Origin of the sequence: Microbispora amethystogenes, assembly GCF_016863015.1 — a bacterium.
In the GTDB taxonomy this organism is placed as follows: Bacteria; Actinomycetota; Actinomycetes; order Streptosporangiales; family Streptosporangiaceae; genus Microbispora; species Microbispora amethystogenes.
On sequence record NZ_BOOB01000050.1, the window covers coordinates 57,672 to 107,226 of the forward strand.

The window sequence follows — 49,555 nt, forward strand, 5'->3', positions numbered from 1 at the left end:
GCGGGCAACTGCCGGGAATCGTCGCGCTGGCCGTCATGGTCGTCGGCTTCCTGGTGGTCCGCCCGCCCGTGCCCTCCGCCGCCGAGACGGCGAGCGTGGCGCAGAGGTACGCCTTCGCGCCGATGTCCATCGGGATGCCGAGCGGATATCCCGAGCAGACGATCCGCAAGGTGAACAAGGACTACGCCGACATCGACGCCTGGATCTCCTCCGTCGGGGCCGGGATAGCGATGAACGACCTCGACGGCGACGGCCTCGCCAACGACCTGTGCGTCACCGACCCGCGCATCGACCAGGTGGTCGTCACCCCCGTGCCGGGAGCGCGCTCCGGCCGGTACGCGCCGTTCGCGCTGGACCCGCGCCCGCTGCCGATGAACCACGCGATGGCCCCGATGGGCTGCGTCCCCGGCGACTTCAACGAGGACGGCAGGATGGACCTGCTCGTCTACATGTGGGGCCGCACCCCGATCGTCTACCTGGCCAAGGCCGGCGCCCAGACCGGCGCCGACGCCAAGAGCGGCGCCGACGCGAAGACCGACGCGGACGCGTTGACCGCCCAGGCGTACGTGCCGGTCGAACTGGTCCCCGGCTCGGGCACGGGCACCTACACGGGACCGCAGTGGAACTCCAACACGGCCGTCGTGGACGACTTCGACGGTGACGGCCACGACGACATCTACATCGGCAACTACTTCCCCGACGGGCCGGTGCTCGACGACACCGTCAGCGGTGGCGTGTCGATGAACCGGTCGCTGTCCAACGCGATGAACGGCGGCGCGGACTTCGTCCTGCGGTGGACCGGAGCCACCGGCGGCTCCCGCCCGTCGGTCTCCTTCCAGTGCGTCGAGAACGTCCTGCCCGAGGACGTCTCCAAGGGCTGGGTGCTCGCCGCCGGAGCCAACGACCTCGACGGCGACATGCGGCCGGAGCTGTACCTCGCCCAGGACCACGGCAGGGACGCCCTGCTCCACAACCAGTCCACCCCGGGGAAGATCCAGTTCACTCCGGTGTCGGGCGTGCGCACGCCGATGACCCCCAAGTCCAAGCGGATCGGCGCCGACTCGTTCAAGGGCATGGGCGTCGACTTCGGCGATCTCAACGGCGACGGCGTCTACGACATGTTCGTCAGCAACATCACCACCTCCTACGGCGTGCAGGAGAGCAACTTCCAGTACATGTCGACCGCCCGTGACACCTCCGCCGTACGGGCGGACCTGGCCGGCGGCACGGCGCCGTGGGAGGACCGCAGCGCCGAGATGGGCACGGCCTGGTCGGGCTGGGGCTGGGACGTCAAGATGGCCGACTTCGACAACAGCGGCAGGCTCGCCATCGTGCAGGCGGACGGGTTCGTCAAGGGCCAGACCGACCGGTGGCCGCAGCTGCAGGAGCTGGCCGCGGCCAACGACCTGGTGGTGGAGCACCCCTGGCTGTGGCCGAACGTCAGGGCGAACGACGACATCGCCGGCCACCAGACGCTGAACTTCTTCGCCAGGCGCGACGACGGCGGCGGGTACGCCAACGTGGCCGGGGATCTCGGCCTGGCCGTGCCGACGCCGACCAGGGGCATCGCCACCGGGGACGCCGACGGCGACGGCCGGCTCGACTTCGCCGTCGCGCGGCAGTGGGGCGAGCCCGTGTTCTACCACAACCAGAGTCCCTCCACCGGCTCGTTCCTCGGGCTGCGGCTGACCCGCGACCCCGCGCCGGGCGCCGCCGGGTATGCGCAGGGGACGCCGGACGGCCCGGGGACGCCGGCGGTCGGGACGCAGGTGACCGTGACCACGCCCGACGGCCGCAGGCTCGTCTCCCGGGTCGACGGCGGCAGCGGGCACTCGGGCAAGCGCAGCAGCGAGGTGCACGTGGGCCTCGGCCAGAACGTCTCGGAGCCCGTGCAGGTGCGGCTGTGCTGGCGCGACGGCACCGGCGAGATACGCGAACAGGAGCTGTGGCTGCGGCCGGGATGGCACTCGCTGCGCCTCGGCACGCAGGCGAAGGAGAGGCAGGCGGCATGACCACCCAGACCAGCACACCACCCCGGCACGATCCGAAGGTCATCACGGCGCTGCGGCGCTTCGCCATCTCGATCTCGGTGTTCAACGCCCTGGGCTACACCGTCCTCGGCTTCGAGCAGCCATGGTTGTGGCCCTTCATCGCCCTCGCCACCGGCTACACGGTCGAGATCACGCTGGAGACGCTCGGCGCCCGGGCCGAGGGGCGCCCGCCCCGCTTCGCCGGGAACGGCGTGCGCGGCCTGGTCGAGTTCCTCTATCCGGCCCACATCACCAGCCTCGCCGTGAACATGCTGATCTACGTCAACGACCAGGTCCAGGTGATGATGTTCGGGGTGGTCGTCGCCGTCGGCGCGAAGTGGGTGCTGCGGGCGCCCGTGCGCGGCAGGCTGCGCCACTTCATGAACCCCTCCAACCTCGGCATCGCGGTCATCCTGCTGCTGTTCCCGTGGGCCAGCATCGCGCCGGGCTACCACTTCACCGAGCGTGTCGGCGCCCCGTTCGACTGGCTGATCCCGGCCATCATCCTGGTCGCGGGCACGATGATCAACGCGAAGCTGACCGGCCGCATGTGGCTGGTCGCCGGTTGGGTGAGCTTCTTCGCCCTGCAGGCGGTCGTCCGCGGTCTCGTCTTCGGCACGGCGATCCCCGGCGCGCTGGCGGTGGTCACCGGCGTCGCGTTCGTCCTCTACACCAACTACATGATCACCGACCCCGGCACCACGCCGTCCCGGCCCGCCGCGCAGTTCGCCTTCGGGGCGGGGGTCGCGACCGTCTACGGGATCCTGACCGCGATCCACATCGCGTACGGCCTGTTCTTCGCCACCGCGGCGGTCTGCCTCGTCCGCGGCACGTACCTGTGGGCGCTGCACGTCTCCGAGCGGGCCAGGCTCCGGCGGGAGGCGCAGGAGCGCGCGGCCGCCGAGCCGGCCGCCCCGAGCGTGACGCCCGGCACCCTGCAGCCCGACGCCAAGCAGCCCGTCGCCAAGCAGCCCGTCGCCAACGGCCGGAAGGCGGTGCCGGCATGACGAGGATCGCGATCGTCGGGATGGCCTGCCGCTATCCCGACGCCACCTCCCCGGACGAGCTGTGGGACAACGCGGTGGCCGGACGTCGCGCCTTCCGCCGCCTGCCCGACGTGCGGATGCGGCTGGAGGACTACTGGGACCCCGACCCCGCGGCCCCGGACCGGTTCTACGCCCGCAACGCCGCGGTCATCGAGGGCTACGCCTTCGACCGGGTGGCTCACAAGATCGCGGGCAGCACGTACCGGTCCACCGACCTGACGCACTGGCTCGCGCTCGACGTGGCCGGCGCGGCGCTCGCCGACGCCGGGTTCCCCGCCGCCGAGGGGCTGGCCCGCGAACGCACCGGGGTGGTGGTGGGCAACACGCTCACCGGCGAGTTCGTCCGCGCCAACCAGATGCGCCTGCGCTGGCCGTACGTGCGCCGTCTGCTCGCCGCGGCGCTGAAGGAGCAGAGCTGGGACGACGACCGGCTCGCGGGGTTCCTCGGCGAGTTCGAGGCGGCGTACAAGAGGCCGTTCCCGCCGGTGGACGAGGACACCCTCGCGGGCGGCCTGTCCAACACGATCGCCGGCCGCGTCTGCAACCACTTCGACCTCAAGGGCGGCGGCTACACCGTCGACGGCGCGTGCTCCTCCTCGCTGCTGTCGGTGGTGACCGCCGCGAGGTCGCTGCTCGAAGACGAGATCGACATCGCAATCGCCGGAGGCGTCGACCTGTCCATCGACCCCTTCGAGATCATCGGGTTCGCCAAGACGGGAGCCCTCGCCCGCGAGGAGATGCGGGTTTACGACCGCCGCTCCAACGGCTTCTGGCCGGGCGAGGGCTGCGGCATGGTCGTGCTGATGCGGGAGCGGGACGCCCTGGAGGCGGGGCACCGCGTCTACGCCACGATCGCGGGCTGGGGCGTGTCGTCCGACGGCCGGGGCGGCATCACCCGCCCGGAGCTCGACGGATACCGGCTGGCGCTGCGCCGCGCCTACGAGCGCGCGGGCTTCGGCGTCGAGACGGCGGCGCTGTTCGAGGGCCACGGCACGGGCACGGCGGTCGGCGACGCGACCGAGCTGAAGGCCCTGTCGACGGCCAGGACGGACGCCGGCCCGGCGGCCCCGCCCGCCGCGATCGGCTCGGTCAAGGGAATGATCGGCCACACCAAGGCGGCGGCCGGGGTGGCGGGCCTCATCAAGGCCGCCATGGCCGTGTACCACCGGGTGCTGCCGCCGGCGGTGGGCTGCATGGAGCCGCACGAACTGCTCACCGAGGAGGGCGCGGCGCTGCGCGCCCTGCGCGCGGCCGAGCCCTGGCCCGAGGACGCGCACCTGCGCGCCGGGGTCACGGCCATGGGCTTCGGCGGCATCAACACCCACCTGGTCCTCGACGGGGACGGCGCTGACGAAGGGAACGGCCCGCGCCGCCGGTCCGGCTTCGACTCCCGCACCCGGGCCGTGGCGGCCTCGATCCAGGACGCGGAACTGCTGCTCGTGGACGGCTCCTCGGCGGAGGAACTGGGCGACCGGCTGACCCGGCTGATCGACTTCGTGCCGGGGCTGGCCTACGCCCAGCTCGCCGACCTCGCCGCCGCGCTCCAGGGCGAGCTGCGCGACCTGCCGTACCGCGCGGCGGTCGTCGTCTCCTCGCCGGAGGACGCAGAGCGCCGGCTGCGGCGGGTGCGCGAGGCCCTCGACGCGGGTCAGACGTCCCTGTACGCCTCGGACGGCCGCACCTTCCTCGGCCGGGCAGACGGCCCCGCGCGGGTCGGCTACCTGTTCCCCGGGCAGGGCTCGGGCACCGGAACCGGCGGCGGCGCGCTGCGGCGGCGGTTCGCCGAGGTGGACGAGCTGTACGGCAGGGCGGCGCTGCCCGCGACCGGCGACACGGTGGCGACGGCGGTGGCCCAGCCCCGGATCGTGACCGGGTCCGCCGCGGGCCTGCGGGCGCTGTCGGTCCTCGGCGTGGACGCGGTCGCCGCGGTCGGCCACAGCCTCGGGGAGATCACGGCGCTGCACTGGGCCGGCGCCATGGACGAGGAGACCCTGCTGAGGGTGGCCCGCGCCCGTGGCGGGGCAATGGCCGAGCACAGCGCCGAGGGCACCATGGCGGGCGTGGCCGCTCTCGGCGACGTGGTCGAGGGCCTGGCGGGCGACATCCCCGTGGTGATCGCCGGATACAACGGGCCGGGCCAGACCGTGGTCGCGGGCTCCGTCGAGGCCGTCGAGGCGTTCGGGCGGGCCGCCGAGCGCGCCGGGGTGACCTGCACCCGCCTGCCCGTCTCGCACGCGTTCCACTCCCCGCTGGTGGCGCCGGCGGCCGACGCGTTCGCCGAGTGGCTCGCCGGAGCGGAGTTCGGGCCGGTCACGCGTACGGTCGTCTCGACCGTCACCGGCGAGGCGCTGCCGCGCGACACCGAGGTCGCGCCGCTGCTGCGCCGCCAGATCACCAGCCCCGTGCGGTTCGCGCAGGCGCTCGCGTCGGTGCGGGACGTCGACCTGCTCGTCGAGGTCGGTCCCGGCCGGGTGCTCAGCGGGCTGGCCTCGGCGATCACGGACGTCCCGGCGGTCGCGCTGGACACCGACGACGAGTCGCTCGGCGCGCTGCTCGGGGTGGCGGGCGCCGCCTACGTGACCGGTGCCCCCGTCGCCCACGGAGCGCTGTTCGAGGGCCGCCTGGTCCGCCCGCTGGAGATCGGCGCGGAGTTCACGTTCTTCGCCAGCCCGTGCGAGCAGGCCCCCACGGTCGGCGTCTCGGAAACCTCCCGGCCGTCCTCCACCGACGCGACCGGCGAGGACGCGACCGGCGGGGATGGCGACGGCGAACCCGCGGACCCCTCGGAGTCGAGCGCCGGCCTGCTGCGCTCCCTCGCGGCCGAGCGCGCCGAACTGCCGCCGGACGCCGTGGCAGACGACAGCCGCCTGCTCGACGACCTGCACCTGAGCTCGATCACCGTGGGCCAGATCGTCAACCAGGCCGCCAAACGACTGGGCATGCCCCCGGTCGCGATGCCGACCAACTTCGCCACCGCGACCGTCAGGGAGCTCGCCGAGGCCCTCGACGAACTCGCCGGGACGGGCCAGGAGAGCGACGCGCGGCAGGCGCCGATCGTGGCGGGGGCCGCGCCCTGGATCCGGCCCTTCGCCGTCGATCTCGACCCGGCGGAGCCGCCGGCCCGCCCGGCCCGCGAGGCGGACGGCCCGTGGACGGTCCACGCGCCGGAGGGGCACCCCTTCGCCGCCTCCCTCGGCCGCGCTCTGGAAGGTGCGGGAGTCGGCGCCGGCGCCCTGGTGTGCCTGCCGCCGGACTGCGCGGAGGAGCACCTCGAAGCGGCGCTGGAGGGCGCGCGGGCGGCCCTGGCCGGCCCGTCCGGCGGCCGGTTCGTGCTGGTCCAGCAGGGCCGCCGCGGCGCGACCGGGCTGGCGAAGACGCTCCGGCTGGAGGCGCCCCACCTGCGCGTCACCGTCGTGCGCCTCCCGGACGACCGCGAGCAGGGCCACCACTCGGCGGACGGCGTTCCGGTGGACGACACGCTGACGGATCGGATCGTGACCGAGGTGGCGGCGACGACGCACTTCGCGGAGGTCTGCTACGACGCGGGCGGAACCCGGCGGGTGCCCACGCTGCGGGCCATGCCGGTGCGGTCCGAGGCCGTACGGCACCCGATCGGCGACGGCGACGTGCTGCTCGTGACCGGCGGCGGCAAGGGCATCACCGCGGAGTGCGCCCTGGCCCTGGCCACCGGCAGCGGCGCCCGCCTGGCGCTGATCGGCCGCTCCGACCCCGAGCAGGACCATGAGCTGGCCGCCAACCTGAGCCGCATGACCGACGCCGGCGTCACCGTCTGGTACGGCCGGGCCGACGTCACCGACCCCGGCGGGGTGCGGGCGGCGGTCGCGGAGGCCGAGCGGGCGCTCGGCCCGGTGACCGCGGTGCTGCACGGCGCCGGACGCAACGAGCCCGCCGCGCTCACCGGCCTGGACATGACCGCCTTCCGCGACGCCCTGGCCCCCAAGGTGGACGGCCTGAAGACGGTGCTGGACGCGGTGGACGCCGGGCGGCTGCGGCTGCTGGTGACCTTCGGCAGCATCGTCGGCCGGGCCGGGCTGCGCGGCGAGGCGCACTACTCCACGGCCAACGAGTGGCTGGCCGCCCTCACCGAGGACCTGGCCGAGCGGCACCCCGGCTGCCGGGCCCTCTGCCTGGAATGGTCGGTCTGGTCCGGTGTGGGCATGGGGGAGAGACTGTCGGTCGTCGAGTCGCTGTCGCGCGACGGCATCACCCCGATCCCGCCGACGCAGGGCGTCGAGATCCTGCGCAGGCTCGTGGCCGACCCCGCCGCGCCGCCGGTGGTGGTGATCAGCGGCCGCACCGAGGGCATCCGCACCGTGCGGTACGACCTGCCGCCGCTGCCCCTGCTGCGCTTCGTGGACCGGCCGCTCGTCCGCTACCACGGCGTCGAGCTGGTCACCGAGACGGAGCTGAGCTCCGGCACCGATCCCTACCTCGACGACCACCTGCTCGACGGCAACATGCTGTTCCCGGCGGTCTTCGGCATGGAGGCGATGGCCCAGAACGCCGCCGCCGCGACCGGCCGGACCACCACGCCGGTGATCGAGGACGCGGAGTTCCTCCGGCCCGTCGTGGTGCCGCCCGGCGGCTCGACGAAGATCCACATCGCCGTCGCGGCCACCGGTGACGACGTCGTCGAGGCGGTGATCCGCAGCGAGGAGACCGGCTTCGCCGCCGACCACTTCCGCGCCCGGCTGCTGTTCACCGGGGAGCCGGTCCCGGACGGCCCGCCGTACCCGGTCGGGGACGACGTGCCCGAGGTGCGGCTGGACCCGGCGGGCGACCTGTACGGCGGCCTGCTGTTCCAGGGCCGCAGGTTCCAGCGGCTGCTCGGCTACCACCGGGCTGCGGCCCACGACGTCGACGCCGACGTGGCGGCCGTGGCGGCGCAGGACTGGTTCGCCGGGTTCCTCTCCGGCGACCTGCTGCTCGGCGACCCCGGCCTGCGCGACGCGCTGATGCACGGCCTGCAGGTGTGCGTCCCGCACGCCACGCTGCTGCCCGCCGGGGTGGACCGCATCCATCCGCTTGGCGAGGTGCCCTCCGGCGGCAGGCTGCGGCTGCGCGCCGCCGAGCGCTACCGGGACGGCGACCTGTACGTCTACGACGTCGCGGTCCGCACGGACACCGGCGAGGTCGTCGAGCGCTGGGAGGGGCTGCGCCTGCGGGCGGTGCGCAAGGGAGACGGGCGCGGCCCGTGGCCGGCGCCGCTGCTCGGCCCCTACCTGGAGCGCACCGCCGAAGAGCTGCTCGGCGTCGCGGCGGCGGTGGCCGTCGAGCCGGACCCGCCGCGCGAGCACGCCAACGCCAACGGCAACGGGACCTTGAACGGCAACGGAAACGGCAGCGCCAACGGAAGCGGCAGCGCCAACGGCACCGGCAGCGCCAACGGCACCGGCCGTGGGGCCTTCACCGAGCTGGCGGCGGGCCGGGTCCTCGGCCGCCGGGCGGAGGTGCGCCACCGCCCGGACGGCCGGCCGGAGCTCGGCGGCGAGACCGGCGGCCCGGCGATCTCGGCCTCCCACGGGGCCGACGTCACCCTCTGCGTCGCCGGGGACGGCCCGGCGGCCACCGTGGCCTGCGACGTCGAACCGGTGGCGGAGCGGCCCGCCGAGGAGTGGCAGGCCCTGCTCGGCCCGTACGGACGCCTGGCGGGCCTGGTCGCCGACGAGACGGGGGAGGGGCGCGACGCCGCCGCCACCCGCGTGTGGGCCGCCGCGGAGTGCCTGCGCAAGGCGGGCCTGCCCGCGGACGCGCCGCTCACCCTGGCGCCGCCGGAGGCGCCGGACTGGACGGTCCTCGTCTCCGGGGGCCTGCGGATCGGGACGCTCGTCACCACCCTGCGCGGCGAGCCCGGCCCGGTCGTGTTCGCGGTGCTCGCCGAAGGGCGGAGATAGGCGATGAACGACGACAAGGGGAACGGGATGGAGACCTACTTCGAGTACCGGCACACGGTCGGCTTCGAGGAGACCAACCTCGTCGGGAACGTGTACTACGTCAACTATCTGCGCTGGCAGGGACGCTGCCGGGAGATGTTCCTGAAGGAACGCGCCCCGGCGGTCCTGGAGGAGCTGCGCGACGACCTCAAGCTGTTCACGCTCAGGGTCGACTGCGAGTTCTTCGCCGAGATCACGGCCTTCGACGAACTGTCCATCAGGATGCGCCTGGTCGACCTGGCGCAGACCCAGCTCGAGTTCGCCTTCGACTACGTACGGCAGGATCCGGGCGGCGGGGAGACGCTGGTCGCCCGGGGCCGGCAGCGGGTGGCCTGCATGCGCGGGCCCAACAGCCGCACCGTGCCCTCCCGGGTGCCCGAGTCGCTCACCCGGGCGCTCGACCCGTACGCGCACCCGGCGCCGGCGCCGGCGGGGAGGGCCTCATGAACCGCGAGACCATGCCGTCCCCGCGCCGCGAGACCACGCCGTCCCCGCGCGGGGCGGACGGCCGGGGGCTGCGTGAGGCCCTCGGCGCCTTCGCCACCGGCGTCACCGTCGTGACGGTCGGCGGCCCGCACCCGCACGGCATGACGGCGAACTCCTTCACCTCGGTGTCGCTCGACCCGCCGCTGGTGCTGGTCTGCGTCCGCCGCGACGCCGTCATGCACGAGCGCCTCGCCGGAGCGCGCTTCTTCGGCGTGTCGGTGCTGGCCGCGCACCAGGAGGACCTGGCGCGGCACTTCGCCAACCACTGGCGTTCGCTGGGCGGCGCCCCGTTCGACGCCGCGGAGTGTCTGCCGGGCCCGCGCACGCAGGTGCCGCTGATCTCCGGCGCGCTCGCCCGGTTCGAGTGCGCGCTGTGGCGCAGCTACGACGGCGGCGACCACACGATCTTCCTGGGAAACGTGCTGTCCCTCGACGGAACCGGCGACCGTGACGCGTTGCTGTTCCTGGGAGGCCGTTTCCGCCGGCTGATGCCCGAGCACAGCGAGGTGACCGCATGACCGCCACGACCCGCCTCCAGCACGGTCACCGGCAGGGCGCGCCCGCGGGCGCCCCTCCGGGCCGTACGCCGCCGGGGCCGTCCCTGTGGGCGACGCCCGGCCTGCTGCGGAAACTGGCCGTTGACCGGCTCGCGCTGATGACCACGGCGGCCCGCTACGGCGACGCGGTCCGGTTGCGCATCGGGCCGCGCTCGCTCTACTTCTTCAACCATCCCGACCACGCCAAGCACGTGCTCGCCGACAACAGCGCCAACTACCACAAGGGCATCGGCCTGATGCAGGCCAAGCGAGCGCTCGGCGACGGGCTGCTGACGAGCGAGGGCGAGCTGTGGCGCGAGCAGCGCAGGACGGTCCAGCCCGCGTTCCAGAACCGGCGGATCGCCCTGCAGGCCGGGGCCGTCGCGGCGGAGGCCGCGGCCCTGGTGGGCCGGCTGCGCGCCCGCGAGGGCCGCGGGCCGGTGGACGTGCTGCGGGAGATGACCGGCCTCACCCTCGGCGTCCTGGGACGCACGCTGCTCGACGCCGACCTCGGCCCGTTCCGCTCCCTCGGGCACGCGTTCGAGACGGTGCAGGACCAGGCGATGTTCGAGATGGTGTCGCAGGGCATGGTGCCGACGTGGGTGCCGCTGCCCAAGCAGTTGCGGTTCCGCCGGGCCCGCGCCGAGTTGCAGCGGGTCGTCGACCGGCTGGTCGCCGACCGCTCGACCTGCCCGGCCGGCGGTGACGACGCCCTGTCCCGCCTGATCGTCTCCGCCCGGGAGGAGGCCGATCCCCGGGTCGGCCGCAAGCGGCTGCGGGACGAACTGGTCACGTTGCTGCTCGCCGGGCACGAGACGACGGCGAGCACGCTCGGCTGGACCTTCCACCTGCTGGACCGGCATCCCGAGGTCAGGGACCGGGTGCGCGCCGAGGCGCGGGACGTCCTCGGCGACCGGCTGCCGGAGTACGAGGACCTGCACCTGCTGCGGTACACCGCCATGGTCGTGGAGGAGGCCATCCGGCTCTACCCGCCGGTGTGGATCCTCACCCGGCAGGCGCTCCAGGACGACGAGATCGGCGGCTACCACGTGCCGGCCGGCTCCGACGTGCTGGTCTGCCCGTACACGCTGCACCGGCATCCGGCGTTCTGGGACGCGCCGGAGCGGTTCGATCCCGGCCGCTTCGACCCCGAACGCCGCGACGACCGGCCGCGCTACGCCTACATCCCCTTCGGCGCGGGCCCCCGGTTCTGCGTGGGCAACCACCTCGGCATGATGGAGGCCGTCTTCGTGGTCGCCATGGTGGCCCGGGACCTCCGGCTGACCGGGCTGCCGGGCCACGCGGTGGTGCCCGAGCCGATGCTCTCCCTGCGCGTACGCGGCGGCCTGCCGATGACGGTGCACCCGGCCTCCCGGGACTGGCGGGCGGAGAGCCGGGGCTGACGGGAGACCGGCCTCTTCACACACATGACGACGACCCCCGGCCGGGGGTCGTCGTCACGTGTTCTCGGCGGGGAGTCACACGGGCTCAGCCGGCGGTGGCCTGGAGCGCCGTCCGGCGGGCGTCGAGAAGGGCCAGCAGCACGGGAGGATCGAGGTCGCGCATGGGGCGCAGTCTCAGGCGCACCGGCGCCATGCTCACGCCCGGCCGCACGGTGATCGGCCCGTAGGCGGCGACGAAGGGCGGCAGGTCGTCGATGTACTCCTCGCGCCCGCCGGTGACGGACTGGGCCAGCAGGTGCCACGAGCCCTGCGGGACGTCCTCCAGCACGAACGGCTGCGGGTGGTGCAGGACGCGGCACCGGACCGGCCGCCCCTGCGGGATGGCGTCGGGGAACAGGCCGACGAAGATCGTGCGTTGCCCGGGGACCTGCGGCGAGGAGATCTCCCCGCGGAGGGTCACCTGGTGGAAGCCGGGGCGGCGCTCCTCCGTCGGGATGCGGGAGGCGACCCCGCCGACCTGACGGTAGGTGCTGGGGCAGAGGCCCACGCTGCTCTTGAACCGCGTGCTGAAGGTGCCGACGCTGGTGTAGCCGACCCGGTTGCTGATCTCCGTGACGCTCAGCGTGGTCGAGAGCAGGAGCCGCTTCGCCTCCTGCAACCGGATGGCGGACAGGAACCGCCCCGGGGACACGCCCGTCACCTGCTGGAAAACGCGGGTGAAGTGAAACTTGCTGAACATCGCCGCGCGGGCAAGGTCGTCGATGGTGAGTGGTTCGCCGAAATTCTCCCTGATGGATCTGACCGCGCGCCGCACGGCCTGTTCTCTGCCGTCGTTCATCGAATTCCTTCCCGGAGTCGCGGGGTGCCGCCGTCCGGGCCGCGAGAGACACGACGGCAGGACGGCGTGATTCCTGTAGCAGTCGGGATCAGCAGATCCGAAATGAAGGGAGGAGCGCGAGCCCCGGCACGGCGCCTGTCAGCGCCCAGGCCAGGTCGTTCTCCGACCTGCGGGCCGGCCGGTCGCACTCCGATATGCGCCGCAGCCCCGAGCAGGTGTTGTCAAGCTTGTCAAGCGCATGAATCAAGGCTAGCAGTTGCGTATTCTCAGTCAATCGGCCGCGTTTGAACGCGACCTGCCCGTGAAGCGCGGCAGGCGGTCGCGCGATCGGCACACCGCGATAAACGGCAGGCGAAAAGACGGACCGGTCCGGAAAACGGGCAGCCGTGATCGGCACACGATGTGGCGGGCGAATTCCGCCCTGAATTCGGCGCGCGATCCCGGGCGGCTATTCGGCCGCCGGGTCCCGCTCCGCGATGTGGCGGCGCTCCAGCTCGCGGGCGAACTCGGCCCAGCTGGCGGCGCACCGCCGGGCGACCTCCGCGACGGCCTCCGCGCAGTGCGCGGGGACGGCGTCGACCAGCCGGGCCCAGTCCTCGACGGCGATGGACCGGCCCTGCAGAAGCCGGAGCAGTTGCCGGCCCGGGTCGGTGTGCCGCAGCGCCGGGTCCCGCATCAGCCTCCGCAGCAGAGCCGAGTTGTCCCGGGCGGTGGCCGCGCGTACGGCGCGCCCGCCCGCACCCGCGGTGAGGCGGGACGGCTCCTGCCCGCGCCGCCCGCCGCCCCGGCGGCCGGCCGGAACGGGGGCGTCGCCGCGCCGCAGCCGGGCCCTGACGTCGTGGGCCGTGCCGAGGGAGACTCCGGCGATCTTCGCGATCTCCCGCAGCGACGTCTCCGGCAGCTCGCTGATCGCCTCGGCCGCCCGCTTCCTGCCCTCCGTCGCGCTCAGCGGGCGCACCCGCCCGTCGGAGCCGAGCCGGGTGTTCGACTGGGGCGTTTCGCCGGACGAACAGTCGCGCAGCGCGCCCACGGTCTTGGCGGCCAGGCCGGTACGCGTGGCGATCGCCCGGTCCGACCACTGCGGATACGCGGCGAGGATCCGCAGCGCGGCGTCCTTGCGGTCGGCCAGTGAGAGCGGCAGGCCGTGCGCGACGTTCTCCTCGACGGCACGGACGAAGGCCTCCTCCTCGCTCCCGTCGAAGAAGGTCACCTCGATGTGCCGGCGGCCGTTCAACCGCGCGGCCCTGAGCCGGTGCATTCCGTCGATCACCCGCATCGTGTCCCGGTGCACCAGGATCGGGGGAAGCGGCGTCTCCGTCTGCGCCAGCCGCTGCGCGTGGGCCCGGTCCTCGACGTGCCGCGGTGAGAACCCCGGCATCAGCGCGTCGACCGCGACGACGTGGGTCTCCGGCCCTCCGGGGCGCGCTCGCGATCCCATCGTCCAGCACTCCTCCCTTCCGCGCACGAGCCGGACTTCAGAGAGGACCTGGTGGGCGAGCCGCCGGGCAGGCGACGGGCCAGGCCGTTCTGTCAAACATTCACGCGCGCACGCGAGCGCGGAGCGGGGACCTGCGGCGGTCGTCCGCTCTTTCTCACCTGGTCGCGCCGATCCTCTCCGCTCCTCGCGAAACGTCGAGGCGATGTCCTGGCTACCCCGCACAAAGGAGGGCAAACGCGTCGAGTTCGGTCCCGCGGCGCGGCATCCCCGGCCCGTGCGATCGCAGGCGCACCCGCCCTCGCCGTACGGGCGGGCATATCGGTGGCCGCCGCCGCGGGGTGACATCGGGATGACATTTTGAAAGATGCGCGGCGCCCGGCCGGGCTCGGACGATGGATTGGCGGATGTCCGGCCGGTATATCCGAGAGCGCCTCGAGAAGGATGCGCCGAAAGGGATGCGCGGAAAAGAACGTGCCGAAAGGACGCGGTCGAAATCCGCGAGAAATCGAACGGACGCGGCAACAGGAGGTGAATATCGTGCGGCCGGAGGAAAACGACGATGTGAAGGTCAGAGTGCTGACGCTCGAAGCGTTCGCGGACACGATCGTCCCGGGCGAGAAGCGGTTCCCCGGCGACCGGGCGGTCGCGGGCGCCGCGTCCGGCCCCGGAGCCGTGGCGGCGGGGGCCGTCGAACTGATCGAGACGCCGGCGGCCGGGCTGTCGCAGGGGCTGGACTGGTACGTCACGACCCTGAACGAGCGGGCGCGGGAGCACGCGGCCCGCGAGGGGCTCTCCCTCGATCCCGCGCTGCCCGGGTTCGTCGCCCTGCCGTTCGACGACCGGGTCGCCCTGGTCCAGACGCTCACCGCCCCCGGCCATCCGGAGAAGGAGCTGTGGATCAGCCTGGCGCTGTTCAGCAACATGGCGTTCGACACCGCGGCGCACATGCACACCCTCGACGCCATCGCGGAGGGACATCCGGGGCTGGCCGCCATGAACCTCGCCGCGCCGGACTCCGACGGGCTGTGGCGCTTCCCCGAGTACTCGTACGGCCGGCCGCTGGCGCGGCGCCATCCCGGCACCACGGCATCGGGGAGCCCGGCATGAGCGGCACCGGAGGCGGCGCCGGGAGCGGCACCGGAAGTGCCACGGAGCGCACCGACGTCCTCGTCATCGGCAGCGGCTTCGGCGGGGCGATCGCCGCCTACCATCTCGCCGCGGGCGGCGCCAAGGTCGTGCTGCTCGAACGCGGCCCCTGGCTCAAGGGCGAGGACTTCGACCACGACTTCAAGCTCGGCTCCTCCTATACAAGGATCTTCGACTTCGTCGTCGGCGACGGGATGAGCGTGCTCGGCGGCAACTGCGTGGGCGGCGGCAGCGTCGTCTACTTCGCGGCGATGCCCCGCGCGCCGGGGTTCGTCTTCGAGCGCAGGGGCAGCATCGGCAGGCGGATGTGGCCCGCGGCCCTGACCCGGGACACCCTGGACCCCTGGTACGACCGCGTCGCCGAGGCGCTGCCCGTCAGCCAGCAGGACTGGCCGGACGTCACGTACGCGGGCGGCCTGTGGGCGGCGGCGTGCGCGCACGCGGGCGGCACGGCCAACCCGGTGCCCGTCGCGGTGGACAACGACAGGTGCACCAACTGCAACTGGATGATGGCCGGCTGCAGGTTCGACGCCAAGCGGTCCCTGCTGCTGAACTACCTGCCCGCCGCGATCGCGCACGGCACCGAGATCCGGCCGCTGCACGAGGTGCAGCACCTGTCGCGCACCGACGACGGCGGCTACCGGGTCCACTACGACGTCGTCGACGGCGAGGACTACCGGGTGCACGACTCCAGCGGCGTCATCGACGCCAAGCTGGTGGTGCTGGCGGCCGGAGCCGGCGCGACGCCGGTGATCCTGCAACGCTCGGAGCCCGCCCTGGGCCCGATGCCGTACGCGGTGGGCCGCTACTTCTCCGGCAACGGCGAACGGCTCAACACCGCGATCGTCGACGAGGACCGGGTGCGGGAGGTCCTCGGCCTGGAGCGCGGCGACGGCCTGGCGTACGCCGCCAACCAGATCGGCCGCGGCCCGGTCGTGGCGAACTGGGACCGGCTCGACCCGTCGCTGCCCGAGCACTCCCGGTTCTCCCTGGAGCAGCTGTACTTCCCGCCGGGGCTGGGCACGATCCTCGCCCAGGCACCCGGCGCGACCGGGCCCACGTGGTTCGGCGTGGAGAAGAAGGAGATCCTGCGGCGCTGGCAGTCGTGGCTGACCGTCTTCATCATGGTCGAGGACGACAACGAAGGCGTCTTCGGGCCGCCTCCGGCCACCGGGAACGCGATGCGCCTCTCCCAGCAGATGCTGGGCCGCGGCAACCTGAGCTACCACCCCACCGCCAACACGTTGCGCGGCTGGAGCGAGGCGGACGCCGCGGTGCGCGACATCCTGGAGCGCGACGGGCTGGCCGAGGTCATGCCGTGGACCAACGACGTGGTCGGCGCCTACACCGTGCACCCGCTGGCGTCCTGCCGCATCGGCGACGACCCCGCGAGCTCCGCGCTGGACGACCGCCACGAACTGCGCGGACATCCCGGCATCTTCGTCACCGACGGCTCGGCCGTGCCCGGGGCGCTGACGGTCAACCCCGCGATGACCATCGCCGCGCTCGCCGAGCGGGCCATGCCCGCCATCGTCGAGGCGGCGCGGGAGCGGGGCGTGCCGGTCAGGTACGGCGCGCCCGCGCCCGACGGCTCCACCAGCGGGCGGCGCGGAGCGGCCTCCCTGGTCGGCGGCCTGACCAGGCGGTGACGCCGCGACCGCGGAGCCCGCGAACCTGCTCGACCACCGGAATCAACCCGAGAATCCACCGCCGAAAGGACGGACACATGACGGACTCGCCGGACGTCTTCCGCGATCTGGCCGCGGAGAGCGACGAACTCGACAAGCTGGTCGCCGACCTGGAACCCGCGCAGTGGGCGCTGCCCACTCCCGCGCCCGGGTGGACGGTCGCGCACCAGATCGCGCACCTCGCCTTCATCTTCAACCTCGCCGGTACGGCCGCCTCGGACGCCGAGGCGTTCACCACGATGACCAGCGCCGCCTCACGCGACTTCAACGGCGCGGTGAACGCCGCCGTCGAGCGGTACCTGGCCGAGCCGCCGGAGCTGCTCGCCCGCTGGCGGGCCGAGCGCACCTCCGCGATCGGCGCGCTGGCCGCGGTCCCGCCGGACCGGACGGTGCCCTGGCTGGTGCGGCCGCTGCCGCCGTCCGTGCTCGCCTGCGCCGGGCTCATGGAGGTCGTCGCGCATGGCCAGGACGTCTACGACGCCCTCGGCGTACGGCGCGAGTGGACCGACCGGATCAGGCACCTGGTCGGGTTCGCGGTCATGGTGTGGGACTTCGGCTACCAGTCGCGTGGCCTGACCCCGCCGGATGTGCTGTTCCGTTACGAGCTGACCGCGCCGTCGGGCGAGGTGTGGGCCTTCGGCCCGCCGGACGCCGAGCAGCGGATCACCGGCCCGGCCGCCGACTTCTGCCTGCTGGTGACCCGGCGGCGGCACCCTGACGACCTCGCGCTCGCCGCCGTCGGCGCCGACGCCGAACGGTGGCTCGGCATCGCCCAGGCCTACCGGGGGCCGGCCGGTGAGGGCCGTACGCCGGGCCAGTTCGCGGCCCTCGACGCGGCGAACGGGTAGGAGGCCGCGCCCGGGCGAAGAGCGGTCCGAGCGAAGAGTGGCAGGGGGTGTGCGGTACGTAACCGGATCGGCTATCCTCTCCCGCGCCCCGGTGCCCTGCGGCACCGGGGCCGTCGCACGACCGGAAGAAGCCTGAGACGAACCCGGAGGAACCGCATGGAACCGGGCACGACAGAACCGGACAGGAACGTGAACCTGCCCCGCGTGGTGTCGCGGGACGAGTGGCTGGCCGCCCGCGTCGAACTGCTGGCCGAGGAGAAGGCGCTCACCCGCGCCCGCGACGCCGTCAACACGCGGCGCCGGTCGCTGCCGATGGTCAGGATCGACAAGGAGTATCTCTTCACGGGGCCGTACGGGGAGGCGAGGCTGCCCGACCTGTTCGAGGGCCGCCGCCAGCTGATCGTCTACCACTTCATGTTCGACCCGGGCTGGGACGCCGGCTGCCGGAGCTGTTCGCTGACGGTCGACGGCGTCGGTCACCTGGCCCATCTGCACGCCCGCGACACCACGCTGGCCCTGGTGTCCCGCGCCCCCTTCGGCGCGATCGAGGCGTACCGGGCCAGGATGGGCTGGCAGATCCCCTGGTACTCGTCCTACGGCGGCGACTTCAACCACGACTTCCACGTCACCCTGGACGAGTCGGTCGCCCCGATCTTCTACAACTACCGGACCAGGGCGGAGCACGAGCGGGCCGGCGCGCCCTGGTACACCGGCGCGGAGCTACGGGAGATCCACGGCGTCAGCGTGTTCCTCCGCGACCGGTGGGACGGCGAGGTCTTCCACACCTACTCGACGTACGCGCGCGGCACCGACCTGCTCACCGCGACCTACAACTGGCTGGACCTCACCGCGCTCGGGCGGCAGGAGGACTGGGAGTCGCCCCCGGGCCGCGGCGACGGCCCCTTCATGTCCTGGGTCCGCCGCCACGACGAGTACGGCCCGGACGCGTGACAGCCGGCCGGTCGCGACACCGGCCGGCTGTGCCGCTCGTCGGGCCGCTCACCGGGCGGCGTCGTCACCTGCCCGGATCGCGGAGCGGGCGGGCGAACTCGCGGATGTCGGACACCAGGAGCGCGGGCTGCTCCATCGCCGCGAAGTGGCCACCCCGGTCGAACTCGGTCCACCGCGCCAGCGACGGCAGCGCCCGCTCGGCGAAGGATCGGACCGGCCGCACCGCGTCGGCCGGGAAGCACGCGACGCCGACCGGCGCGCGGAGCGGCCACGGCCCGCCCCAGGTCCGTACGAAGTCGGCGTCGCGGTGGCTGGACTCGTAGTAGAGCTGGGCGCTGGAGCCGGCCGACCGCGTGAACCAGTAGAGGGCGGCGATGGTCAGCATCTGGTCGCGGTCGACCGCGTCCTCCGGCGCCTTCGCGGAGTCCGTCCACTCGAAGAACTTCTCCACGATCCAGGCGAGCTGACCGGCGGGCGAGTCGGTCAGCGCGTACGCGAGGGTCTGCGGGCGGGTCGACTGGATCTTGCGCCAGCCCGACCCGTCCTCCTCGAAGCGGCGGGCGAAGTCCAGCCGCTCCAGGTCGGACGGGCTCAGCTCACCCCAGGTGGCCGGGTCCTCGGGCGGGAACGCGGCGAACATGTTGAGGTGCACGCCCGCGACTCCGGCGGGGTCGGCCAGGCCGAGCCGGAGGGAGACCGGCATGCCCCAGTCGCCGCCCTGGGCGACGTACCGGTCGTAGCCGAGCCGCCGCATCAGCTCCGCCCAGGCCCGCGCCACCCGGTCGGTGGACCACCCCTCCTCCCGGGGATGGCCGGAGAAGCCGTAGCCGGGCATGGAGGGAATCACCAGGTGGAAGGCGTCGGCGGGGTCTCCGCCGTGCGCGGCCGGGTCGGTCAGCGGCCCGGCGATCCCGGCGAACTCGGCGAAGGAGCCCGGCCAGCCGTGCGTGACGATCAGCGGCAGGGCGTCCGGCTCGGCGGACCTCACGTGCGCGAAGTGCACGTCGACCCCGTCGATCTCGGTGACGAACTGGGGCAGGAGGTTGAGCCGCGCCTCCGCGGCCCGCCAGTCGAAGCCCGTCCGCCAGTAGCCGGTGAGGCTCTTCAGGTAGTCGAGGGGGACCCCGCGGTCCCAGCCGCCGTACCCGCCGCCCGGCGCCTCCCCGGGCCACCGGGTGGCGGCCAGCCGCCGATGGAGGTCGTCGAGGTCGGCTTCCGGGATGTCGATGTGGAACTGGCGCATGGACACCACCTCGTGGGTTCGTCGTCTGCCGTGGTCACGGCTCTGGAGATCACGGCTCTGGGTCACGGCTCTGGATCACGGTTGTGCGTGACGGGCCCGGGTCACACGTCGGCGACCGCGTCGCTCTGCCGTACCGCCCGCGTCCCGGCGTCGTCCTCGGCGGGCCGCCGCCACATGTGCCGCAGGACGCGCGTCACGTTGGCGGGCCGCAGGAGGGCCTGCGGGGGGTCGATGAGCCCGGCCGCCCGGATGAAGGCGTCGCCGAGCCGCGCGTCGTGCACCGCCGCGCTCTGCAGGCGGGCCACGTACGCGTTCGCGAGCCGGGTCCGCGGCGTGCGCCGCCCCTCGACACCCGGGTAGCCGAGGTCGGCCCCGGCGGAGAACTCCCACGGCCCGCGCACGTTCGCGGCGACGTCGCGGAAGAACGCCGCGGGCCGGGGCAGCCGGCCGGAGGCGAGGTGCCGCCGCAGCGTCAGCGACTCCAGCGCCGTGACGGTCATCCCCTGGGCGTAGAGGGGGTTGAAGCTGCACACCGCGTCGCCCATGACGAGCAGGCGCTCGGGGAAGCGGCCGAGGCGCTCGTAGTGCCGCCAGACGCTCGCCGGGAACCGGAACGACACCGGGTCGTCCAGCGGTTCGGCGTCCCGGATCGCCTCGTAGATCTCGGGCACCGGAAGCGACCGCGCGAAGGCCTCGAACCCCTCGGGGTCGGCCGGCGGGTGGTCGCCCAGCATCCCGGTGAGCGACAGTTCGATCCGCCCGCCGTAGCCGGGGAGCTTGTAGAAGAACGCGCCGCGCGGATGATCCGGCGTCGGGGCCGGGATGATCGCCAGGTCGTCGCCGAACGGGTCGGAACGCAGCCGGTAGTGGCGGGTGGTGTAGGCCAGCCCGATCGTGACCCGTTCCTCCTCCGGCCGGGCGTAGCCCAGGTCGGCCAGCCACGCCGGGGTGCGCGACCCCCGGCCGGTGGCGTCGATCACGAGGTCGGCGTCCAGCACCTCCTCCCGCGAGCCCTCCGTCCGCCGCTGGATCCGGGCTCCGGTCACCGTGTCCCCGTCAGGCGTCGTCGCCAGTCCGGCGACGTCGTATCCCTCCATGAAGACCACGTTGGGGATGTTCTGTACCCGCCGGCGGACATGGTGCTCCAGGACCGGCCGGGTGGCGGGTACGGAGACGAGCCCTGACCGGGACGGCTTGAGCCTCCGCCCGTTGACGTACCAGCGGATGTCGCCGTTGAAGTCGCCCGGTTCGACGCCCGCCGCGCGCATCTGCTCGGTCAGGCCGGGAAAGTGCCCTTCCAGAATCTGGTGGCCGCGCGCGACGAGGCCGTGCGCGTGGCGGCCGTGCGGCACGCCCCGCCGGGGGCCGGTGACGTCCGTCAGGTCGTCCCGGTCCACGATCACGACCTCGGCGAACGCGTCGGCGAGCACCCTGGCCGCCAGCAGGCCGCACATGCTCCCGCCCAGCAGCACCACTCGGTCCGCGACCCGGTTGCCCATTGCGGTCATCTCCTCGAACGCTCGATAAGGAAAAGGGCCTGTCTCCGCGCGGCGCCGTTTTCGTGCGGCGCCGTTTTCGTGCGGCACTGTTTCCGCGGCGCTTTCCGCAGGACGCCGCGCGTGGAAAGCCGCGGCGCCGTACGGCGACCGGCCCGGGTCGCCGGACGCCTTCGGGCGAGCCGGCGCACCGCCACCATGAATGCTTCTCCAGCGGCCGGCGCGAGGGCTTCTCATCGATTGCGCTGTGAGTGCAATCCAGAAGAAGCGCCGCGAGAAACGAATGGGCGAGGGTCGGATATGCGACCGCGCCGCCACCGCCCACATGCGGGTTCCGGCGGCGTGGCCCGGCCAGGACGTCGACGACCCCGGCGGTGCGCGGCACAGTCGGGGCTGCCTTCACGAGGAGCGCTCCATGGACATCGCAACAGCACCGACGAGGGACGAACTGGTTCGTCGCGCCTCGGAACTGGTGCCGCTGCTCCAGAAGCACGCGAGCTGGGCGGAGGAGAACAGACGGCTGCCCGACGAGGTCGTCGAGGCGATCGAGGACGCCGGCCTGCTCCGGCTGCGCGTGCCCGCCCGGTACGGCGGCTACGAGTGCGACACGCGCACCGTCGTCGACGTCGTGACCGAGCTGGCGCGGGGAGACGCGTCCACCGGCTGGACCTTCGCGGTCTGGTCGATCTGCTCCTGGCTGACCGGCCTGTTCCCCGACGAGGTCCAGGACGAGGTCTTCGCCACCCCCGACGTGCGGGTGTCCGGGCTGCTCAGCCCGGGCGGCGCCGCGACCCCCGCCGACGGCGGCCTCACGGTGAACGGCAGATGGGCCTTCAACACCGGTGCGCTGCACAGCCAGTGGAACTCGATCGTCGCGATGGCGCCCACCCCGGACGGCGCCGGTCAGTGGCCGGTCCTGGCCCTGGTCCCGGTGTCCGACCTGGAGATCGTCGACGACTGGCACACCTCCGGGCTCCGGGCGTCCGGCAGCGTGACGACCGTGGCCAGGGACCTGTTCGTGCCGATGCGGCGGGTCCTGCCGATGGGCCCGGTGCTGCAGGAGCACTACGCGTCCGAGCGGAACGCCGCGACGCCCGTCTACCGCACGCCGATGCTGCCGACCGCCGCCACCTCCACCGTCGGCACCGTGCTCGGCCTCGCCCGGGCCGCGCGGGAGGTCTTCTTCGAGCGGCTCCCCGGACGGAAGATCACCTACACCGCCTACGAGAGCCAGCGTGAGGCGCCGATCACCCATCTGAAGGTGGCCAAGGCCGCCGCGCTGATCGACGAGGCCGAGTTCCACGCCCACCGCGCGGCCGCGCTGCTGGACCACAAGAGCGCCGCGGGGGAGGAGTGGGAGATCGAGGAGCGGGCCCGCATCCGGCTCGACCTGGGCTGCGCCTACGAGCGGGCCAAGGAGGCCGTGGACGTCTACAACTCCGCGAGCGGGGCCTCCTCCGTCTACACCTCGGTGCCGATGCAGCGGATCGCGCGGGACGTCCAGACGCTCAACCTGCACGCCATCCTGCACCCCGACACCAACTACGAGCTGTACGGGCGTGTCCTGTGCGGGCTCGAACCGAACACGCTCTACATCTGATCCGCACTCCCCGCGGGCCCGGCGTCCGGCCGATCCCGGCCCGCCCGGGAGCCCGCGGGGCCGTCCCGGCGGCGGGAGGCCCATGAGCCGCAGGCCCACGAGGCGGCCAGGTGGGCGACGCGCCGATGCCGACAGGAGGAACCGACGGTGATTCCGGACACGGAGAGGACGGCGCCGCGGGCGACGCCGGTCCGGCGGCCGGAGGGGCGGCCCGGCGGCCGCCCGGCCGCCCCCGCGGCGCGGCGGCCCCGCGCCTGGTGGCGCAGGCCGTGGATCATCCCGCTGGGGATCGTGGTCGCGGCCTTCCTCGCCTACGAGCTGCCGCCGTACCTGACGCTGGACCCGGCCCGGGCCCGGGTCGTCCTGCCCGCGGGCTTTCCGCCGAAGTACGCCGTGCTGATCGGGCACATCGTCTTCGGCACCGTCGCGCAGGTGACGATCTTCCTGCAGATGTGGCCGTGGCTGCGCCGGCGCCATCCGGCGGTCCACCGGTGGTCCGGACGCGTGTACGTCTTCGCCGGCGCGATCCCGAGCGCGGTGGCGGCGGTCGTCATGCTGCCGTTCACGCCCGTGCCCGGCCGCGTCGGCGTCTCCACGGCGGCCGTCCTCTGGCTGGTCACGACGGTGATGGGGTATCTCATGGCACGGCGCCGCCGGTTCGCCGAGCACCGCCGCTGGATGCTCTACAACTTCGCGATCGTGGCCGGCGTCAACTACACGGGCCTGGCCGTCGTGGTGGTGGGAACCCACCTGCCGGTCGCCGTCGACCCGGTCTACCTCATCGAGGCCGCCCGCTGGCTGGGCTGGGTCGTGAACCTCGTCGTCGTGCAGTGGTGGCTCGACCGGAGGCGCACCCGCCCCGCCGCCGGGTTCGCCGGGCTCGCCGGGTGAGTTCCACGAAGTGACGTCTCATGGAGTGCATGAAGTGAGTGCATGAAGTGACGGAGAAGGGCGGAGGCGCCGGGTGACCGGCGCCTCCGCCCTTCCTCGTGTCCGGCTGTGTCCGGCCGTGTCTCAGCCGGCGGATCAGCCGGCCGTGTCGGGGAGCGGGACCGCGGCGCCCAGCGGCGTGTTGACGTAGCCGCTGATGGCCCACTGCCCGTCCCGCCTGGTGAAGAGCCACATTCCCCTGATGGCGTCCTCCGCCGTGACCTCGGCCGACCCCGGCCGGTAGGCCCCGCCCTGCGAGACCAGCACGATCACGTCGGCGGCGGCGTACCTGAGCTCCAGGGGGACACCGGCCACCCGGGTGCCCTTCCACTTCCCCGCGAAGGCGGCGTCCATGTAGTCACTGATCGCGGCGCGGCCCTTGAGGTAGGTGACGCCGGGCAGGATCAGGGTGGCGTCGTCGGTGTAGAGCTTCGCCATGGTCTCGGCGTCGTGCCCGGCCCACGCGCCGGACAGGGACCGCATCACCGAGAGCACGGCCGCCGCGTCGTCCTGACTCACGGTCACGGCCGGTGCCGCGGGGGTCCCGGCTGTGGGGCGTGTACTGGTCATCGCTGTTCCCTTTCGCCTTTCTGCGCGAGCGGCCGGTCGGCGCCGGGCCGGTCCGGCCACGCGGAAAACGCCCGGAAATGAATTCCCGCGTTCTCGCATCGTTCCATCAGTGCGTACCGGCCCGCATATCCGAGAATGCGGAGCCGCGAATTCCGGCGTTTCACCTGCCTGTTTCTGTGCGCAATTCAGGAGATGCCCGGCCCGGCCGGAAAAAGCGACGATACGGCGAGGACGGCGAAAACGACGAGCGAGGAGGGGAGAGGCGGTGGCGACTCCGCGGACTGAATTCCTCCCGGTGGCGGTGCCCCGTCAGGGCGGCGGGAGCCGGGACGGACGCCCTCCCGCCGGCGGGAGGGCGCCCGAGCCGGCGGACCAGGCGCGGCCGATGCCCGTGCTCCGCGAGGAGCACGGGCGGCTGAGGCGGCGCATCCTGGCCGGGCGGCGCGAACAGGTCGACCGGCAGCACTCCCTCGGCAAGCGCACGGCACGTGAACGGCTGGACCTCCTGCTCGACGAGGGGTCGTTCGTGGAGGTCGACATCTACCGGCGGCACCGGGCCCACACCCTGGGCATGGCCGAGCAGCGCCCGCACACCGACGGCGTCGTGGCGGGCTCCGGGACGATCGGCGGCCGCCGGGTCTTCGTCTACGCCCAGGACTTCACCGTCTTCGGCGGCTCGCTCGGCGAGGCGCACGCGGAGAAGATCCACAAGGTGATGGACCTGGCCGTCGAGAACGGCGCGCCGCTCATCGGGATCAACGACAGCGGCGGGGCGCGCATCCAGGAAGGGGTCATGTCCCTCGACGGCTACGGCGGCATCTTCCGCCGCAACGTGCAGGCGTCGGGGGTCGTGCCGCAGATCAGCGTCATCCTCGGGCCCTGCGCCGGGGGAGCGGCCTACTCCCCGGCGCTCGCCGACTTCACCTTCATGGTGCGCGACGTCGCGCGGATGTACCTCACCGGCCCCGACGTCGTACGGGCCGTCACCGGGCAGGAGGTGGGCCACGACGAACTCGGCGGCGCCGACGTCCACGGCAGGCGCACGGGGGTGGCCGCGTTCGTCCACGACGACGAGGAGAGCTGCCTGGAGGACGTGCGTTACCTGGTCTCGCTGCTGCCGGGCAACAACATGGAACCCTCGCCGGCCCTGCCGCCGTGCGGCGCGACGACGGACGTGCGCCCGCGGCTCCCGGAGATCGTGCCCGTGGAGGCGAGCAAGCCGTACGACATGCGCACGGTGCTCGCCGAGATCGTGGACGACGGGGAGTTCCTGGAGGTGTACGAGGGCTGGGCGCGGAACGTCGTCTGCGCCCTGGGCCGCGTCGACGGGGAGGTGGTCGGAGCCGTCGGCAACCAGCCGATGGTGCTGGCCGGGGTGCTCGACGCGGACGCCGCCCAGAAGGCGGCCCGGTTCGTGCGCTTCTGCGACGCCTTCGGGATCCCGCTCGTGACGCTGGTCGACGTGCCGGGCTTCCTGCCGGGAACCGACCAGGAGCACGCGGGGATCATCCGGCACGGCGCCAAGCTCCTGTACGCCTACTGCGAGGCGACGGTGCCGCGCGTCCAGGTGATCGTGCGCAAGGCGTACGGCGGGGCGTACATCGTGATGGACTCGCGGTCCATCGGCGGCGACCTCTCGCTCGCCTGGCCCACCAACGAGATCGCGGTGATGGGGGCCGAGGGCGCCGTGAACGTCATCCACCGCAGGGAACTGGCCGCCGCCAACGATCCCGACGGGCTGCGGTCCGAGCTCGTCGCGGAATACACGGCGCAGCTCATGCATCCGTACTTCGCGGCGGAGCGCGGGCTGGTCGACGACGTGATCGATCCGGCGGACACCCGGGCGGCGGTCGCGCGGGGGCTCGCGATGCTGCGCAACAAGCGCCGGCAGCCGCCTCCCCGCAAGCACGGCAACATCCCCCTCTGAGGACGCGCCGTGAGGACGCGCCGGTGAGGGCCCGGGAGTGAGAGCGTTCCACCGCCGCCGGGGTCCGGCGGCGATTCCCCGGGCGGGTCCCGCCGCCGCTACCGTTGCAGGGGTGGAGGAGATAGATCGCCGCATCGTCACGCTGCTGGCGGCGGACGGCCGGATGAGCTTCACCGATCTGGCCAAGGAGACCGGGCTGTCGGTCTCCGCCGTTCACCAGCGCGTACGCAGGCTCGAAAAGCGCGGAGTGATCCGTGGATACGCCGCGCTCGTCGACTACGACGAGATCGGTCTGCCCCTGACGGCGTTCGTCTCGATCAAGCCGAACGACCCCTCCGCGCCGGACGACGCCCCGGTGCGGCTCAGCCATCTGACCGCGATCGAGGCCTGCCACAGCGTCGCGGGGGATGAAAGTTACATCCTCAAGGTCCGCGTCGCCTCGCCGCTCGCCCTGGAGGAACTGCTCCAGCAGATCCGCGCCTCCGCGAACGTCAGCACCCGCACGACGGTCGTCCTCAGCACGCCGTACGACTACCGCTCCCCGGTGCTCGGAAGGGAACCGGACGTGGGCGCCGCCGAGGGGTGACCTGCCAAAGCGGGCAAACGTCCCACCAGGGGACGCATATGTGACTTCGTCACGCCCGATGATGGGGAAGGGCGGGACGGCACGTAGAATCTGGCGGCCTATGCCACCATCTTCGACGGGCGAGCTGGCCCGGGAGCAGAAGTACGTCGCGACGCTGTACGAGCGCCTCGACGTGCTGCGGGAACGCACGCGCGGGCAGCTCGACGCCGTGCTGGCCCAGGGGGCCTCCGGCACCCACCAGAACCGTTCGGAGCGCGACTCGTTCGCCGGCATGTACGCCCAGCGTCTCGCCCGTCTGTGGGCCGTGGAGCACGGCCTGTGCTTCGGCCGGCTCGACCTCGCCGAGGACGGCGAGCCGGCGGAGAGCCGGGCGGAGGAGAGCCACGCCGGCGAGGACCGGGCCGGCCAGGACCAGGCCGACGAGAGGCGGCTCTACATCGGCCGCATCGGCCTGTCCGACGACGACCAGCAGCGGCTGCTGATCGACTGGCGGGCCCCGGTCGCGCAGCCGTTCTACCGGGCCACCCCGGCCGCCCCGATGGGCGTCACCCGGCGGCGCCACCTGCACAGCCGCGGCCGTACGGTCACCTCGATCGACGACGACCTGCTCGACCTCGACCGCATCAGCGAGGCCGACCGGGCCACGCTGAACGGCGAGGCGGCCCTGCTGGCCGCGCTCGGCGAGAAGCGCACCGGCCGCATGCGCGACATCGTCGCGACGATCCAGGCCGAGCAGGACAAGATCATCCGAAGCGACCTGAACGGCGTGCTCGTCGTCCAGGGCGGGCCGGGCACCGGCAAGACCGTGGTGGCCCTGCACCGCGCGGCCTACCTGCTCTACACCTACCGGGAGCGGCTGGAACGCCGCGGCGTGCTGATCCTCGGGCCCAACCCGACGTTCCTGCGCTACATCGAGCAGGTGCTGCCGTCCCTCGGCGAGACCGACGTGCTGCTGTCCACGGCCGGTGAGCTGTATCCGGGGGTCACCCCGGGCAGGCGGGAGCCCGCCGAGGCCGCCGCGGTCAAGGGCCGGGGCGCGATGGCCCGGGTGATCGAGCGGGCCGTGCGGGAGCGCCAGCGGATGCCGCGCACACCCGTGCAGATCAGGCTCGACAAGTTCACCCTCACCCTCGACCGGCAGACGCTGGAGGCGGCCCGCTCGAAGGCCGGCCGCTCGCGCCGGCCGCACAACCAGGCCAGGGCCGTGTTCGTCCGGCACCTGCTGACCGCGCTCACCCGGCAGGCGGCCCGGCACCTCGGGCGGGCCTCGCTCGACGAGGCCGACTTCGCCGACCTGCGTGAGGAGCTGCGCACCGAGGAACCGGTGCGGGTGGCGCTCAACCGGCTGTGGCCGTACCTCACGCCCCAGCAGCTGCTGATCGGCCTGTTCACCGACCGCGGCCGGATGACCGCGGCGGGGCTGGACGCGCGGGAGTGCGACCTGCTGCTGCGCGAGCCCCCCAGGCCGGGCGAGAGGCCCGGCGACAAGCAGGGGGAGAACTGGTGGAGCGAGGCCGACGTGCCGCTGCTCGACGAGGCCGCCGAGCTGCTCGGGGACATCGACGAGGGCGTGCTGCGCGCGGCCCGCAGGGCCGAGCAGGAGCGCGAGGAGCGCATCGCCTACGCCCGCGAGGTGCTGGAGCTGACCGGCCTCGCCGACGTGATGGACGCCGAGCGCTTCGCCGAGCGGCACCAGGCCGACGACCCCTACCTCACCACCGCCGAGCGGGCCGCCCGGGACCGTACGTGGGCCTTCGGCCACGTGATCGTGGACGAGGCGCAGGAGCTGTCGGAGATGGCCTGGCGGATGGTGATGCGCCGCTGCCCGAGCCGGTCGATGACGATCGTCGGGGACATCGCGCAGACCGGGTCGGCCGCCGGCGCCGCGAGCTGGGGCCGGGTCCTCGACCCGTACGTCGCGGGCCGGTGGCGCGAGGAGCGCCTCACCGTCAACTACCGCACCCCCGCCGAGCTGATGGAGGTCGCCGCCCGCGTGCTCCAGCTCGTCGGCCCCGACCTCAAGGCGCCGGAGTCGGTGCGGGAGACCGGGGAGCGGCCGTGGGCCCTGCCGGTCGCCTCCCTGGCCGAGACGGGCCCGCTGGCCGCCGCGGAGGTGGTCGAGGAGGGCCGCGTCGTGGTGATCGTCCCGGCGGGCATGGCGGCGGAGATCGGGGACATCGTACGGTCGGCGGTGCCGGGCGCCGCGGTCGGGACGGGCCCGGCGGCGCTGGACGCGCCGGTCGCGGTGCTGCCGGTCGCCGAGGCCAAGGGGCTGGAGTTCGACGCGGTGATCGTGGTCGAGCCGGGGCTGATCCTGCGCGAGTCGCCCCGCGGGCCGAGCGACCTCTACGTCGCCCTCACCCGCGCCACGAGCCGCCTCGGAGTCGTCCACAGGGGTGAGCTGCCGGAGGTTCTGGAGGGCCTGGGACGGCGCTGAGCCGGGCACCCCTCCTACCTGCGGAAACGTGGTGTTTGCGCTGGTCGGAGGGTGGTTGACAACTGCGCTGAGGTCGGTAGTTTGCTGCGCAGTCCAGCACGGGACTGACCGGTTGGCCGTACTGTGGCGCCGTCGGCTCCTGCGTCGATGACGGAGCGTGGCTCCCGGGCCTGACCTGGGAACACCTCCGTCAGCACACCAGGCGCAGAGCCGCGTCCCGCCTAGGCGGGGCACCCCAGCCGGCCGGGGGGTTGGACCCAGGAGGGGCCCGGGCGCCCAGTAGACAACGGAGCTCCGCGCCCGCCGCCGACGGGACGGAACCGGTCCGAAGGGCGCCCGGGACCCCTTTCCCCCTCTCCTCTTCGCGAAGATCACCACTGCGGCGGCCGTAGAGTGGCCGGGGCTCGGTTTGGCGGGCTCCGGAGTCGTCTGCGACCCTGGACCTCGGTGAGTACGGGGCAGGCGTGGCACCGGCTCGCGGCAGTTCATCGGGCTTCCAACGGACGCACCGGTGCTCGGAAGAGGCGAGGAGAGACCGCTCCGTGGCATTGAAGACGGCGCAGGAGCCGGCGTCGGCCGCCTCCCGCGCGGGCTCGTGGCGGGCGCCGGAGGCGCCGGCCCGCCTCGCCGCATCCGTCGTGGGCGGCGTACTGCTCTACCTGGCCTTCCCGCCGTCCGGCTGGTGGTTCTGCGCCCCGCTGGGCGTGGCGCTGCTCGCCCTCGCCCTGCGCGGCGCCCGCCTCCGCCGGGCCGCCTGGATCGGGTACGCGGGAGGGCTCGCGTTCCTGCTGCCCACGCTGGCCTGGGTCCGTCCCATCGGAGACGACGCCTGGCTGGCCCTGGTGGGCGTCGAGAGCCTGTTCTGGGCGGCGCTGGCCGTCGCGGCCGTGCTCGTGATGCGGCTGCGCCTGTGGCCGCTGTGGGTCGCCTGCCTGTGGGTGGCGCAGGAATGGGCCAGGGGGCTGTTCCCCGTCGGGGGCTTCCCGTGGGCGCGGCTGGCCTTCAGCCAGGGTGAGTCGCCGTACACGGGCTTCGCCGCGCTGGGCGGCGCGCCGCTTGTAAGTTTCACCGTGGCCCTCACGGGCGCACTGCTCGCCGCGCTGGTCAGGGGGCGTCCGGCGAGGTGGCGCGCCGACCGGGTGGTTGCCGGAACGTTCCTCGCCGCGATAGCCGTACCTGTGCTGGGGCTTGTCGTGCCCCGGCCCGGCGACGAGGGCAGGACTGTGCGGATCGGGGTCATCCAGGGCAACGTCCCTGGGCGGGGGATGGACTTCCTCGGCGACGAACCCGCCGTCGTGCTGCGCAACCACGCCGACGAGACGCACCGCATGGCGCAGGCCGTGCGCGTCGGCACGCTCACGCGCCCCGACATCGTGGTCTGGCCGGAGAACTCCACCGACATCGACCCCTACGACAACGCGTACGCCCGGGAGGTCATCGACTCGGCGGCCAAGGACATCGGCGTGCCGATCCTGGTCGGCGCGGTCGTCAAGATCGGCGCCGAGAACCGGGCCACCCGCGGGGTGGTCTGGGACCCGGTCACCGGGCCCGGCGCCTACTACGACAAGCGGCGGCTCGTGCCGTTCGGGGAGTACACCCCGTTCAAGGACGTGTTCCTGGCCCTGTCGTCGCGGGCCAACCTGGTCGGCCGGCAGTCCGTCGCGGGCGACCGGCCGGGCGCGCTGCGGATGGGGCCGGTCACGATCGGCGCGGTGGAGTGTTACGAGGTCGCGTTCGACGGCACGGTGCGCGACACGGTGCTGGCGGGCGGCACGCCGCTGGTGGTGCAGACCAACAACGCCAGCTACGCGCTCACCAACCTGCCCCCGCAGCAGCTCGCGATGTCGCAGCTGCGCGCGGTGGAGTTCAACCGCGCGGTGGTCACCGCCGCGACCACGGGGATCTCCGCGTACGTCGGCCCGGACGGCCGGGTCGGCTGGCGGACCGGTGAGCTCGTGGCGGGCATGAATGTGCTGGACGTGCCGGTCAGGACGCAGAAGACGGTGGCGGCGCGGGTAGGTGCGCTACCGGAGTGGGTTTTGGTACTCATGGGAGCCGGAGCGACGGTGGCGGCCATCTCTGGGGCCATCTCTGGGCGGAGGAGAAGCTGATGGAGCGGACCCCAGGGCGGGTGCTCGTTATCGTCCCCACGTACAACGAGCGGGAGAACCTCCCGTTAATCACGCGGCGGCTCCGCGAGGCGCTGCCCGACGTCCACCTCCTCGTCGCCGACGACAACAGCCCGGACGGCACCGGCCGGATCGCCGACGAGCTGGCCGAGCGGGACGACCACGTGCACGTCATGCACCGGACGAGCAAGCAGGGGCTCGGCGCGGCCTACATCGCCGGGTTCCGGTGGGGCCTCGCCGAGGGCTACGACGTGCTGGTGGAGATGGACGCCGACGGCTCCCACCAGCCCGAGGAGCTGCACAAGCTGCTCGACCTGGTGGCCGACGGCGCCGACCTCGCCATCGGCTCGCGCTGGGTGCCCGGCGGCAAGACCGTCAACTGGCCGGTCTCGCGCGAGTTCCTGTCCCGGGGCGCGAACACCTACGTGCGGCTGGTGCTCGGCATCCCGGTCCGCGACGCCACGGCGGGCTTCCGCGCCTACCGCGCGGCCACCCTGGAGAAGATCGAGCTGGACGGCGTCGAGTCGCAGGGCTACTGCTTCCAGGTGGACCTCACGCTCCGGACCGTGCGGCAGGGCCTGCGGGTGAAGGAGGCGCCGATCACGTTCGTCGAGCGCACCGTGGGCAGCAGCAAGATGAGCCGTAAGATCATTCTTGAGGCGTTCTGGCGCGTCGCCCTCTGGGGCATCGCCGGCCTGGGGGAGCGGTTTCGCCCACGGCGATAAGCGCGAAGGCGATCCACAGGAACCCCGGCGGGCGCGGGGACGTTGACCGCAACGTACGGGTGCCGGGGTGAGTGGGGCGAGAAATGGTGCGGATCGGGCTGTTCCTGGGGTTCCTCGTGGTGCCCGTCCTGGAGATCTGGTTTCTGATCCAGGTGGGCAGCGTGATCGGCGGGTGGCAGACGGTCGCCCTGCTCATCGCCGACAGCCTCGTCGGGGCCTGGCTGGTGCGCCGCGAGGGACGGCGGGCGTGGGCCGCGCTGCGCGGCGCGGTCGAGTCGGGACGGATGCCCGACCGCGAACTGGCCGACGGCGCGATGATCGTGGCCGGCGGCACCCTGCTGATGACCCCCGGCTTCCTGAGCGACGTGTTCGGGTTCTTCCTGATCCTGCCGTTCACCCGGCCGATCGCCCGCCGGTGGCTGTCGTGGTTCCTCGGCCGCCGCGTACGGTGGCTCGCCGCCCGCTCGCCGTACGCGCCGCTGTTCGGCCAGGTGGAGCCGGACCCGGCGGCATCCGCTCAGGCGCGGTCCGGGCGCGGGGACGGCTCCCGCGGCCGGGTGGTGCGCGGCGAGGTGATCGAGGAGGACCCCCTCTCGACCCCCGGCGACAACCGCTCGCACTGACCCGAGCCCCGGCCCGGACGCCTCGCCAGGGCGGCCCGGCCCCGGCCTTGGTCGACGCAGCGGGTTGACGTGGTGGGCCGACGCGGCGGGGGAGCCCTGTGGGTGCCCGGCGACGTCCGGTCGCACCGCCCCGGGGAGCCTCGCCGCTGCGGTCCGGCCCCGGATGCGTCGACGCGTGGAGCGGACGGGGTCCGGACACGCCGCTGCCCCGGCGGCGGAGGCACACCGGGGCAACGGGGCTGGTGACGGGCGAACGCCCGTGCCGGAACCGGGATCAGAGGCCGGGGCCCCGATGGTCGCGGTCCCGCTCGGCGTCCGGATCCTCGTAGCGGTCGCGGTTCTTCGCGTCGGTGCCGAAACGCTGCCCGGCGCGGATGTCCGGAGTGGCGTCGAAACGCTTCTCGGCGCGGGTGCCGGCGTCGCCGGCGAACCGTTCCCCGGAACCGCTCACCGGGTCGCCGTCCTCGAACCGCTCCTGTGACCTGCTCGCCGGGTCGTCCATGTCGTACGGCTCGCTGGAGGTGACGCCGGTGTCGCCGCCGCCGAAGAGCTCGCCGGAGCGGGTGGCCGGGTCGCGCGGCGCGAGCGGCTCACCGGGCCGCGTGCCGGGGATCTCGGCGTCCAGCCGGTCCATGGAGCCGAGCGACGGGTCGTCGGTGCCATACCGCTCCCCGCGGTGGGTCACCGCGTAGTCCGTCCCCGTCCCCGCGTCGACGGTGCCGTCCGCGGTCTCGCCGGGGCGGCCCAGGCGCTCGCGCTCGCGCCGCCCGCCGCTGTCGGCCCAGCCGGTCAGGCTGTCGGCCTCGTTGGCGCGTTCCCAGGCCTCGTCCCAGCCCATGTCGTAGTGGCGGTAAAGCAGGCGCTCCTGCTCGGCGGACAGGTGCCCGCCCTCCTCCAGGTCGACGTCGGGGGCGTTCTTGACGTGCTCCTTGTCGTACGGGACCTCGATCCCGTCGGCCGTCACGTTCGCCTCGTGGAGGGGAACGAAAGCCTGCTTGGTGTGCAGCAGGCCGGTCTTCAGGCAGAGCCACTTCGGCAGGCCGGTAGCGTCGTCCAGGAAGACGTGCGCGACGTCGCCGATCTTGTCGCCGTTCGAGTCGTGGACCGGGTGGTCGAGCACCATGGGGATCTGCTCGTGGGTGATCACGCGCTTCTCCTTGTCTCTCGCTTTGTCGGTCCTTGTCTGGCTACCGCCGATCGGCCGGTGAAAACCACTTCCGCGCAAAAACACGGGCATCCGCGTCTTCCCCGGCACCCGTTCTCCGTCCGCATCGGCCCAGGTGAACGGCGCCCGCCGTAGCACCGAACCCGGCCCGAAAAATACGTCAGCGTCCCTCCCAGGGGCCGAGGTCGTCCTCTTTCCATTCGAGGCGGTCGGCCACGCCCAGCACTCCGTTGGTCCGCTCGACCATCCGCGTGAGAACGCGGGCCTGCGAGCGGCGTCCGACGGAGCCGGTGAGGGTCACCACCCCGTTCTCGACCGACACCTCGACGCCCGACAGGTCGGCCCACAGGCAGGTGCCGACGACGTCCTCGCGTATCTCGCGGGCGATGTCGGCGTCGCCGCGGGCGAGGACCTTGAGCAGGTCGTGGCGGCTGATGATGCCGACGAGCACGTCCTCGTCGTCCACGACCGGCAGGCGCTTGACGCCGTGCTCGCTCATCAGGCGGGCCACGCTGACCACGCTGGTGTACGGCCGGGTGGTGAACGCGGGAGCGGACATGATCTCGGCCGCGGTCACGCCCCGGGCCCGCTCCTGGGTCCGTGCGGCCCCGTGGCCCACGGCCTCGCGAATTCGGGCGCGCAGGGGCGGCCGGTAGCCCTCGCGGTAGAACTGCTCGCGATACTCCTCCTTGCGCAGCAGGTCGGCCTCGGAGACCAGGCCGATGACGTGGCCCTCGCCGTCCACGACGGGCACCGCGCTGACCCCATGGGCGATCATGATCTCGGCCACGTCGCGGAACGGCGTGCTGCCGTTGACGGAGGCGACCTCACTCGTCATGACGTCCCGCACCTTCATGTGCATGATCGGCTCCTTCCGGACGTGGTCCTTCATCTCCCATCGCATCGCGCCGCGGACCCGGCGCGAAGGGACCGACGACCCTCCCAGCCGGGCCCTTCGCCACCATCCCGGCGCGGGCGTGCCCTCCGGAAGGATCGGTGGCCGAAAGTCCCGCCCACTCGGGACCTTCACCGCTCACCCGGGGGAACGCCGGCGGGGCACGCTGGCATGGAGAGATGGGAGGCGTCGTCATGACGGCGAAGGTGAAGGATGTCATGGGCAAGGTGGCCATCGCGGTGCGGATGGACGCGTCGTTCGCGGACCTCGTCGCCACCATGCGGCGGTTCGGTGTGGGGGCGGTCACGGTCATCGACGCCGACCGGCGCCCGGTGGGAGTGGTCTCCGAGGACGACATGCTGCTGAAGGAGATCGACCTGGGCGAGCACGTGTTCGGCGGTCCGCGCCGGCGCGTGGAGCAGCGCAAGGCGGCGGGCACGAACGCCGGCGAGATCATGACGCGACCGGCGATCACGGTGACCGGCGGCACTCCCGTGCGCGACGCGGCCCGGCTGATGCACCGCAACCGCGTCAAGCAGCTCCCGGTGATCGACGCCATGAGCGGCCGCATCGTGGGCACCGTCCACCAGGGCGATCTGCTGCGCGTCTTCGCACGGCCCGCGGCGGAGATCCGGGCCGAGATCGAGCGGGTCGCCGGCCGGATGGATCTCGACCTCGGCGACCTCGGCATCGCCGTCTCCGGCGGAGTGGTCACGATCAAGGGGCAGGTGCCCCGCAGATCTGTCGTGAAGCCGCTGCTGCACGCCGTACGCCGGGTCGAAGGCGTCGTGGAGGTCGACGCCGACGACCTCGCCTTCCTCGTCGACGACCTGCTCATCGCGCCGCCGCTGCTGTAGCTCGGCGCGCTACGGCGGCAAGGCCGGTACGCGCCCTGCGAGGGGGAAAGACCGTGAACACTCGCACATCTGAAGGGATCGCGCAGGCGGCGCGGGAGGCCGTGGAGGCCGCCCTGTGGGCGCCCTCGATCCACAACACCCAGCCCTGGTCGTTCGCCGTCTCCGGTGACGAGATCAGCCTGCGCGCCGACCCGGACCGGAGGCTGCGCGTCTCCGATCCGACCGGCCGCCAGATGATCATCAGTTGCGGCGCCGCGCTGTTCAACGTGCGGATCACGCTGATGGCGCTCGGGTACGAGCCCGAGGTCCGCCGGCTGCCGAATCCGGAGGGCCCGATGCTGCTGGCCACCGTGCGGGTGCGGCCGGGACGCGAACCGGGCGAGCACACCCGCCTGCTGTACGGCGAGGTCCAGCGCCGCCGCACCCACCGGGCCGGGTTCACCGCGCTGCCCATGCCCGACCCGCTGACCGACGCGCTCGTACGGGAGGCCGCGGCCGAGGGGGCGCACCTCGCGCCCGTCAGGTCGGAGGCTCCGGCGCGGGTGCTCGCAGCGCTCACCGGGGCGGCCCAGGACGTGCAGGCGCAGGACCGGCAGTTCGTGCTCGAACTCACGCGCTGGGCCCGGCCTCCGGGGAGCGTGCGGCGGGACGGCGTGCCGGTGGCGGGCTACCCGACCGATCCCCGGCGGACCTACCCGCAGCACTTCGCGTCCCGCGACTACAGCAGGGGACACGAGTGGGGGGCGGCCCCCGAGGAGCGGGTGTCCACCTCGACCGGCCTCGTGGCGCTGCTCAGCACGCCGGGCGACGCCCGGGAGGACTGGCTGACCGCGGGGGAGGGACTGCAGCGGATGCTGCTGCACGCCTCCGCGTACGGGGTGAGCGTCGCCTTCCACACCCAGGCGCTGGAGATGTGCGAGCTGCGCGAGTTCATCCGCAGGCACCTGTGCTCCGGCGAGGCGCCTCAGATGATCATGAGAATGGGCTTCGTCCTCGACGAGAGCGAAAGCGTCCGGCGCACCCCTTCCGACGTCCTGGAGTAAGCCTCCGCCGCCGCAGGGCGCCGAATACCGGCGCGGGACGGATCGGCTCGTAGCGGCGAAGCGCCGGGGTGGGCGTGTGGAGCCAGGGGCAGGTCGTCCGGAGCCGCTGGTGACAAACCGGCCACGTCGGTCGCCGCCGCGTGCCGCCGCGTGCCGCCGCGCGCCTCCACTGTGGGGCATGCGCGGCCTGAGTGCTTTCGGCCGGATTTCCTCACTTTCGTGTGGTCTGCGCGTGCGTGGAAGGCGGAGCCGTGGGCAGTGGAGACGGACCGCCGGCCCGCCCGAGGTCCCGCCCACGCCGTCCGGTCCGCCGGACCTCCGGCAGCGACCCTTCAGGGCTCACTCTGGGGGCTCCACTCCGGGGGCTCACTCTGGGGGCTGACGGTGGCGTGGACCGTGCGTGGGAGGTGTGCCATGAGATCGATCGCCCGCTGGGTCGTGGCGGGGCTGCGCCGCTACCGGCCCGACCGCAACCCGCTGCGCCGCCGGTCGGACCGGATCGAGGCGGGGCTCGTGGCGGCCGTGCTGGTCGCGGTCCTGCTCGCGGTGTGGCCCGCCGCGCTGGCCGCCCGCGCGGCGTACGGAGGCGGGCACGCGGCGGCGGGGCCGGGGGCGCGGCACCTGGTCGAGGCGACGCTGACGGGCGGGGCCACCGCGAGCGCGGCCGACGCGCACGTCCTGTTGGGGGCGACGGCGGCGCGCTGGCCGCTGCCGGACGGCGGGGTCCGCGAAGGCATGGTGCCGGCGGCCCTCCTGCTGCGGGACGGGCCCCGGGCCCGGCTGTGGATCGACGGCGAGGGCAGACCGGTCACACCGCCGCCGCATCGCGCCGAGATGACCGCCCGGGCGGGGCTCGCCGCCTTCGGCGTCATGGCCGGCGCCCTCGCACTGGCCGCCGCCGGTCTCGTCCTCGCGCGGCGGCGGCTGGACCGCGCCCGCTACCGGGCGTGGGACGCCGCCTGGGCCGACGCCGACCAGCGGTGGCGCAGGCATCGGATCTGACCGGTCTCACCGGCGGGATCAGTGAGGCCGGTGAGGCGGTCACCGGCCTCGGTCAGCGCATGAACTGGCAGACGTCCCCGCCTCCGGAGGCGTTCTGCACGTTGTTCTGCCCGGCGTTGGTGACGGTGCTCTGCTGCGGGCCGCCCAGGAAGGACGGCGTGTAGACACCGACGAGATTCTGGTTGTATCGGCCGTTGCCGGACCGGTAGGCCCTCGCGTGGATCCGGGAGCCCCGGGCCACCTGCCGTACGCCCGGTCCGGGTTTGGCCGCGACGGCGCGCGGCCGATGGCGGTGCGTCGTCGCGGCGTCCGCCGGAGGCGGCGCGGCCAGGGTGACCGCGGCCGCCGCGGCGGTCAGCAGCGCGGCCACGCCGAGGCGCAGGACCGGCGGGACCGGTTCGGATCGGAGAGCTTCCGCGCGGAGAGGCACCACCGGAGAACCTCCTACAATCCGGCACTACGCGGACACAAGCGACATATGTTCCGTACCCGCACTATTGGTGCGAGACATGCGCCTTGGGGAAGTGGGGGAAGGGAAATTACCCGCGAAACGACCGTTACGGCCCGGCACTCACCGGTTCACTTCGACTCCACCGCCCCCAGCGGTTCAGGCATGGCGTTCAGCGCGTCGGTCGCGTCGGCCCAGGCGGAGTCGCCGGGGTAGAGCGTGGTGCGGAGATAGGCCCAGACGAGCGCCCGCAGCGCGGCGACGCGCTCGGGGTTCTCGTCGGTCGTCTCCGCCCCGTCGTACATGGCCACGCCGCCGAGGCCGTGCTCGGCCCCGAACAGCGTCAGCAGGCTCTTGGGACCGGGGCTCAGGTGGTAGGCGTCGGTGTGCCAGTCCTTCCGGTCGGAGAACGCCGGGTTGTGGTCGTTCTCGCCGACGATGACGAGGGCGGGCGTGGTCATCGAGGCGAAGTCCGTGGTCTTCAGGACGGAGAGGTGCTCGGACGCGAACGCGGCGAGGTCCTCACCTCCGCCCGGCGGAGCGAGGAGCACGCCCGCCCTGACGCGGGCGTCGGAGAGGTCCACCGGCGTCCCGTCGGCCGGATCGGCGACCCCCTGGCCGCACAGCAGTCCTACGGTGTGCCCGCCCATCGAGTGCCCGGCCGCGGCGATCCGGCTGTGGTCCAGGCGTCCCTTGAGCCCCGGTACGGCGGCCTCGATCCGATCGAGGTGATCCAGGATGTGACGCATGTCCTCGGCCCGGGACCGCCAGTACACCGGCGCCTCCGGGTCGTACGCTTCGCGTAGCCCCAGCGTCGTCGAGTCCAGGTGGGTGGGCTGGATCACGACGAAACCGTGGGCGGCCCAGAAGTCCGCGAGGGGCCCGTAGCCGTGCAGGGAGGACACGAAGTTCGACGGCCCGTGGCCGTGCGACAGGAGGATCACGGGCAGGTCGCCCCCGGTCGCGGGCGCGGAGACCTTGATCCGCAGATCGACGGGCCGGCCAGGGACCGGCAGCACGACAGGGCTGAAGGTCGTGACAGGGGTGGGATCGCCGACGGGAATGCCGGCGGCTTCGGTGAACGGCGTGCTCATGCGAGACTCCTTGAGCGGGCGCCGGGCGGGGCCGGCGGCGGGTGGGATCGGTGGCGGGGGCGCTTTCAGGCGGCGGAGCGTTCGGTGACCGGCCGGCGGCGGAGGTCCGGGCGCAGGAGGGCCGGGGGCCGGTAGGCCTGGTCGAGCGCGCCGACGTCGGTGCCGGGCGGGACGATCTCGTCGATCTGGTCGAGGATCTCGTCGGTGAGCGTGACGTCGACGCCGGCGAGCAGGTCGTCGAAGTGCTCCATCGTGCGCGGCCCGATGATCGCGCTGGTAACGCCGGGATGAGCGATCGCGAACGCCATCGCGAGGTGGGTCATCGGCAGGCCCGCCTTCTCGGCGACCGGGATGAGCCGCTCGACGGCGTCGAGCCGGCGCTCGTCGTTCAGGTGCCGGAAGAGGCCCGCGCGGCGCAGGTCGTTGTGCTGCCCCTTCCGGACGCGGCCGGTGAGCAGCCCCTGCGCGAGCGGGCTCCACACCAGCGTGCCCATGCCGAAACGCTGCGCGACCGGCAGCACCTCGCTCTCGATGCCGCGGTTGAGGATCGAGTAGGGCGGCTGCTCGGTGTGGAACCGTTCGAGGCCGCGCCGCTCGGCGACCCACTGCGCCTCGACGATGTCGGAGGCGGGCATCGTGGACGATCCGATCGCGCGGACCTTCCCGCTGCGGATCAGGTCGGTGAGCGCGGAGAGCGTCTCCTCGACGTCGGTGTCGGGGTCCGGCCGGTGGATCTGGAAGAGGTCGATGTGGTCCGTCCCCAGACGGCGCAGCGAGTTCTCGACCGCGGTCATGACCCAGCGCCGCGAGGCGCCCTGCCGGTTGGGGTCGTCGCCCATCGGGCGGCCCATTTTGGTCGCCAGGACGACGTCGTCGCGACGTCCCCGGAGCGCTCTGCCCACGACCTCTTCGGAGTCGCCGTAGACGTCGGCGGTGTCGATGAAGTTGATCCCCGCGTCCAGTGCCTTGTGGATGATGCGGATCGAGTCGTCGGGGTCGGGGTTGCCGAAGGACGTGGCGAACATTATCGCGCCGAGGGCGAAGGGGCTGACCTTGATGCCGGTGCGGCCCAGGGGTCGGTAACGCATGTGAGAACTCCTGACGACGAGTGGTGACGATGACCAGGCGGTGGCCGCCGGGTCCTGCGAGCAGAGGGGTGTGAAATCCGGCATGCGAGACGCCGGAGCGTGCCGTATCCTGAGGCGAAGCGGAACGGCTTTCCGGAAACGACTATACGGAAAGCCTTTCCGGTTACGCAAGTGGAGGAGGGCCGTGACGGAGGATGCGGTGCCGGAGAACGCTGTGCCGGCCGGACCCGGCTCGACCGGCGGCACGGGCAGCACGGGCAGCACGGACGCCACGAGCGGCCCAGGCGGCATGAGCGGTGCGAGCGGTGCCGGCGGTGCGGGCGGTGGCGGTGCCGGCGGTGCGAGCGGTGCGGGCGGTGCCAGCGATGCAGGCGGTGCGAGCGGTGCGGGCGGTGCCAGCGATGCAGGCGGTGCGAGCGGTGCTGGCGGTGCGGGCGGCGCGAGCAGTGCCGGCAGGGCGGACGCCGCTGGCGCCACCGGCGCTGGCACCACCGCCGGCACGGGCGGCGCGCCCGGGCGTGCGCCGCGCCGGCTGCGCGCCGACGCGCAGCGCAACGTCGACTCCCTGCTCACGGCGGCGAAATCCGTCTTCGCCACCTCGGGCGTGGACGCGCCCGCGAAGGAGATCGCCGACCTGGCCGGGGTCGGAGTCGGCACGCTGTACCGGCACTTCCCCCAGCGTTCCGACCTGGTCAAGGCCGTGTTCCAGCGCGAGGTGGACGCCTGCGCCGAGGCGGCCCCGGCGCTGATGGCGGAGCACGGGCCGGGAGAGGCGCTCGCCCGGTGGCTCCACCGGTACACCGAGTTCGTCGCGACCAAGCGAGGCCTCGCCGCCGCCCTCCACTCGGGCGATCCGGCGTTCGACGCCCTGCCGGGCTACTTCATGGGACGGCTGGGGCCCGCACTCGGGTCCCTGCTCGACGCCGCCACGGCGAGCGGCGAGATCCGCACCGGCGTCGGTCCCGAGGACCTTCTCCATGCCGTCGCCAACCTGTGCCTGCCCATGGCGGGCGAGGGAGCGGCTTTCAGCCGGCGCATGGTCGGGCTGCTCGTCGACGGGCTCCGCTATGGCGCCGATGCGAGCCAGGCTCGCTCTTGAGCGAGGGAATCTGACCGGTTTCGTCATCTCTGTCGCCATTTGAGTAAAAGATGCGTAGCTGCAACCCCATAACCCTTCTTGTCGTATATGTCTAAAGAAGAGATAGGGGTACGGGGCGATCTGATGCTGACCAAGCGAATCTCGGTCTACGCGGGTGCGGGCCTGCTGGTGTACGCGGCCGCCGCCACGATGATGGAACGACGCGCGCGGAAGGCTCTCGCGGCCGAGTGCGACCGGCTGCGCTGGTTCGCCGCCGACCTGTCGCACGAGCTACGCACCCCGCTCACAGCCGTACGGCTCGAACTGGAGGACGCCGCTCAGGACGCCGAAGCCGACGTCGCGTCGCTGACCGAGCGCCTGCTGCCCAGCCTCGACCGAGCGGAGGCGGTGGTCACGAGCATGCTCCTGCTGACCGGGCGGCAGGCGGGTGACGAGGGGCGCGAACTGGTCGACCTGGGCGACCTCGTCGGCCGGGAGGTCGCCTCGCGCCGCGATCCCTTCCCGGTCACGGTCCGCCTGTCCGGCCAGGTCAACGTCAGCGCCGTACGCGAGCAGATGCGCCAGGTGCTCACCAACCTGCTGGACAACGCCCAGCGGTACGCCCGCCGCGGCGTGGTGGTGGAGGTGTCACGACATGACGGCGTGGCGCGGATGCTGGTGGACGACGACGGGGACGGGGTTCCCGAGGCCGACCGGAGGCGGGTGTTCCAGCGGTTCACCCGGCTCGGCGGCCACCGCGACCACGACGGCGGCGGGCTCGGACTCGTGATCACCCGGGTCATCGCCGAGGCCCACCGGGGCAGCGTCGAGGTCGAGGAGGCGCCGTCGGGCGGCGCCCGTTTCGTGCTCCGCCTGCCCGCCGCCTGACAGGCTCTAGGGGCCGCCTGACAGGGCCCCTGACGGGATATCTGACCCGCCACCTGACGGGTTCCTGACGGACGAGGGCCGCCGCGCCGATAGCATTCGATCACTTATCGGCCCGACTCATCCCCCTGGAGTGACGATGCCCCGACCCGGCGACCTGGTGATCGGCGGATACACGCCCGACACGGAGGGATCGGGCCCCGGTCTGACGGTGGCCCGGCCGGACGCGGAGGGGCGGCTGGAGCCGGTGGCCGAGACGGCCGTGTCCGGGCCGTCCTTCGTCGCCGGGCACCCCCGCCTGCCGCTGCTCTACGCCGTGCTCGAACGCGAAGGGGAGGGCGGCCTCGCGGTCCTCGCCGCAGGCGAGGACCGGGCCGCTCCGCGCCTGCTGGCCGAGCACCCGAGCGGCGGGTCGCTGCCGTGTCATCTCGCGCTCGACGACCGGGGCGAGTGGCTCGCGATCGCCAACTACGGCGACGGGACCGTCACGGCGTACCGGCTGGGGGAGGACGGCATGCCCGAGCCCGGCCCGCTGACGTTCCCGCACGAGGGCCGGGGTCCCCACCCCGAACGACAGGAGGGCCCGCACGCCCACATGGCCGTCTTCGGCCCCGACGGCGTCCTGTACGTGACCGACCTCGGCACCGACGAGGTCCGCCGCTTCCTGCCCGGCATGCGCCCGCACCCCGAGGGTTCCGTACGGCTGGCCCCCGGCAGCGGCCCCCGGCACTTCCTGCACCACGAGGGTCACTGGTACGTCACCGGCGAGCTCGACGGGACCGTGCGCGTCTACGACGCCTCCTGGCGGGAGGCGGGGACGGTCCGGGCGAGCGGCGCCGAGGGGGAGAACCTGCCGTCCCACATCGCCCTGTCCGCCGACGGCCGTCACCTGTACGTCGCCAACCGGGGACCCGACACCGTCGCCGTCTTCGCCGTCGACGGGCCCCGGCTCACGATGGTGGCCGAGGCGCCCGCGGGGGGCCGGTGGCCGCGGCACTTCGCGATCGACGGCGACCGTCTCTACGTGGCCTGCCAGCGGTCGGACGTGGTCGTCGCGCTCGGGCTGAAGGAGGGGCTGCCGGAGCACGGAGGCCAGACGCTGGCCGTGGGCACCCCCTCGTGCGTGCTCGTCCGCTGACCGGCCCCGGCGGGCGGGGGCGGTCAGGGAACGCGGCCGACGCCGCCGACGATCCACACCCGCTGGGACCGCGCGGCGCTCTCCTCCGCCTCCGGCCGCCACTGGCGGATGTAGACGAGGCCGGGCTCGACGAGCTCGGTCCCGTCGAAGAAGCGCAGCACCTTCTCCCTGGTCCGCGGCACCTCGTCGGCCCGGGCCACGATCTGGCGGAACAGCTCGACGAGCGGTCCGGCCAGCTCGGGACGGGTGTCGAAGACGGCGTGGCCGACGGCGAGGTAGCTGCCGGGGGCGAGGTGGTCGCGCACGTACGCCACGCACTTGTACGGCTCGGCGGAGTCGGGGAGATACTGCAGCCGGGCCGGGATCAGCAGCCCGACCGGCTGCCGGAAGTCGACGAGCCTGAGCATCTCGGGGTCGGCCAGCATCTCCGCCGGGCGCAGGATCGAGCCCTTGACCACCCCGGTGCCGGGGGTGCGGGCGAGCAGGGCCCGGGCGTGGCTGAGCACCACCGGGTCGTCGTCCACGTACACCACCCGCGCGTCCGGCGCGAGCTCCTGGGCGACCTCGTGGGTGTTGCGGCGGGTCGGCAACCCCGACGCCACGTTGAGGAACTGCCGCACGCCCTGGTCGACCAGGAAGCGGACCACCCGTTCGAGGAACGTCCGGGTGTCCACGGCCATCGTCTTCACCTCGGGGGCGATGGCCATCAGGCTCTCGGCGAACTCCCGGTCGGCGGCGAAGTTGTCCTTGCCCCCGAGCAGGTAGTCGCTCATCCGCGCGATGTTGGCCCGGCTGGGGTCGAGGCCCGCCACCTTGGCGGTCCACGAGTCGTCCGGTTCCCGGCCTCCTGCGCTCGCGCCGGCCATGTCCGCGCCAGCCATGTCCGCGCCAGCCGTGTCTGGGCCGCCCGAGTCCGGGCCACCCAGTTCCGCGCCGTCCACTCGGCCTCCCTCGCTCCGGATCAACCAAGATTGATTATTCCGGTAAGTTCGTTGTGTCGAATGCCGATCACTCTGGAAAACCGCGAAAACCTTTAATCCCACCAGAATGACCAGGCGTTGCTGCCCACGAGCTGTTCGGCGTAGTCGGCCAGCGTTCCCGGCCCCTGCAGGACGCTGTCGGGGCAGAACGTCCAGTGCTCCGCCGCGACGTGCAACGCGTGCGCCGGAGTCGCGGGCGGCGCGGCGACGCTGAGATCGAGCGTGTTGAACCCCATGCCGACGACCCGCGCCCCGAACCGTTCCTCCCAGCTGCGCACGACGGCGGCCAGCGGCACGGTCCACTCGTTGTGGTGCAGCGCCCCCTGCCAGCCGATCGCGACCATCGCGTCGGCGCCGCGGCCCACCGCGGTCAGGCCCAGGAGCGTCATGCGCTCGGCGATCACGTCGGCGTACCAGTCGGCCACCACGTCGGGGTCGGCCACCGGCGCGGCGGGCGGCGCGGGCCCCGGGCACTCGGCCCCGTACGGCGCGAGGTAGGCCTCGTGGCCCAGCAGCAGGTCCTGCCACGCCTCGGCCATGAACCCGGCCGCGCTGAAGTAGTCGACCTGGTCGGGCGAGTCGGGGGCGATCTGCCCGGCCGCCCAGGGCTGCACGCCGTCCTCGAGCAGCACCGGCCACAGGCCCGATCGGGGGTGCTCGGCGCGCAGCCGGGCCCACAGCCCGGCGGGCACCGGCTCGTCGCTCAGCCAGAACGACGGGCGGTGATGGGTGCGCATCCTGTCGTAGTCGGGGTCCGGCCACACGAGGGACCCCGACGGCAGGTCGGCGGACAGCACCCGGCCGTCGCCGCCGTCGCCGAACAGCAGCTCCAGACCCGTGGGGAGCCGCCGACGCTCGTGAACCGACATGCGCCAATAATGTCGGACCTGGCCCCGGCGCGTCCCGCCAGGGCGATCATTATGCGATGTCGAGCCGGCCCAATCCCTCGGCGAGAACCTTGGTCGTCAGACGCGTACGGCTGTCGCAGCCCAGCTTCGCGAAGATGTGCTCCAGATGGGTGGTCACGGTGCGCACGCTCAGCACGAGCGCGGCGGCGATCTGGGGATTGGAGTCGCCCCGCGCGACCCGGGTCAGCACCTCGACCTCCCGGGTGGTCAGGTCGTACGGCAGTACGCAGGGGCGCTCGGCGACGACCGCGCCCTGGATCGAGCCGTGGAAGCCGACGCCGGCCCGGTGCAGGCGCATCTCCCGCCACTGGCCCGTGCCGTCGAGCCACAGCCCGCGGCGGGACAGCTCCCGTGAGTCGATGAACTCCCGCGCGAGGTCCGCCATGGCCGGCTCGGCGGCGAGGGCCCGTGAGGGCGGCCAGCCCGCCACGTCGCGCCGCCGGCCGCCGCGCTCGAACGACAGCGCGTGGAAGCCCGGCGGCAGGCCGAGGGGATCGACCACGCAGCGGGTCACGTCGGTGAGGTGGGCCAGGGCGGGCGACACCGCGCTGATCACCGCGGGCGCCTCGGGCGGCAGGTCGGCGCGCGAGCCGACGTGCAGCAGGCCGGTGTAGCGCCCGCCGGTCAGGAACAGCGGCGTGGTGATCCCCGAGCGCCAGCCGTACGGCTCCAGATGACGGCGGAAGTAGCGTTCGGTGCCGGGAGAGCCCATGACGACCGGCGTCCGTGCGGACATCGCCCGGCGGTAGGCGTCGAGCCCGGCGTACTCCTCGGCCGCGTCGTCGTCCACGCGGGTGTAGCCGGCCGAGACCAGCGAGCGGTGCCGGCCCGTCGCCGGGTCGAAGGCGACGAACTCGTAGGCCTCCACGGGAATGACCTCGCCCAGCGCGGTCATCGCCCCGTGCGCCCCCTGCCGGGCCACCTGGAAGCCCAGCTCGGCGACCGCGTGCAGGCCGCGCGCGCTGAGGCTGATTGGGTTCATCGATCCCTCCACGCTCAGACTGCCCGGTAAAGATCCCGCGAGCAATACGTAAAGTCTCCGATGCCGACGGCGGCCCCGTTTCCTACCCTCACCCGCAACACCACGGAGAGGCGGAGCACAGTGCGGGTCACGAGAAGCCGGGCGGCCGCCCTCGCCGCGGCCGCGGTCATGCTGAGCGGCGGCTGCGGGGGATCCTCGTCCGGCGGCGCGAAGGGCGCGGACGCCGACCGTTTCTCCGTCGCGCTGACCGAGCCCGACCACCTCACTCCCGGCAACACGTCCAGCGACTACTCGATCACCGTGCTCGACACGCTCTTCGAGACCCCGGTCTCCATCGACGCAGCCAGCGGCAGGCCGGTGATGCGCGCGGCCGAGTCGGTGACCAGCACCGACCAGAAGGTCTGGACGATCAAGATCAGGCAGGGGGGCGTGTTCAGCAACGGCGAGCCCGTCACCGCCCAGAGCTTCGCCGACTCCTGGAACGCCACGGCGTACGGCCCGAACGGCTGGACCAACAACTACTACTTCGCCAACATCGAGGGGTACGACAAGCTCAACCCCGAGAAGGGCGACCCGTCCACCGACAAGCTGAGCGGCCTCAAGGTCGTGGACGACCACACCCTGGAGGTCACGCTCACCGCGCCGTTCAGCCAGTTCCCGATCACGCTGGCGTACATCGCGTTCGCGCCGATGCCGAAGGCGGCGTTCGCCGACCTCAAGGCGTACGACCAGGCGCCCGTCGGGAACGGGCCGTTCGTCCTCGACGGCGCCTGGGAGCACGACCGGCAGATCAAGGTGAAGCGCTCGCCGGCCTACAACGGCGAGCGCAGGGCGAAGGCCGGCGCGGTCACCTTCCGGATCTACGCCGGCCGCGACACCGCCTACACCGACCTGCGGGCCGGGCGGGTGGACCTGCTGACCACGATCCCGCCGGCCAGCACGGCCGAGGCGCAGCGGCTGCTCGGCGACCGGTTCCTGCGGACTCCGGACGGCACGATGGACTACCTCGGCTTCCCGACGTTCGACAAGCGGTTCGCCAACCGCGACCTGCGCCGGGCGTTCTCGATGGCGATCGACCGGAAGGCGATCGTGGACGCCGTCTACGACGGCGCGTTCAAGCCGATGGCGTCGCTGCTCGCGCCGCTGGTGCCCGGCTACCGGGAGAACGCCTGCGGCGAGGCCTGCGCGTACGACCCGGCGAAGGCCAAGGCGCTGTTCGACCAGGCCGGCGGGTTCAGCGGCACGCTGACCCTGTGGTTCTCCAACGCCGACCCCAGCTACGAGCAGTGGATGACCGCCGTCGCCAACCAGCTCAAGCAGAACCTCGGGATCTCCGACATCAAGCTGCGCAAGGTCCCGGCCTCCGACTACCTGTCGTCGCTGCGCGAGCGCAAGGAGGACGGCCCGTACCGGAACAACTGGGTCATGGACTACCCGAGCCCGCAGGACTACCTGGAGTACATGTGGGGCGCGGGCAACCGCATGGGCTGGGAGAACAAGGAGTTCGACGACCTGATCAAGCAGGCCAACTCGGCGCCCGGCCTCGACGCCAGCCTGCCGCTCTACCAGAAGGCTGAGGACGTCGCGCTCGCCGAGATGCCGATGATCCCGCTGTGGAACTGGCAGAACCAGGTCGGCTTCTCCACCCGGATCAGCGGCGTGAACGTGACCCCGTACAGCAAGAACCTCTACGCGATCAGCGTGAAGCAGGGGTGACGGGGGAGTGAGGTACGCCGCGCGGCGGCTGGCGCAGGCGGTCCCGGTCTTCGTCGTGACCACCTTCCTGATCTACACGATGGTGTTCGCGCTGCCCGGCGACCCGATGCTGGCCCTCGCGGGCGACAAGCCGGTGCCCGAGCAGGTGCTCGCCGTCATGCGGCAGCGCTACCACCTCGACGAGCCGCTGCTCGTGCAGTACGGCCACTACATGCTCGGGGTGTTCCACGGCGACCTGGGGGAGACCTTCACCGGGCAGCCGGTGAGCGAGCTGCTCCAGGACCGGTGGGCGGTCACCGCGCAGCTCGCGCTGACCGCCTGGGTCTTCGAGCTCGTCGTGGGGATCGGCCTCGGCGTCCTCGCCGGGCTGCGCCGGGGCGGCGCCGCCGACACGGCGGTCCTCGCCGGCACCACGTTCGTCATCGCGGTCCCGGTGTTCGTGGTCGGCTACACGGCCCAGATCGTGCTGGGCCTCAACCTGGGGCTGTTCCCGACCGCGGGGACCGACGACGGCTGGCCGGGGAGCTACCTGCTGCCCGGCATGGTGCTCGGCTCGTTCGGCCTGGCGTACGTCGCCCGGCTCACCCGCACTTCTCTGGTGGAGAACCTGCGCGCCGACTACGTCCGTACGGCGACCGCGAAGGGGCTGGTCCGGCGGCGGGTCGTCGGGCTGCACGCGCTGCGCAACTCGCTGATCCCGGTCGTGACCTTCCTCGGCGTCGACTTCGGCAACCTCATGGCGGGCGCGGTCGTCACCGAGGGCATCTTCAACCTGCCCGGGATCGGCCAGCAGGTGTTCCAGTCGATCCAGCTCCAGGAGGGCCCGGTCGTCGTCGGCGTCGTCACCCTGCTCGTCATGGTCTTCATCGCCGCCAACCTCGCCGTCGACCTGCTGTACGGCGTGCTCGACCCGAGGATCCGCCGTGCTCGCGCGTGACGCCTGGCTGGAACTGCGCGGCCGGGTGGTCTTCTGGCTCTCCGCCGCCGTCCTGCTGGTCGCGTCGGCGATGGCGGCCTTCCCCGGCCTGTTCGCCGCCCTGGGCCCGAACGAGCGCTGCGACCTGCGCATGTCCAAGCGCGGCCCGCAGAGCGGCGCGTTGTTCGGGTACGACCTGCAGGGCTGCGACTACTGGTCGCAGGTCGTGCACGGCACCCGGGCGTCAATCGTGGTCGGCGTCGCGGTGACCGTGTTCGCCCTGCTGATCGCCATCGTGCTCGGGCTCGTGGGCGGGTTCTACGGGGGCCTCGCCGACGCGCTGATCTCCCGGACCACCGACGTGTTCTTCGGCATCCCCTTCGTGCTGGGGGCGACGGTCGTGCTGGTGGCCTTCCCCGACCACGGGATGTGGGCGATGACGCTGGTCCTCGTCCTGCTCGGCTGGACGACGATGACCCGCCTGATGCGCGGCCAGGTCATCGCGATCAAGCACATGGACTACGTCGCCGCCGCCCGCATGCTGGGCGCGAGCGACCGCAGGCTGATGGTCCGGCACATCCTGCCCAACGCGGTCGCGCCGGTCTTCGTGGTCGCGATGCTGAACGTCGGCAACGTGATCGCGGGCGAGGCGACGCTCGACTACCTCGGGGTCGGCCTGCAGTACCCCGACGTGTCGTGGGGCCTGCAGCTCAACACCGCGCAGACGTTC

General features: G+C 73.0%; 40 protein-coding genes (1 of these 40 running past the window's edge). 27 read left to right on the forward strand and 13 right to left on the reverse strand.

Annotated elements, in window-relative coordinates:
• The 6 genes in view from Mam01_RS29665 to Mam01_RS29690 are tightly spaced (at most 3 nt apart) and all read left to right on the forward strand, a layout consistent with a single transcriptional unit that may run on beyond the window.
• On the forward strand, window positions 1-2,012 hold the 3' portion of the coding sequence (locus Mam01_RS29665) for a CRTAC1 family protein (RefSeq protein WP_204288507.1). 25 nt of this gene lie to the left of the window's left edge; 2,012 of the gene's 2,037 nt are visible here — the last part of the coding sequence; its start codon lies beyond the left edge, outside the window; the stop codon is at window positions 2,010-2,012.
• On the forward strand, window positions 2,009-3,037 hold the full coding sequence (locus Mam01_RS29670) for an enediyne biosynthesis protein (protein WP_204288508.1): 1,029 nt from the start codon (window positions 2,009-2,011) through the stop codon (window positions 3,035-3,037). Before Mam01_RS29665 ends, Mam01_RS29670 begins: the two co-directional genes overlap by 4 nt.
• Window positions 3,034-8,991, forward strand: coding sequence for a type I polyketide synthase (locus tag Mam01_RS29675; RefSeq protein ID WP_204288509.1), 5,958 nt, complete (start codon window positions 3,034-3,036; stop codon window positions 8,989-8,991). The genes Mam01_RS29670 and Mam01_RS29675 overlap by 4 nt, the downstream gene beginning before the upstream one ends.
• Before the next feature lie 3 nt (window positions 8,992-8,994).
• A complete protein-coding gene (locus Mam01_RS29680) occupies window positions 8,995-9,477 on the forward strand; it encodes an acyl-CoA thioesterase (RefSeq protein WP_239101724.1) in 483 nt (160 codons plus the stop codon).
• Window positions 9,474-10,034 carry a flavin reductase family protein gene (locus Mam01_RS29685; RefSeq protein ID WP_239101725.1) on the forward strand — a complete coding sequence of 187 codons (561 nt, stop codon included), beginning with the start codon at window positions 9,474-9,476 and terminating at the stop codon, window positions 10,032-10,034. Before Mam01_RS29680 ends, Mam01_RS29685 begins: the two co-directional genes overlap by 4 nt.
• Window positions 10,031-11,455 (forward strand): cytochrome P450, encoded by a 1,425-nt coding sequence (locus Mam01_RS29690; protein WP_204288510.1) that lies wholly within the window; start codon window positions 10,031-10,033, stop codon window positions 11,453-11,455. The genes Mam01_RS29685 and Mam01_RS29690 overlap by 4 nt, the downstream gene beginning before the upstream one ends.
• Window positions 11,456-11,540: 85 nt before the next feature.
• Here Mam01_RS29690 and Mam01_RS29695 read toward each other — a convergent pair whose 3' ends face one another.
• Both Mam01_RS29695 and Mam01_RS29700 read right to left on the reverse strand, forming a co-directional pair.
• Window positions 11,541-12,293 carry a helix-turn-helix domain-containing protein gene (locus Mam01_RS29695; RefSeq protein WP_204288511.1) on the reverse strand — a complete coding sequence of 251 codons (753 nt, stop codon included), beginning with the start codon at window positions 12,291-12,293 and terminating at the stop codon, window positions 11,541-11,543.
• A 448-nt stretch (window positions 12,294-12,741) separates the two neighbouring features.
• Complete coding sequence (locus Mam01_RS29700) at window positions 12,742-13,731, reverse strand: ParB/RepB/Spo0J family partition protein (RefSeq protein WP_204288512.1); 990 nt, start codon at window positions 13,729-13,731, stop codon at window positions 12,742-12,744.
• A 537-nt stretch (window positions 13,732-14,268) separates the two neighbouring features.
• Here Mam01_RS29700 and Mam01_RS29705 point away from each other — a divergent pair.
• From Mam01_RS29705 to Mam01_RS29720, 4 genes are all read left to right on the forward strand, one after another.
• Entirely contained in the window at window positions 14,269-14,838 is a 570-nt protein-coding gene (locus tag Mam01_RS29705; RefSeq protein WP_204288513.1) for a DUF5987 family protein, read from the forward strand.
• On the forward strand, window positions 14,835-16,526 hold the full coding sequence (locus tag Mam01_RS29710) for an FAD-dependent oxidoreductase (protein WP_204288514.1): 1,692 nt from the start codon (window positions 14,835-14,837) through the stop codon (window positions 16,524-16,526). The genes Mam01_RS29705 and Mam01_RS29710 overlap by 4 nt, the downstream gene beginning before the upstream one ends.
• A gap of 77 nt (window positions 16,527-16,603) precedes the next feature.
• The gene (locus Mam01_RS29715; protein ID WP_204288515.1) at window positions 16,604-17,413 is read left to right on the forward strand and encodes a TIGR03084 family metal-binding protein; all 810 of its coding nucleotides are present in this window, start codon (window positions 16,604-16,606) and stop codon (window positions 17,411-17,413) included.
• 156 nt (window positions 17,414-17,569) lie between these two features.
• Window positions 17,570-18,364 carry a DUF899 domain-containing protein gene (locus Mam01_RS29720; RefSeq protein WP_204288516.1) on the forward strand — a complete coding sequence of 265 codons (795 nt, stop codon included), beginning with the start codon at window positions 17,570-17,572 and terminating at the stop codon, window positions 18,362-18,364.
• Between the two features lie 64 nt (window positions 18,365-18,428).
• Here Mam01_RS29720 and Mam01_RS29725 read toward each other — a convergent pair whose 3' ends face one another.
• Complete coding sequence (locus tag Mam01_RS29725; protein ID WP_204288517.1) at window positions 18,429-19,607, reverse strand: epoxide hydrolase family protein; 1,179 nt, start codon at window positions 19,605-19,607, stop codon at window positions 18,429-18,431.
• A gap of 101 nt (window positions 19,608-19,708) precedes the next feature.
• Window positions 19,709-21,115, reverse strand: a complete 1,407-nt coding sequence (locus Mam01_RS29730; RefSeq protein ID WP_204288518.1) for an FAD-dependent oxidoreductase — start codon at window positions 21,113-21,115, stop codon at window positions 19,709-19,711.
• Window positions 21,116-21,518: 403 nt separating this feature from the next.
• Between Mam01_RS29730 and Mam01_RS29735 the strand changes: the two genes are divergently transcribed.
• A complete protein-coding gene (locus tag Mam01_RS29735; protein ID WP_204288519.1) occupies window positions 21,519-22,703 on the forward strand; it encodes an acyl-CoA dehydrogenase family protein in 1,185 nt (394 codons plus the stop codon).
• A gap of 147 nt (window positions 22,704-22,850) precedes the next feature.
• On the forward strand, window positions 22,851-23,594 hold the full coding sequence (locus Mam01_RS29740; protein ID WP_239101726.1) for a DUF2306 domain-containing protein: 744 nt from the start codon (window positions 22,851-22,853) through the stop codon (window positions 23,592-23,594).
• A 135-nt stretch (window positions 23,595-23,729) separates the two neighbouring features.
• On the opposite strand, the gene Mam01_RS29745 is transcribed toward Mam01_RS29740, so the two are convergent.
• Window positions 23,730-24,203: an SgcJ/EcaC family oxidoreductase gene (locus Mam01_RS29745; RefSeq protein WP_204288520.1), complete on the reverse strand. Its 474-nt coding sequence runs from the start codon at window positions 24,201-24,203 to the stop codon at window positions 23,730-23,732.
• 385 nt (window positions 24,204-24,588) lie between these two features.
• On the opposite strand from Mam01_RS29745, the gene Mam01_RS29750 reads away from it, so the two are divergent.
• The 6 genes from Mam01_RS29750 (at window position 24,589) to Mam01_RS29775 (ending at window position 32,630) form a co-directional block, all read left to right on the forward strand.
• A complete protein-coding gene (locus tag Mam01_RS29750) occupies window positions 24,589-26,130 on the forward strand; it encodes an acyl-CoA carboxylase subunit beta (RefSeq protein ID WP_204288521.1) in 1,542 nt (513 codons plus the stop codon).
• A gap of 112 nt (window positions 26,131-26,242) precedes the next feature.
• Window positions 26,243-26,716, forward strand: a complete 474-nt coding sequence (locus Mam01_RS29755) for an Lrp/AsnC family transcriptional regulator (RefSeq protein WP_150934812.1) — start codon at window positions 26,243-26,245, stop codon at window positions 26,714-26,716.
• 100 nt (window positions 26,717-26,816) lie between these two features.
• A complete protein-coding gene (locus Mam01_RS29760; protein ID WP_204288522.1) occupies window positions 26,817-29,153 on the forward strand; it encodes a HelD family protein in 2,337 nt (778 codons plus the stop codon).
• Window positions 29,154-29,695: 542 nt separating this feature from the next.
• Window positions 29,696-31,264 carry an apolipoprotein N-acyltransferase gene (gene lnt, locus Mam01_RS29765; protein WP_239101727.1) on the forward strand — a complete coding sequence of 523 codons (1,569 nt, stop codon included), beginning with the start codon at window positions 29,696-29,698 and terminating at the stop codon, window positions 31,262-31,264.
• A complete protein-coding gene (locus tag Mam01_RS29770) occupies window positions 31,264-32,007 on the forward strand; it encodes a polyprenol monophosphomannose synthase (protein ID WP_150934814.1) in 744 nt (247 codons plus the stop codon). Before lnt ends, Mam01_RS29770 begins: the two co-directional genes overlap by 1 nt.
• Before the next feature lie 83 nt (window positions 32,008-32,090).
• Window positions 32,091-32,630 carry an FxsA family protein gene (locus tag Mam01_RS29775; protein ID WP_239101728.1) on the forward strand — a complete coding sequence of 180 codons (540 nt, stop codon included), beginning with the start codon at window positions 32,091-32,093 and terminating at the stop codon, window positions 32,628-32,630.
• 274 nt (window positions 32,631-32,904) lie between these two features.
• On the opposite strand, the gene Mam01_RS29780 is transcribed toward Mam01_RS29775, so the two are convergent.
• Both Mam01_RS29780 and Mam01_RS29785 read right to left on the reverse strand, forming a co-directional pair.
• Window positions 32,905-33,777: a PRC-barrel domain-containing protein gene (locus Mam01_RS29780; RefSeq protein ID WP_204288523.1), complete on the reverse strand. Its 873-nt coding sequence runs from the start codon at window positions 33,775-33,777 to the stop codon at window positions 32,905-32,907.
• A gap of 178 nt (window positions 33,778-33,955) precedes the next feature.
• Window positions 33,956-34,657: a CBS domain-containing protein gene (locus tag Mam01_RS29785; RefSeq protein WP_204288524.1), complete on the reverse strand. Its 702-nt coding sequence runs from the start codon at window positions 34,655-34,657 to the stop codon at window positions 33,956-33,958.
• 227 nt (window positions 34,658-34,884) lie between these two features.
• Here Mam01_RS29785 and Mam01_RS29790 point away from each other — a divergent pair, with 227 nt between their 5' ends.
• The 3 genes from Mam01_RS29790 to Mam01_RS29800 all read left to right on the forward strand — a co-directional run bounded on the left by Mam01_RS29790 (window position 34,885) and on the right by Mam01_RS29800 (window position 37,592).
• A complete protein-coding gene (locus Mam01_RS29790) occupies window positions 34,885-35,547 on the forward strand; it encodes a CBS domain-containing protein (RefSeq protein WP_204288525.1) in 663 nt (220 codons plus the stop codon).
• Between the two features lie 53 nt (window positions 35,548-35,600).
• Window positions 35,601-36,590 (forward strand): Acg family FMN-binding oxidoreductase, encoded by a 990-nt coding sequence (locus Mam01_RS29795; protein WP_204288526.1) that lies wholly within the window; start codon window positions 35,601-35,603, stop codon window positions 36,588-36,590.
• 414 nt (window positions 36,591-37,004) lie between these two features.
• Window positions 37,005-37,592 (forward strand): Rv1733c family protein, encoded by a 588-nt coding sequence (locus tag Mam01_RS29800; RefSeq protein WP_204288527.1) that lies wholly within the window; start codon window positions 37,005-37,007, stop codon window positions 37,590-37,592.
• 52 nt (window positions 37,593-37,644) lie between these two features.
• Here Mam01_RS29800 and Mam01_RS29805 read toward each other — a convergent pair whose 3' ends face one another.
• From Mam01_RS29805 to Mam01_RS29815, 3 genes are all read right to left on the reverse strand, one after another.
• Window positions 37,645-38,025 carry a hypothetical protein gene (locus tag Mam01_RS29805; RefSeq protein WP_204288528.1) on the reverse strand — a complete coding sequence of 127 codons (381 nt, stop codon included), beginning with the start codon at window positions 38,023-38,025 and terminating at the stop codon, window positions 37,645-37,647.
• Between the two features lie 146 nt (window positions 38,026-38,171).
• Window positions 38,172-39,134 carry an alpha/beta hydrolase family protein gene (locus Mam01_RS29810; RefSeq protein ID WP_204288529.1) on the reverse strand — a complete coding sequence of 321 codons (963 nt, stop codon included), beginning with the start codon at window positions 39,132-39,134 and terminating at the stop codon, window positions 38,172-38,174.
• A 65-nt stretch (window positions 39,135-39,199) separates the two neighbouring features.
• Window positions 39,200-40,222 carry an aldo/keto reductase gene (locus tag Mam01_RS29815; protein WP_204288530.1) on the reverse strand — a complete coding sequence of 341 codons (1,023 nt, stop codon included), beginning with the start codon at window positions 40,220-40,222 and terminating at the stop codon, window positions 39,200-39,202.
• A 184-nt stretch (window positions 40,223-40,406) separates the two neighbouring features.
• Between Mam01_RS29815 and Mam01_RS29820 the strand changes: the two genes are divergently transcribed.
• From Mam01_RS29820 to Mam01_RS29830, 3 genes are all read left to right on the forward strand, one after another.
• On the forward strand, window positions 40,407-41,321 hold the full coding sequence (locus Mam01_RS29820; protein WP_239101729.1) for a TetR/AcrR family transcriptional regulator: 915 nt from the start codon (window positions 40,407-40,409) through the stop codon (window positions 41,319-41,321).
• Window positions 41,322-41,444: 123 nt separating this feature from the next.
• Window positions 41,445-42,188, forward strand: a complete 744-nt coding sequence (locus tag Mam01_RS29825; RefSeq protein WP_204288531.1) for a sensor histidine kinase — start codon at window positions 41,445-41,447, stop codon at window positions 42,186-42,188.
• A 136-nt stretch (window positions 42,189-42,324) separates the two neighbouring features.
• Entirely contained in the window at window positions 42,325-43,323 is a 999-nt protein-coding gene (locus tag Mam01_RS29830; RefSeq protein WP_204288532.1) for a lactonase family protein, read from the forward strand.
• Between the two features lie 23 nt (window positions 43,324-43,346).
• On the opposite strand, the gene Mam01_RS29835 is transcribed toward Mam01_RS29830, so the two are convergent.
• From Mam01_RS29835 to Mam01_RS29845, 3 genes are all read right to left on the reverse strand, one after another.
• Entirely contained in the window at window positions 43,347-44,204 is an 858-nt protein-coding gene (locus Mam01_RS29835; RefSeq protein ID WP_239101730.1) for an SAM-dependent methyltransferase, read from the reverse strand.
• A gap of 152 nt (window positions 44,205-44,356) precedes the next feature.
• The gene (locus tag Mam01_RS29840; RefSeq protein ID WP_150934826.1) at window positions 44,357-45,172 is read right to left on the reverse strand and encodes a DUF4253 domain-containing protein; all 816 of its coding nucleotides are present in this window, start codon (window positions 45,170-45,172) and stop codon (window positions 44,357-44,359) included.
• Window positions 45,173-45,221: 49 nt separating this feature from the next.
• A complete protein-coding gene (locus Mam01_RS29845) occupies window positions 45,222-46,193 on the reverse strand; it encodes a helix-turn-helix transcriptional regulator (protein WP_204288533.1) in 972 nt (323 codons plus the stop codon).
• Between the two features lie 120 nt (window positions 46,194-46,313).
• On the opposite strand from Mam01_RS29845, the gene Mam01_RS29850 reads away from it, so the two are divergent.
• The 3 genes from Mam01_RS29850 to Mam01_RS29860 form a co-directional block, all read left to right on the forward strand.
• Entirely contained in the window at window positions 46,314-47,909 is a 1,596-nt protein-coding gene (locus Mam01_RS29850; RefSeq protein ID WP_204288534.1) for a peptide ABC transporter substrate-binding protein, read from the forward strand.
• A gap of 7 nt (window positions 47,910-47,916) precedes the next feature.
• Window positions 47,917-48,846, forward strand: coding sequence for an ABC transporter permease (locus Mam01_RS29855; RefSeq protein WP_204288535.1), 930 nt, complete (start codon window positions 47,917-47,919; stop codon window positions 48,844-48,846).
• A partial coding sequence (locus tag Mam01_RS29860; RefSeq protein ID WP_239101731.1) for an ABC transporter permease occupies window positions 48,833-49,555 on the forward strand: 723 nt, incomplete at its 3' end. The genes Mam01_RS29855 and Mam01_RS29860, both read left to right, overlap by 14 nt.

What these genes read in the sequence shown, in the direction of transcription:
- Mam01_RS29670 (WP_204288508.1), top strand. Translation starts at nt 2,009, where the DNA reads ATGACCACCCAGACCAGCACACCACCCCGGCACGATCCGAAGGTCATC.
- Mam01_RS29675 (WP_204288509.1), top strand. Translation starts at nt 3,034, where the DNA reads ATGACGAGGATCGCGATCGTCGGGATGGCCTGCCGCTATCCCGACGCC.
- Mam01_RS29680 (WP_239101724.1), top strand. Translation starts at nt 8,995, where the DNA reads ATGAACGACGACAAGGGGAACGGGATGGAGACCTACTTCGAGTACCGG.
- Mam01_RS29685 (WP_239101725.1), top strand. Translation starts at nt 9,474, where the DNA reads ATGAACCGCGAGACCATGCCGTCCCCGCGCCGCGAGACCACGCCGTCC.
- Mam01_RS29690 (WP_204288510.1), top strand. Translation starts at nt 10,031, where the DNA reads ATGACCGCCACGACCCGCCTCCAGCACGGTCACCGGCAGGGCGCGCCC.
- Mam01_RS29695 (WP_204288511.1), bottom strand. Translation starts at nt 12,293, where the DNA reads ATGAACGACGGCAGAGAACAGGCCGTGCGGCGCGCGGTCAGATCCATC.
- Mam01_RS29700 (WP_204288512.1), bottom strand. Translation starts at nt 13,731, where the DNA reads ATGGGATCGCGAGCGCGCCCCGGAGGGCCGGAGACCCACGTCGTCGCG.
- Mam01_RS29710 (WP_204288514.1), top strand. Translation starts at nt 14,835, where the DNA reads ATGAGCGGCACCGGAGGCGGCGCCGGGAGCGGCACCGGAAGTGCCACG.
- Mam01_RS29715 (WP_204288515.1), top strand. Translation starts at nt 16,604, where the DNA reads ATGACGGACTCGCCGGACGTCTTCCGCGATCTGGCCGCGGAGAGCGAC.
- Mam01_RS29720 (WP_204288516.1), top strand. Translation starts at nt 17,570, where the DNA reads ATGGAACCGGGCACGACAGAACCGGACAGGAACGTGAACCTGCCCCGC.
- Mam01_RS29725 (WP_204288517.1), bottom strand. Translation starts at nt 19,607, where the DNA reads ATGCGCCAGTTCCACATCGACATCCCGGAAGCCGACCTCGACGACCTC.
- Mam01_RS29730 (WP_204288518.1), bottom strand. Translation starts at nt 21,115, where the DNA reads ATGACCGCAATGGGCAACCGGGTCGCGGACCGAGTGGTGCTGCTGGGC.
- Mam01_RS29735 (WP_204288519.1), top strand. Translation starts at nt 21,519, where the DNA reads ATGGACATCGCAACAGCACCGACGAGGGACGAACTGGTTCGTCGCGCC.
- Mam01_RS29745 (WP_204288520.1), bottom strand. Translation starts at nt 24,203, where the DNA reads ATGACCAGTACACGCCCCACAGCCGGGACCCCCGCGGCACCGGCCGTG.
- Mam01_RS29750 (WP_204288521.1), top strand. Translation starts at nt 24,589, where the DNA reads ATGCCCGTGCTCCGCGAGGAGCACGGGCGGCTGAGGCGGCGCATCCTG.
- Mam01_RS29760 (WP_204288522.1), top strand. Translation starts at nt 26,817, where the DNA reads ATGCCACCATCTTCGACGGGCGAGCTGGCCCGGGAGCAGAAGTACGTC.
- Mam01_RS29770 (WP_150934814.1), top strand. Translation starts at nt 31,264, where the DNA reads ATGGAGCGGACCCCAGGGCGGGTGCTCGTTATCGTCCCCACGTACAAC.
- Mam01_RS29775 (WP_239101728.1), top strand. Translation starts at nt 32,091, where the DNA reads ATGGTGCGGATCGGGCTGTTCCTGGGGTTCCTCGTGGTGCCCGTCCTG.
- Mam01_RS29785 (WP_204288524.1), bottom strand. Translation starts at nt 34,657, where the DNA reads ATGCACATGAAGGTGCGGGACGTCATGACGAGTGAGGTCGCCTCCGTC.
- Mam01_RS29790 (WP_204288525.1), top strand. Translation starts at nt 34,885, where the DNA reads ATGACGGCGAAGGTGAAGGATGTCATGGGCAAGGTGGCCATCGCGGTG.
- Mam01_RS29800 (WP_204288527.1), top strand. Translation starts at nt 37,005, where the DNA reads ATGAGATCGATCGCCCGCTGGGTCGTGGCGGGGCTGCGCCGCTACCGG.
- Mam01_RS29810 (WP_204288529.1), bottom strand. Translation starts at nt 39,134, where the DNA reads ATGAGCACGCCGTTCACCGAAGCCGCCGGCATTCCCGTCGGCGATCCC.
- Mam01_RS29815 (WP_204288530.1), bottom strand. Translation starts at nt 40,222, where the DNA reads ATGCGTTACCGACCCCTGGGCCGCACCGGCATCAAGGTCAGCCCCTTC.
- Mam01_RS29825 (WP_204288531.1), top strand. Translation starts at nt 41,445, where the DNA reads ATGCTGACCAAGCGAATCTCGGTCTACGCGGGTGCGGGCCTGCTGGTG.
- Mam01_RS29830 (WP_204288532.1), top strand. Translation starts at nt 42,325, where the DNA reads ATGCCCCGACCCGGCGACCTGGTGATCGGCGGATACACGCCCGACACG.
- Mam01_RS29835 (WP_239101730.1), bottom strand. Translation starts at nt 44,204, where the DNA reads ATGGCTGGCGCGGACATGGCCGGCGCGAGCGCAGGAGGCCGGGAACCG.
- Mam01_RS29840 (WP_150934826.1), bottom strand. Translation starts at nt 45,172, where the DNA reads ATGTCGGTTCACGAGCGTCGGCGGCTCCCCACGGGTCTGGAGCTGCTG.
- Mam01_RS29845 (WP_204288533.1), bottom strand. Translation starts at nt 46,193, where the DNA reads ATGAACCCAATCAGCCTCAGCGCGCGCGGCCTGCACGCGGTCGCCGAG.